Genomic DNA, 57,179 nt, shown 5'->3' with positions numbered 1-57,179 from the left:
GGAAGGCGTGGACCTGGTGGCTGAGTACAGCGAAATTCTGGGGGCCTCGCCCCGGATTCCGGCTGAGGAGGCGCGCAGATGACCGGTGTCCCGGCATCCGCGGCGGGCGGCTCCGGCGCGCAGGGCGCCAAGCCGGTGCGCGGTGGAAAGTTGGGCGCTGCGGCCGTCAACCAGGCCAGCGTGTGGAACGTCGCCAACCTGCTGACGGTGATCCGGCTGATCCTCGTGCCGGGTTTCGTGATGCTGCTGCTCGCCGACGGCGGGTACGACCCGGCCTGGCGCGCGTGGGCCTGGGCGGCCTTCGCCGTCGCCATGATCACCGACCTGTTCGACGGGCACCTGGCACGTACGTACAACCTGGTCACGGACTTCGGGAAGATCGCCGACCCCATCGCCGACAAGGCGATCATGGGCGCCGCGCTGATCTGCCTCTCCTACCTCGGCGATCTGCCCTGGTGGGTGACGGGCGTCATTCTCGGACGTGAGCTCGGGATCACCCTGCTGCGGTTCTGGGTGATCCGCTTCGGTGTCATTCCGGCCAGTCGCGGCGGCAAGATGAAGACGCTCTGGCAGGGCGTGGCCGTCGGGATGTACGTCCTGGCGCTGACCGGGCCGCTCGCCACGCTGCGGTTCTGGGTGATGGCGGTCGCCGTCGTCCTGACCGTGGTGACCGCGCTCGACTACGTGCGCCAGGCGGTCGTGCTGCGCCGCCTCGGTCTCGCGGAGGCGCGGGAAGCGGCCGCCGCTTCCGCCGCGGCCTCCGGCGAAGGGGCCCGGGAGTCGGCGACGTGATGTCCTCCGGGCCGGCTGCGGAGGTTCTGCGGCTCCTTCAGGCGCGCGGCGAGACGCTCGCGGTCGCCGAGTCGCTCACCGGCGGTCTGGTGGCCGCGGAGGTGACGGCGGTCCCCGGGGCCTCTCGGGTCTTCCGGGGGTCCGTGACGGCGTACGCGACCGAGCTGAAGCACGAGGTGCTCGGGGTCGACGGCACTCTGTTGGCCGAGCGGGGCGCCGTGGACGCAGAGGTGGCGCTGCAGATGGCGGCAGGTGTGCGCAAGGTCATGGGCGCGGACTGGGGGATCGCCACCACGGGCGTCGCGGGGCCCGATCCGCAGGACGGACAGGCGGTCGGCACCGTTTTCGTGGCGATCGACGGGCCGGATTCCCCGGTTGGCGGGTCGGCTTCCCCGGTTGGCGGGACGGGTTCCGCTCTTCGCTCTGAGGGGAAAGTAGCCGCTCTGAGGTTGAACGGTGAGCGTTCGGACATCCGTATGGAGAGTGTACGGAGCGTGCTCACGCTGCTGCTCGAGCGGCTGTCCGGCGAACGTACCGGGAATGGGCGGGCACAGGATACGGAACAGAACGGGGGGAATTGATGTTTGCAGCCCTGAGTGAACACGACATCGCTCCCCGCACGGCCGCCGCGCGAGGCGGTACGGTGGGGCGTGAAGGATGCGGCTACGCGGTCCGAGGAGGGAGCCACCGATGATTCTGCTCCGTCGCCTGTTGGGTGACGTGCTGCGTCGGCAGCGCCAGCGCCAGGGCCGTACTCTGCGCGAAGTCTCCTCGTCCGCCCGAGTCTCGCTCGGCTATCTTTCCGAGGTGGAGCGGGGGCAGAAGGAGGCATCCTCCGAGCTGCTTTCCGCGATCTGCGACGCGCTTGACGTACGGATGTCCGAGCTCATGCGCGAGGTGAGCGATGAGCTCTCTCTCGCCGAACTGGCTGCGTCGGCAGCGGCTACGGAACCGGTGCGCGCACCGGTTCGCCCGATGCTCAATTCCGTCTCGGTGAGCGGTGTGCCGCCGGAACGGGTGACGATCAAGGCGCCCGCGGAGGCAGTGGACGTCGTCGCCGCGTGATGCTGCGCTGACTGTGCATGCTGCTTGAGCGCTCAGAAGTGTGGGAAGCCCCGGCCGGGTCACTGGCCGGGGCTTCTGTCTGTCTCTTGCTCTCAGCCCTCTCAGCCCTCTCAGCCCTCTCAGCCCTCTCAGCCCTCTCAGCCCTCTCAGCCCTCTCAGTCCTCTCAGCTGACCCTGTCCTGAGATGCCCCAATTGGTGCACGTGTGCCATTGTTGGTGGGGATTTTCGATTACGGGGGTTTCATGAGCTTTGGAGGCCGAATGTACGTCGTGAAGAGCCCTCTGTCCGATGCGGATCTGAAGACGGTCTCGGACGCCCTGCAGGGGGCGCTCGTGGACCTGGTCGACCTCTCCCTGGTGGCCAAGCAGATCCACTGGAACGTGGTCGGCACGCGGTTCCGGTCCGTTCATCTCCAGCTCGACGAGGTCGTCGACACGGCGCGGACGCACTCCGACACGGTGGCCGAGCGGGCTTCCACCCTCGGCGTCTCGCCCGACGGGCGTGCGGCGACCGTGGCGCGGAGCAGTGGCATCGGGGACGTCGCCGGGGGCTGGGTCAAGGACGCGGACGCGGTGGGGACGCTCGTGGACGCGCTCGGTGCGGTGATCACGCGGATGCGGGAGCGCGTCGAGGCGACGGGCGAGGCGGATCCGGTGAGCCAGGACATCTTCATCGGGATCACGGCCGATCTGGAGAAGCATCACTGGATGTTCCAGGCGGAGAACGGCTGAGCGGGTCGATCGGGCTGATCGGGCCGAACTGACCGGCGGGCTGATCTGACTGGTCTGATCGGTCTGATCGGTCTGAGTGGGCTGGCTGATCTGGCCGTCTGGTCGGTCTGGTCGGTCTGGCCGGGCTGGCCGGGCTGGCCGGTCTGGTCGGTCTGGATGGGCTGGTCGGTCTGGATGGTCGCGGATCGTGGAGAGCGGGTGGTCCGGGTGGTGGTCGTGCCTCGTGTGCGCTGGGGTGCGCCCTCCCGCCCGGTCGCACCTGGCGTCTAGCGTCGACTGGGCGTCGGGTGTGGTGGGGGCGCGTGACGTGTGGCGTGTGCGGTGGGGTGTCGGACGGACGTCGGGCCTCGTACGGAGGTGGTGGCCGTGGCATGGAGAGTCGTGCGGTGGGCGCCGGCTCTGGCCCTCGGTGCGCTCTGGTGGTGGGGCGTGCTGCGGCTGGCGTTCGTGCCTGACGCGGGGGTTCTGGAGGGGGCGGTCGCGGCCGGCGGATGGGGGCTGAGTCTGCTGCCGGTGCACTGTGTGCCGAAGTCCCGGGCGGGGGTCGTCTTCCGGTCCAGGCGGAGCTCTCGGCGGCCGGACGGTTCGCTGCGGTGGCCTGGGGAGCGTACGGCCAAGGGCGCTGCGCAGACCGTCGGTGGCGCTGTCACCAAGGCATGGCGACGCCGCCGTTCGGGCGGAGGATCTGCCCCGTCGTGAAGGCGGACGCGTCGGACGCCAGGTGCAGGACGGCGTGCGCGATGTCCTCCGGTTCGCCGACGCGGCCCAGGGGGGACATGCGGACCATGAGGCCCTCGGTGTGCGCCTGGGCGTCGCTGTCGTGGCGGTCGGTCATGGGGGTGCGGATCCAGCCCGGCGCGACGGCGTTGACCCGGATGCCGTGCGGGCCCACCTCGGTGGCCAGTGTCTTCGTGAGCTGAACCACGGCGGCTTTCGCCGCGCCGTAGCAGAGGAGGCCGGGGCCGCCGGTGTCCACGGCGCCCGAGGCCATGGTGATGATGCTGCCGGGGCGGCGGGAGTCGTCGGTCCGGTCGGCGTTGGCCGCGATCATCGCGCGGGCCGCGGCCTGGCAGGCGTACAGGACGCCCTTGAAGTTGATGCTCAGGACCCGGTCGAGGTCCTCGTCGCTGGTCTCCAGGACCGGGCTGTTGTGCATGATCCCGGCGATGGCGGCCATGACGTCCAGGCGGCCGGTGGCCTCGGTGGCGGTTGCGACGGCCTGGTCGACCTGGGCCCTGTCGGCCACGTCCAGGGGGTGGGTGTGCGCGGTGCCGCCCGCGGTCTTGATGAGTGTGGCGGTCTCGTGGAGCCCCTGGGTGTCGCGGTCGGCGCAGTGGACGGTGGCGCCCGCTTCCGCGAGGAGCACGGCTGACGCCCGGCCGATGCCGCTGGCCGCGCCGGTGACGAATGCGGTGCGTCCGCTGAGGTCGTACGCCGTGAGGGGCATGACGGGACGGTACGGCGGGATCTGACGGGGCGTCAACTGGTGGGTGGGGGTGGGTTGCTGGGGGGTGGTGGTTGCTGGGTGTGCGGGGCTGGGGGTGGTGTGGGGTGTGGGGTGTTGGGCATCCGGGCGGGCTGGGTGGAGCGTGGGATGGATGTGGTTGCCGCCGGGGTCAGGGGGTCGGGCCCTGTTGGCAGGTGGGGCACCAGTACGTGGGGCGGCTGCGGGAGCCGTCGCCCTGCTCGCCCTTGCGGATGGGGGTGCCGCAGCGCAGGCAGGGGCGGGGTGCGCGGCCGTATACGTAGAGACGCTGGCCCGGGCGGTCGTGGCCCGTGGTGGTGCGCGACGGGCGGTCGCGGTTGGCTTCCAGGAGCTTCTTGGAGAGTGCGGGGACGCGGGCGGCCGTCTCGGCGGGGAGTTCGCCGACGGGGAGCCAGGGAGTGACGCCCAGGAGGAAGCAGATCTCGCTCTTGAATACGTTGCCGACGCCCGCGAGATTGCGCTGGTCCAGCAGGGCCTCGCCGAGGGGGCGCTCGGGGGTCGCGAGGAGATTGGCGAGGGCGAGCTCGGGGTCCCAGTCGGGGCCGAGGAGGTCGGGGCCGAGGTGGCCCACGGCCTTGTCCTCGTCGGCGGTGCGCAGGAGTTCGAGTACGGGCAGGCGGTAGCCGACGGCTGTGCGCTCGGCGGTGCCCAGGATCGCCCTGATCTGGTGCCCGGGGCCGCCGCTCCAGCGCTCGCCGGGGGCGTACAGCTTCCAGGAGCCGTCCATGCGGAGGTGGGAGTGCAGGGTGAGGCCGCCCTCGAAGCGGGTGAGGAGGTGCTTGCCGCGCGGGGTGACGTTCAGAACGGTGCGTCCGGTGAGGTCGACGGTCGCGAGCTTCGGGACGCGGAGGTCGGAGCGCGTGACGGTGTGCCCGGCGAGGGCGGTGTGCAGACGCCGGGCTGCCTGGTGGACGGTGTCGCCTTCGGGCATGGGTCCAGGGTGGCATGTGGGGGGTGGGGAGGGCGGGAGGTGCGGGGTGGGGGCGTCATGCCAGTAGGCGTAGCCCCCGGGAGGTGGCCGTCATGCCCGCAGCCGCAGCCGCAGCTGCAGCCGCAGCTGTAGCCGCAGACCCCGCGAGAAGCTGGCCGTCATGCCCGCAGCCGCAGCCCCCGGGGGGTCGCGTGGAAGCCTGCTCCTTCCAGGAGGGGGGCGAAGGGGGAGGTCAGGGAGGAGCCTCCGTTGATGCGTTCTACCGTGACCGTGCCGAGGGAGCCCGCTCGGGCCGAGGCGGCGAGCGCTTCGGCGGCCGCTTGCAGGCGGGCGTCCTCGGCGGCGGGGGTGTCGTCCTGTGGGGTGGCGGGCCAGGCCAGCAGGGTCTTGCCGCCGCGCTCCATGTAGAGGGTCAGTTCACCGTCGACGAGGACGACCAGGGAGCCTGCCTTGCGGCCCGGCTTGTGGCCCGCGTCGGTGGGCGGGTCGGGCCAGGGGAGCGCGGCTCCGTAGGCGTTGGCCGGGTCGGCGGCGGCCAGGACGATGGCCTGGGATTCCGAGGAGCGCGGGGCGTAGTTCATCGCGGACGGTGAACTGTCCGTGCGGTCCCGGGCGTTCGCCGCCGCGCGCAGCCGGTCCACCGCGCCGTCCATGGCGAACTGGGCGGCGCCGAGCCCCTCGACGACGTACCCGCGGCGCGCCTGGCCGCTGTCCTCGAAAACGGACAGGACGCGGTACGTCGCCGAGAAGCCGCCCTCCACTCCCTCGGCCGCGACCGCCCCACGGGTCACCACGCCGTGTCGGTCGAGGAGCGTGCGGGCAAGGGCGTGGGCGCGCAGGGTGGGGTCGGGTTCCTGGGCGGGGAGCAGCGACCAGCGGCCCGCCACGGTCGGTGGGCCCGTACGCGAGGTGGGGCGGGCGGCGGCCGTCAGCGTGCCGTAGCGCCCGCGCGGGGCGGAGCGCTTGGCGCGGTGGGCCGTGGAGCCCGCGGTGCGGCCCGAGCCGAGGAGCGAGCGCATGGGGGCGAGCGTGTCGTTCGTGAGCCGTCCGGACCAGGCCAGGTCCCAGATCACGTCGGCCAGTTGGAGGTCGGAGGCCTCGGGGTGGGTGGTGGCGCGCACCTGGTCGGCGATCTGCCGGAAGAACAATCCGTACCCCCCGGAGAGGGTGTCCAGGGCCGACTGGTGGAGCGCGGTGAGCTCCAGCGGATGGGCCTGCGGCAGGAGCAGGGGCGCGGCGTCGGCCAGGTAGAGGGAGACCCAGCCGTCCTTGCCGGGGAGGGACCCGGCTCCGGCCCACACCACCTCTCCGGCGGCGGTGAGTTCGTCGAGCATCGCCGGTGCGTAGCCGGAGACGCGCGAGGGCAGGACGAGCTTTTCGAGGGCGGACGCGGGCACGGTCGCCCCTTGCAACTGCTCGATGGCGCGCACCAGTCCGTCCACGCCCCGCAGGCCGTGGCCGCTCAAGTGCTGCCACTGGGGCAGGAACTGGGCCAGCGCGGCGGGCGGCACCGGCTCCAGCTCGTGCCGGAGGGCCGCCAGGGAGCGGCGGCGCAGGCGGCGCAGGACGGCCGCGTCGCACCACTCCTGGCCGATGCCCGCCGGATGGAACTCTCCTTGTACGACGCGCTGGTTGGCGGCCAGGCGCTGCAGCGCGCCCTCGGTGACCGCGACGCCGAGGCCGAAGCGGGCCGCCGCCGTCGCCGAGGTGAAGGGGCCGTGCGTGCGGGCGTACCGCGCGATGAGATCGCCGAGGGGGTCCTTGACGGGCTCGGTGAACGCCTCCGGGACACCGACCGGCAGCGCGGTGCCCAGCGCGTCGCGCAGCCGTCCCGCGTCCTCGATCGCCGCCCAGTGGTCGGCCCCGGCGATGCGGACGCTGATCGCGCGGCGGGCCGAGGCGAGCTCCTGCGCCCAGTCGGGCTCGGCGCCGCGCTCGGCCAACTCGGCGGAGGTGAGCGGCCCGAGGAGACGCAGCAGGTCGGCGACGCCTTCGGCGTCCTTGACGCGGCGGTCCTCCGTGCGCCACTGGAGCTCCTGCTCCAGTTCCGTCAGGACGTCCGCGTCGAGCAGCTCGCGCAGCTCGGCCTGGCCGAGGAGTTCGGAGAGGAGCCGGGAGTCCAGGGACAGGGCCGCCGCGCGGCGCTCGGCCAGGGGTGAGTCGCCCTCGTACAAGAACTGCGCCACGTAGCCGAACAGGAGGGAGCGGGCGAAGGGGGACGGCTCGGGGGTGGTGACCTCGACGAGCCGGACCTTGCGGGACTCGATGTCGCCCATCAGTTCCGTCAGGCCGGGGACGTCGAAGACGTCCTGGAGGCACTCCCTGACCGCTTCGAGGACGATGGGGAAGGATCCGAACTCGCTGGCCACCTGGAGCAGTTGTGCGGCGCGCTGGCGCTGCTGCCACAGAGGTGTGCGCTTTCCGGGGCTGCGGCGCGGCAGCAGCAGCGCGCGGGCGGCGCACTCGCGAAAGCGCGAGGCGAACAGGGCCGAGCCGCCCACCTGGTCGGTGACGATCTGGTTGACCTCGCCCTTGTCGAAGGCGATGTCGCCCGCTCCTACGGGTGCCTGATCGCTGTCGTACGCCGGGTGCTGGTCGGTGGGTTCCTGGTCGAGCAGGTCCAGGCCCATGAGGTCGGCGTCCGGCAGGCGCAGCACGATGCCGTCGTCGGCGTGCATGACCTGGGCGTCCATGCCGTACCGCTCGGTCAGCCTGGAGGCGAGGGCGAGGGCCCAGGGTGCGTGCACCTGCGCGCCGAAGGGGGAGTGCACCACGACCCGCCAGTCGCCCAGCTCGTCGCGGAACCGCTCGACCACGATCGTGCGGTCGTCCGGGATGTGGCCGCAGGCCTCACGCTGCTCGGTGAGGTACGTCAGGACGTTGTCCGCCGCCCAGTCGTCCAGGCCCGCGGCCAGCAGGCGCACGCGCGCGTCGTCGCGCGACAGGGAGCCGACCTCCCGGAGGAACGCGCCCACCGCACGGCCCAGTTCGAGCGGGCGGCCCAGTTGGTCGCCCTTCCAGAAGGGGAGCCGTCCCGGAACGCCGGGTGCGGGGGAGACGAGCACGCGGTCGCGCGTGATGTCCTCGATGCGCCAGGAGCTGGTGCCGAGCGTGAAGACGTCGCCCACCCGGGATTCGTAGACCATCTCCTCGTCGAGCTCTCCGACGCGGCCGCCGCCCTTCTTGGGGTCGGCGCCCGCGAGGAAGACCCCGAAGAGGCCGCGGTCGGGGATCGTGCCCCCGGAGGTGACCGCGAGGCGCTGCGCGCCCGGCCGCCCGGTGACGGTGCCGGCGACGCGGTCCCAGACCACGCGGGGGCGCAGCTCCGCGAAGGCGTCCGAGGGATAGCGGCCCGCGAGCATGTCCAGGACGGCCGTGAACGCCGACTCCGGGAGCGAGGCGAAGGACGCGGCGCGGCGGACCAGGGCGAGGAGGTCGTCGACCTGCCAGGTGTCGAGGGAGACCGTCGCGACGAGCTGTTGTGCCAGGACGTCCAGGGGGTTGGCCGGGACGCGCAGCGACTCGATGGAGCCGGTCCGCATCCGCTCGGTGACCACGGCGGCCTGCACCAGGTCCCCTCGGTACTTGGGGAAGACGACGCCGGTGGAGACCGCGCCCACCTGGTGTCCCGCGCGGCCGACCCGCTGCAGGCCGGAGGCCACGGAGGGCGGTGACTCGACCTGGATCACCAGGTCGACCGCGCCCATGTCGATGCCGAGCTCCAGGCTGGAGGTGGCGACGACGGCCGGCAGGCGGCCCGCCTTCAGGTCCTCCTCGACGAGCGCGCGCTGCTCCTTGGAGACCGAGCCGTGGTGGGCCCGGGCGAGGACCGGAGGGGCGCCCTTGGCCGCGCCCGACTCGGCCATCAGCTCGGCGGGGGAGTGGTCCTCGGGAAGAGGCTCTCCCGTCGCGCGTTCGTACGCGATCTCGTTCAGCCTGTTGCACAGGCGCTCCGCGAGACGGCGTGAGTTGGCGAACACGATCGTCGAGCGGTGTGCCTGGACGAGGTCGGTGATGCGCTCCTCGACGTGCGGCCAGATCGAGGGGCGCTCCGCGGCCTGGTCGGAGTCGGCGACCGGGGAACCGCCCAGCTCCCCGAGGTCCTCGACCGGCACGACCACCGAGAGGTCGAACTCCTTGCCGGACGGTGGCTGGACGATCTCCACCCTGCGCTGCGGGGAGAGATAGCGCGCCACCTCGTCCACCGGGCGGACCGTCGCCGACAGGCCGATGCGGCGGGCGGGCCTGGGCAGCAGCTCGTCGAGCCGCTCCAGGGAGAGGGCGAGATGGGCGCCGCGCTTGGTGCCCGCGACCGCGTGCACCTCGTCCAGGATCACCGTCTCGATGCCCGCGAGCGCGTCCCGCGCGGCGGAGGTGAGCATCAGGAAGAGCGACTCGGGCGTGGTGATCAGGATGTCCGGCGGGCGCGTGGCCAGGGAGCGGCGCTCGGCGGGCGGGGTGTCGCCCGAGCGGATGCCGACCCGCACCTCCGGCTCGGGGAGTCCGAGGCGCACGGACTCCTGGCGGATGCCGGTCAGCGGGCTGCGCAGATTGCGCTCCACGTCGACCGCCAGGGCCTTCAGGGGAGACACGTACAGCACCCGGCAGCGCTTTTTGGGGTCGGCGGGCGGCGGGGTCGAGGCCAGCTGGTCGAGGGCGGCCAGGAACGCGGCCAGCGTCTTGCCCGAGCCGGTGGGCGCGACGACCAGCACGTCCGAGCCCTCGCCGATGGCCTTCCACGCCCCGGCCTGCGCGGACGTGGGCGCGGAGAAGGCCCCCGTGAACCAGCTGCGGGTCGCGGGGGAGAACCCGTCAAGGGCGCCGAGGGCGCTGGATGCGGACCTGACCATGACCCCATCGTGCACCCCGCCACTGACAACGGCGCCGACCTGCGAAAAAGGGTTTGCGTGGCTGTCGCAGAATGGGGCCATGGCAGGTTCGGCGGAGCAGGCGCGGCACTGGCGTTACGCGGAGCTGCCCGGGGTCGACCTGCTGCGGGCCCACTACATCAGCAAGACGTTCGTGCGGCACACCCACGAGCACTTCGTGATCGCCGCGATCGCCGAGGGCGTCGACGTGTTCCACCACGGTGGCGCCGATCAGCACGCGGGGCCGGGGACGCTGGCCCTGATCAACCCGGACACCACGCACACCGGCCGGGCCGGCGCACCCGAGGGATGGCGGTACGCGGCGGTCTATCCGTCGCCGGAGCTGGTCACCGCCATCGCCGCCGAGACCACCACGATCCGCGGAACCCCCGGCTTCGTCCGTCCGGTGCTCGATGACCCGTACGCCGTGACCCTCGTCCACCGGGTGCTGCGCGCCGCCGAGGAGGGCAACGCGCTCGCCGCCGACACCCTCCTGCGGGTGGCCGTGACCCGGCTGCTGCGGCTGAACGGCGGGCCCCTCCCCGAGCGCGCCGTGCCCACGGCGGGGGCCAGGATCGCGGCACGCGCGCGTGCGGTCCTCGATGAGCGGATGGCCGACCCGCCGAGCCTGGAGCGGCTCGCCACCGACCTCGGAGTCGGCCCCTTCGCCCTGCTGCGGGCCTTCCGTGACGCGTACGGGATGCCTCCGCACGCGTGGCTCACCGATGCGCGCGTGCGCGCCGCACGGCGCCTCCTGGACGTGGGCACGGCGCCCGCGGAGGCGGCCGTCGCCGTGGGGTTCACCGACCAGCCGCACCTGAACCGGCACTTCGCGCGGATCGTCGGGGTGCCGCCCGGGGCGTACCAGCGCGAGCGCAAGAACGTACAAGACGGCGCGTCGGCCCTCCTCGTACCGTCCGGCGTGTGGCAGAACAGACGACACCCGCAGACATAGGCCCAGGCCGGATCGAGCACGGCGACCAGACCCCCCGCACACCGGAGAAACCCGACTCCGCCGTGGTCCGCGACGCCCTCGGCGTCGGGATCGCCGTCGGCCTCTCCGGCTTCGCCTTCGGAGTGACCTCGGCGGGCAGCGGCCTCACCGTGCTGCAGACCTGCGCGCTCAGCCTGCTGGTCTTCACCGGCGCCTCGCAGTTCGCGCTGGTCGGGGCGCTCGCGGGCGGCGGGAACCCGTTCACCGCGGCAGCGGGTGCCTTCTTCCTCGGCGTACGCAACGCGTTCTACGGACTGCGCCTCTCGCAGCTGCTTGCCCTCCCGCGCGCGGTGCGCCCGTTCGCCGCCCACTGGGTCATCGACGAGACCACCGCCGTCTCGCTCGCCCAGCCGACACGGCGCGCCGCCCGCATCGGGTTCACCGTCACCGGACTGAGCCTCTACGTGCTGTGGAACCTCACCACGCTCCTGGGGGCGCTCGGCGCGGAGGCCATCGGAGACACGGACGCGTGGGGGCTTGACGCCGCGGGGCCCGCGGTCTTCCTGGCGCTGCTCGCGCCGATGCTGCGGACGGCCACGGAGCGGGCGGTGGCGGCGATCGCGGTCGTCCTGGGGCTCGGCCTGCTGCCCGTGCTGCCCGCGGGGGTGCCGGTCCTGGTGGCCGCGCTCGCCGTGCCGGCGGTGCTCTACGTAGAGGGCCGCAAGGCCGCCGCCAAGGAAGAGGCACGCCCCGACGGCGCCCGGAACGACACCCAGTACAACGCTCGGAACGACGCACAGAAGGAAGACCGTTGAACATCTGGATCGCGATCGGCGTGACCTTCGTCGGTTGCTACCTCGTGAAGCTCGCGGGCCTCCTGGTGCCCGCGGGCGCCCTGGAGCGTCCGCTCGTCAAGCGCATGGCCGCCCTGCTGCCCGTGGCCCTGCTCGCCGCGCTCACGGCCCAGCAGGCCTTCGCCGACGGCCGGGTCCTGGAGCTCGACGCCAAGGCGCTGGGGCTCGTGGCGGCGGCCGTGGCGCTGCTGCTGCGCGCCCCGTTCCTGGTCGTCATCGGGGCGGCGGTGGTCGTCACCGCGGGGGTGCGGGCGCTCACGGGTTGAGCTTCGGTGCCGTCCTCCACAGGGACTCACAGGTATCGGTGGCCTCGAGCACCCGCTCCCGTCGCGCACAGACCCCGTGGGTAATGTGACGCGTCACAACCGCGGCCCCACCCCCGGAGAGGAGACACCGTGGCGCTGTCCTCCGAAGCCAGGTCTCTCGCGGCGCGGTGCGAGCCCCGGGTCAATGAACTGGCCCGCAGGATGGCCCGTGAGTCGTTCGAGGAGCTGCCCGGATACGCGGAGCTCCCCGACGACGTGAAGGACGTGGAGATAGCCGCGACCGCACGCCACGGAGTGCGCCTCTTCCTGCGCCGCGTCACCGATCAGCCCGGCAGCCACCGGCTCTTCCGCGAGCGGGCCGCACAGCGCGCGGAAGAGGGCATGCCGCTGCACCTGCTGCTGCGTACGCACGCGCTGGGCGTCTACGTCCTGTGGCAGGCGCTGCGCGACGTGGCACGCCCCGGCGAGGAGGCGGCCCTGGTCGAACTCGTGGACGTACTGCTGCAGTCGCACCCCGCCGTCGTCGGGACCGTGGCCGAGACCTACCTGGACGAGCGCTCCGCGCTGGAGGCCGAGCAGCGCGCCCAGCGCAGTTCCCTGGTGCGCGGCCTGCTCGACGGCATGGTGCCGCCCGGACACGTGCTCCTCGACCAACTGCGCCTGGCGGGTCCCGCGCTCGTCCTCGCGGTCGGCTTCGACGGGGCGCCGGCCGAAGGCCCCGTGGCGGTACGGCGGCGGCTGCGGCGCGTACAGACCGCCCTGGACCACGCCTTCGACGTGGAGGTGCTCGCGCTCCTTGAGACCGACGGCGGCCGGGTCATCGTGCCCAGGGAGTGCCGGGCTCCCGAAGACCTGCCCCGCCGCCTGAGCAAGGCCTGCGACCTGCCCGTGCGCGTGGCCGCCGTGGACGCCGCGGGGCCCGAGGCCGTGACCGGCGCGGCCCGTACCGCGACCGAGATCCTGCGCATCACGCGCGCGTGCGGCATGCCTCCGGGACTGCACCGCATGGACGACGTGCTTCTGGAGTACCACCTCTCCCGCCGCAACGAGAGCAGCCACCTCATCTCCGCACTGCTCGACCCGGTCGCCGACCGACCCGAGCTCCTGGAGACGCTGCGCACCCACCTCGGCCACCAGCAGGACCGCAGGGCGACCGCCGCCGCCCTCGGCCTGCACCCCAACACCGTCGACAACCGCCTCGCGAAGATCGGCGAACGCACCGGCATCGACCTGTCGGCGCCGCGCGGCACGGCGCTCGCCATCGCGGCACTGCTGCTGAGGGAGGCCGAGGAGCCTCCGTCAGGCGATGGGGCGCCCGTAGGCCCGTAGCGTGCGCAGCGCCTCGATGGTGACGATCGGGCGCGCTTCGAGGGCGGTGGTCGGCGCCCACTGCCGCCAGCGGATGGGCCAGCCGCCGTCCTCCTGCTGCTCGCGCTTCAGGAAGTCCAGGGAGCGCGCCATCTCCTCGTCGGTGAACCACGCGCGCGCGAGCGACTCGGGGGCCTTCGCGTAGTCGTGCGCGAAGTGGTGCTCACCCGGTGCGTAGCCGGGCGCCACGGGATACGCGTCCAATCGCTCGGGGTCGAGGGCCACCAGGCCCTGCTCCCGCGCGATCCTGCCCAGCCGGTCGGCGGCCGCCTGCGCGCGCGGGCGGTCGGGTGCCCCGTCGAGGAACGCGACGGCCGCCTCGATCTCGTACGGATGGGACTTCTCGAGGGACTCGACGGCCGCCCAGCAGAAGTCGGTGGCCCTGAACAGCCAGGCGTGCCACACCTCGTTGCGGTGCAACAGGCCCACTACGGGGCCGGTGGCGAGGAGTTCGCTCGGCGGATCGTCCACCACGGGCACGAACGGCGCCGAGGGGTAGCCGCGCTGGCTTGGATGGATCGCCGGAAGGGCGCCGTCGGACGTCGACACCGAGGTCAGATAGCGGCACACGCGCTCCACCCGCTGCCCGCCGCAGCGCCGGATCGAGTCCAGGACGCGCAGCGCGTGCCCGGCGTGCAGGGGCTGGCTGACGGGGCCGCGCAGATCCGGTTCGAGCGCGTACCCGTACCCGCCGTCCACGGTGCCGTACGCGGCCAGGGCGGTCTCGACGGCATCGGCCGCCGGGTCGGCTCCGGTGCCGCCCGCGCCGCCCGTGCCGCTCAGGAAGTGGTACGCGAACCGCCGCTGTTCCAGGACGCGCGCGGTGAGCCAGACGAAGTGCTCGGCGCGTGCGACCGGCGAGGGCGCGGCGTGCGGGGATGCTCCGGTTTCGGCCATGCACAGACCGTAGGCCGGAAAGCGCCTTCGGTAAGCCCCCTGCGTCCGGCTGCACTCTCTAGGGCGCGATACTGAAGGCATGCGGTTGACGATTTTCTGGGAGCGGATGGCGGACCACTTCGGACAGGGGTACGCGGACTCGTTCGCTCGCGATCACGTGATGGCGGAGCTCGGCGGCCGCACGGTGCATCAGGCACTGGACGCGGGCTGGGACGCCAAGGACGTCTGGCGTGCCGTGTGCACGGCGATGGACGTGCCGGCCGACAGGCGCTGACACCGGACGGCCCGCCGTCTTCCCGCGGCTCGTCCCGGGCGCCGGAGACCGTCAAGATGCGGGGGCGGCGGCTGAATGTCGGCGGCGTGGGCGAGACTGGCTCTGTGTCATCGACAGACGAGACCGCGCAGGTCACTCAGGACGTAGCTCCGCTCGGCACCACGCCGCCCGCACGGCCTCCGAACGGGGCGGAGACCGGGCGGGCCGCCAGCATGCCGCGCTGGCTGCCGCGCGCCATGGTGCTCGCCCTCGCGCTCATCGCCTGTTTCCAGCTGGGCAGTTGGGCCTTCCACCAGGTCACAGGACTGCTGATCAACATTCTGATCGCGTTCTTCCTGGCGCTCGCGGTCGAGCCCGCGGTGAGCTGGATGGCCGCGCGCGGGCTGCGCAGGGGCTTCGCCACCTTCCTGGTCTTCCTCGGCGTCCTGATCGCGAGCGCGGGCTTCATCACGCTCATGGGGTCGATGCTCGCGGGCCAGATCGTGGAAATGGTCGAGGACTTCCCCGAGTACCTCGACGATGTCATCAGCTGGATCAACCAGACGTTCCACACGGAGCTCTCCCGGGTCGAGATCCAGGACAGCCTGGTCCACTCGGACTGGCTGCAGAAGTACGTGCAGAACAGCGCGAGCGGCGTCCTGGACGTCTCGGCGCAGGTCCTCGGTGGCCTCTTCCAGCTCCTGACGGTCCTGCTGTTCTCGTTCTACTTCGCGGCCGACGGACCGCGGCTGCGGCGCGCGCTCTGCTCGGTGCTGCCGCCCGCCCGGCAGGCCGAGGTGCTGCGCGCCTGGGAGATCGCGGTGAACAAGACCGGCGGTTATCTCTACTCGCGCGGTCTGATGGCACTGATCTCCGGAGTCGCGCACTACGTCCTGCTCCAGGCCCTCGGTGTGCCGTACGCGCCCGTGCTCGCGGTGTGGGTGGGCCTGGTCTCGCAGTTCATCCCGACCATCGGCACGTATCTGGCGGGCGCGCTGCCGATGCTGATCGCCTTCACGGTCGATCCCTGGTACGCGCTGTGGGTGCTGATCTTCGTAGTGGTCTACCAGCAGTTCGAGAACTACGTCCTGCAGCCCAAGCTCACCGCCAAGAGCGTGGACATCCACCCGGCGGTCGCCTTCGGGTCGGTCATCGCCGGCACGGCGCTCCTCGGCGCGGTCGGCGCCCTGATCTCCATCCCGGCGATCGCGACACTCCAGGCGTTCCTGGGGGCGTACGTGAAGCGGTACGACGTCACGGACGACCCGCGCGTCCACGGGCACCGGCGCAAGGGCGGGGCGTCCCTCCTCACGCGCGTACGGCGTGCCCTGCGCGGGCCGAATCGTCCGGGAGCGGCGTCGGAGGCCGAGGTCGCGGCGGAGGAGGCCGCGGGCTCGCGCCCCGGTCCCGCATCGGGCTCCGGCCCGGAGTAGAGGGCGACGCGGAGGAGCGACGCGGAGGGTCTCAGGGGCGATGTGCGCCGGGCGGACCGGACCCTTCCGTACTCTCGGTGGAGCCGCGTGGTGCGCTTGACACCGAAATCGAACATCCATTCTCATAGGTTGCCTGGCGGCGTTTTCCCGGGGTTTTCGCGGGGGGATCCCTGGGGCTCCGGCGGATTTCGGCGGGGCGATCGCCTCGAGTTATCCACAGGCGGGACGGGCGTCGGGGCGGATTGTCAGTGGCAGGCGCTAGCGTCATTGACGTGAAGCGATCGACACAAGCAAATCGGGTGGAACCCATGGCAGGAACCGACCGCGAGAAGGCGCTCGAAGCCGCGCTCGCACAGATTGAACGGCAATTCGGCAAGGGCGCAGTGATGCGCATGGGCGAGCGGCCGAACGAACCCATCGAGGTCATCCCCACCGGATCGACCGCGCTCGACGTCGCGCTCGGCGTCGGCGGCATCCCGCGCGGCCGTGTGGTGGAGGTGTACGGGCCGGAGTCCTCCGGTAAGACGACGCTGACGCTGCACGCGGTGGCGAACGCCCAGCGGGCAGGCGGCTCGGTGGCCTTCATCGACGCCGAGCACGCCCTGGACCCCGAGTACGCGAAGAAGCTCGGCGTCGACATCGACAACCTCATCCTGTCCCAGCCGGACAACGGCGAGCAGGCGCTGGAGATCGTCGACATGCTGGTCCGTTCCGGCGCCCTCGACCTGATCGTGATCGACTCCGTCGCGGCCCTGGTGCCGCGCGCGGAGATCGAGGGCGAGATGGGTGACTCGCACGTGGGTCTGCAGGCCCGCCTGATGAGCCAGGCACTGCGGAAGATCACCAGCGCGCTCAACCAGTCCAAGACCACCGCGATCTTCATCAACCAGCTGCGCGAGAAGATCGGCGTGATGTTCGGCTCGCCGGAGACCACGACCGGTGGCCGCGCGCTGAAGTTCTACGCGTCGGTGCGGCTCGACATCCGCCGCATCGAGACCCTGAAGGACGGCACGGACGCGGTCGGCAACCGCACCCGCGTCAAGGTCGTCAAGAACAAGGTCGCGCCGCCCTTCAAGCAGGCCGAGTTCGACATCCTCTACGGCCAGGGCATCAGCCGCGAGGGCGGCCTGATCGACATGGGCGTGGAGAACGGCTTCGTCCGCAAGGCCGGCGCCTGGTACACGTACGAGGGCGACCAGCTCGGCCAGGGCAAGGAGAACGCCCGCAACTTCCTCAAGGACAACCCCGACCTCGCCGACGAGATCGAGAAGAAGATCAAGGACAAGCTGGGTGTCGGCGTGAAGCCGAAGGCGGAGGAGCCCGCTGCCGAGCCGGCCAAGGACGCGGGGGACGCGGTCGAGGACGCCGCCAAGACGGTGCCCGCACCGGCGACCAAGGCCACCAAGCCCAAGGCCGCCGCGGCCAAGAGCTGATCCATGACGCGGCGCACGGACTGGGCGGACCAGGTCACCCCCGATTACCCCACCGACCCCGCGGGCAGCGGCCTCGCGGACGGTGCGGATCAGAGCGGCGCCGACCAGGAGGGTGACGGCACCGGCTTCCGCGGGGGCGGCGGCCGGAGGGGGCGCCGACGGCGTGGCGGCTTCGGTGAAGGCCGAGGCGGCGGAACACAGGACAGCGGCCCCCCTTCCTCGTCGAGGGCCGAGAAGAAGGGGGAGCCGCCGACGGATCCGGGTGAGCGGGCACGGGCGATCTGCCTGCGCCTGCTCACCGGGACCCCGCGCACGCGCAAACAGCTGGCGGACGCGCTGCGCAAACGGGAGATCCCGGACGACGTGGCGGACGAGGTGCTGACCCGCTTCGAAGAGGTCGGCCTGATCAACGACGGCGCCTTCGCGGGAGCGTGGGTGGAGTCCCGGCACCACGGCCGGGGCCTGGCCCGACGGGCGCTCGCGCAGGAGCTGCGGACGAAGGGCGTGGACGCCACGCTGATCGAGGAGGCCGTCGGGCAGCTCGACTCGGAGCAGGAGGAGGCGACCGCGCGCGAGCTCGTCGCCCGCAAGCTCCGCGCGACGCGCGGCCTGGACCGCGACAAGCGACTGCGCCGCCTCGCGGGCATGCTCGCCCGCAAGGGCTACTCGGAAGGCCTGGCACTCCGGATCGTCCGGCAGGCGATCGAGGAAGAGGGCGAGGACCCGGGGGACTTGGGGTACGACGGGGGATGAGCTGACCAGGGCCCTCGCGGGGGTGGGGCTCAGGTCCGGGCCGGGCAGTGCGGTGAGAACCGCGGCCCGGCCCTTTCGCGTTCCCAGGGCCCCGAACTCCCCCTCTCCGCCTGAGGGGTGGGGTTCACCGGGGTGGGGTTAACCCCCGGCCGAAGACGCCGGTCCGCCGCACTGCAAAGGAACCTGTGCACAGACGACTGTGTACGCATGGCAAAGGAACCCGGCACGACCGACGGCGCACCCGAGGAGCTGAGCACCCTCCCCGCGGAACGGGGCGCCCTCCCCGAGAAGCTGAGCGACCTCCGCGTCCTCAAGGCGCTCGCACAGCCCCGGCGGCAGCAGATGCTTCAGCACCTCACCGTGCACGGCCCGGCCACCTCCGCGACGCTCGCCAGGGCGCTCGGTCTCAACACCGGGGCCACCAGCTACCACCTGCGCGAACTCGCCCGCTACGGCTTCGTCGAGGAGACCACGGGCACGGGCCACGGACGCGAACGCTGGTGGCGCGCGATCCCCGGCGACCGGCGCTTCCCGCCCCGTAGCGAGCAGAACGCCGAGACGCGGCTCGTCATGGACGAGCTGAACCACCTCTCGTACGCCGCCGACCTGGAGCTCTTCGAGCAGCTGCAGCGAGAGGGCGGCACCGACCTCGGTGAGTGGGCCGACGCGTTCCCGTACTCGCGCGGCACGATCCGGCTGACGCTCCCCGAACTCCGCGCGTTCTTCGAGGAGTACATCGCCCTGCTCAACCGCTACAAGCGCCCCGACGCCGAGACACCGGCCGGCGCCCGCACCGTGCTCACGCGTCTCCTGGCCTTCCCGGCACCAGCGCCGCCCGCGCCGCCCGGCGATCCCGGGTCCTCCCGCACGCCCCTGCCCTCCCCTTCCTCCGAGCCCGAGGCGACATCATGATGCTGCGCTACGCACTGCAGACAGTCCGAGACCGCAAGGGCGGATTCCTCGGCGCCTTCCTGGCATTGATGTGCGCCGCCGCGCTCATCACGGCCTGCGGCACCCTCCTGGAGACCGGCCTGCGCGGCACCATCCAGACCGAGCGCTACGCCGCGGCCCCCGTGATCGTCTCCGCGGACCAGAACGTCCACCAGACCACGGTCAAACACAAGAAGGGCAAGACCAAGGTCAAGCACAAGGCCAAGCCGATCGCCGAGCGGGCCTGGCTGTCGGACGACATCGCACGCAAGCTCAAGGGCGTGCCGGGTGTCGGCAAGGTCGTCCCCGAACTCACCTTCCTCGCCACGCCGTTGAACCCCGCCGCCGGTGACCTCGCCGACAGGCCCGCGTACGGCCACGCCTGGGAGTCGGCCGCACTGACCCCCTTCGGGCTCGTCGAGGGCAAGGCCCCGCGCGCCGCGGGCGACCTCGTCATCGACCGCGACCTCGCCGGGCGTGCCCACCTCAAGACCGGTGACCGCCTCACCGTCCAGTCGACCCAGGCCCCGCGCTCCTACCGCATCACCGGCATCGCGACCCCCGCCCAAGGCGCCCTCGCCCACCAGACGTCCCTCTTCTTCTCCGCCGCGGAGGCCGAGCGGCTCGCCGCCCACCCCGGCCAGATCACCGCGCTCGGCGTCGTGCCGGCCGAGGGCACCGGGACGGGTGACCTCAAGAAGGCGGTCACGGACGCCCTTGCCGGTACGAAAGCGCAGGTCAGCGTTGGCGACGACCGTGGCCCCGTGGAGTTCCTCGACGCGGCGGGCGCCCGCGTCAAGCTGGTCAGCATGGGCGGCGCGATGGGCGGTACTTCCCTCCTCGTCGCCGTCCTCGTGGTCGTCGGCACGTTCGCCCTCTCCGTGCAGCAGCGCCACCGCGAACTGGCCCTGCTGCGAGCCATCGCCGCCACCCCGAAGCAGATCCGCAAGCTTCTCGGCCGCGAGGCCCTGATCGTCGGTGCGGCCGCGGGCATCATCGGCTCGCTCGCCGGCATCCCGCTCGGCGGCTGGCTGCACGGCAAGTTCGTGGACATGGGCGCCGTCCCCGCCACCCTGGAGCGGACCGTCAGCGTTTTCCCGGTGTTCGCCGCCGTGGCCGCGACGCTGCTCGGCGCCTGGGCCGCGGCCCGCCTCTCGGCGCGCCGCATCGCCGGTATCCGCCCGGCCGAGGCCCTCGCCGAAGCACGTGTCGAGCGCACCCGGCCCGCGTGGAGCCGCATCGTCGCCGGGCTCGTCCTCCTTGCCGGAGGTGTCGTGCTGGTCGCCGTGCTCAGCGTGCTGCGTACCGAGCCCGCGTCGACTCCCGTGACGTTCCTGGCCGTTGTGGTCCTCTCCTCCGCCATCGCGCTCCTCGGACCGCTCGTGGTCAGGGCGGCGGCCGCCGTACTCCGCGGCCCGCTGCGGCTCTCCGGCCCCGGCGGCCGCCTCGCGCACGCCAACCTCCGCGGCAACGCCGCCCGGATGGCGGCAGCCGTCACCCCGCTCGCCCTGCTCACCGGCATGACCTGCACCGTCCTGTTCGTCCAGCCCACCCTCGGCGACGCGGCCCGCGCACAGGCCCGCGAGGGCATCCGCGCCGACTGGGTCCTTGCGGCACAGGGGCCCGGCGTCCCGGCCCAGGCCGCGCAGAAGCTGCGTGCGACCGAAGGCGTCGAGGCCGCCACCGAGATCGTCCGCACCACCGTGCGCGTCGGACTCGCCAAGTACCCCGCGCAGGGCGTCAGCACGGCCGGGCTCACCCGGACCTGGGACCCGGACGTCACCGCCGGGTCCCTGAAGGGCTTCGGCAAGGGCAGCGTCGCCGTCAGCGAACTGGCCGCCGACCAGCTCGGCTTGAAGCCCGGCAGCACTCTCAAGCTCACGCTCGGCGACGGCACGAAGACCGCGCTCAAGGTCAGCGCCGTGTACGCGCGCGGGCTCGGGTTCGGGGACCTGACCATGGCGCACGACCTGGTCGCCCGCCACGTCGACAACCCGCTCGCCGCCACGGTCCTGATCAAGAGCGACCGTACACAGGAACAATTCGCGGCAGGCCTCGCGAAGTTCCCGGGCGTGCGCGTTCTCGCCCCGGCCGCCGTCGACAACCTCCAGGCCGAGCGCCAGCAGGCGAACGCCGAAGTGAACTACCTGGCCATGGGCCTGATCCTGGCCTTCACCGCGATCGCCGTCGTCAACACCCTCGCGATGTCGGTCTCCGAGCGCGTCCGTGAGTTCGCGATGCTGCGTCTCGTGGGCGCCGGCCGCCGCCAGGTCCTGCGCATGCTGCGCACCGAGGCCCTGTCCGTCCTGCTCATCGGCACGGCACTCGGCAGCGGTATCGCGCTCGCCGTCCTGACCGCCTTCAGCGTCGGCATGACCGGCAGCGCCGCGCCCTCGATCACACCCCTGGTGTACGTCTCCGTGGTGGCCGTCGCGGCTCTGCTCGCCCTCACCGCCACCGCGCTCCCGGGCCGGGTCGCCCTGAAGCCGCGCCCCGTCACCGTGGCAACGGCCAAGGAGTGAAACGGCCGACGAGTGAGGCGCGCACTCACCCCGCGACGGGAAGCCCGGCGGCCTTCCACGCCTGGAACCCGCCGACGAGGTCGGTCGCGTGCCGCAGCCCCAACTGCCGCAAGGAGACGGCCGCGAGGCTCGACGCGTAGCCCTCGTTGCAGATCACGACGACCCGCAGGTCATGGCCGACGGCCTCCGCGGCACGGTGGCTGCCCTGCGGGTCCAGGCGCCACTCCAGCTCATTGCGCTCGACGACGAGGGCGCCGGGGATCAGACCGTCGCGCTCGCGCAGGGCGGCGTACCGGATGTCGACCAGAAGTCCCCCCGCGGCAGCGGTGTCGCGCGCCTCCTCCGGAGTGACCCGGTCGAGGTCGCGCCGCACACGCTCCAGCAACTCGTCGATGCCGACGGGACGTTCGCCTGCTGTCTGATGCCCACTCACTGCCAGTCCTCCGGGCGCTCCACGGACTCCAGGCGCAGGACCGCGCCCGTGCGGCTGTAGCGGCGGATGCGCGGCAGCGGAGGGTAGTAGGCGTGCACGGAGACGGCGTGTTCGCTCGTGGACTCGTTCAGCACCTCATGCACGTGGTTCTGGCCGAACGCCCTGCCCTTGCCGGCCGTCAACTCCCGTTCGCGGTCCACCCCGTCGGACAGCTCCAGGGTCTTCCAGCCGTCGGTGGGCAGCCGGGCGGCGAGCGAGTTCTCCTTGAGGGTGCCGGCGGCGGTGAGGAAGGCGCCGACCGACTCCGCGTGGTCGTGCCAGCCGGTGCCGGTTCCCGGCGGCCAGCCGATCAGCCAGGCCTCGCTGCCACCGGGCCCTTCGAGCCGCACCCAGGTGCGCCCCTCGGGGTCGAGTGGCAGCGAGGCGATGAGCTCGGGGTCGGAGGCACTGCGACGCACGAAATCGAGAAGATCTGCGGCGGTGGGCGCCGACACCGCAGGGGAGGCAGAAGAAGGGTTGGTGACAGAGAGGGACATGGCTACCGTCCTGGACGTTCGCGGAAACGCGCGCCGAGAAGAGGGCACGCGAGAGGGAGAGGCGAATTCAGCAGGACGGACGACACACGCAGCCCGCATAGCGGACGAGGTCCATATGGACCCTCCGCCACAGGCGCACATCGGTGTCGGTCACGTTTCGGAGTAGACCATGACGCTGCGTGCCGGTCAACCCGTTCTCACTGTGTGGTCGGCCGCCCCGCGACGGCCGTACTCTCCGCCTTCTCCGTAGCGTCCGCGCTCTTCTCGCGCCGCTTCCGTTCCGCCCCGCCCAGGGCCGCCTCGGCCGCCGTATACAGCTCGGCCGGGCGTACCCCGCTCAGCGCGGTGACCAGGTGGCCGTCGGGGCGGATGAGCAGCACCGAGTGCGCTGCGGCCCCGGGGTAACCCTCCGCCACGAGCAGTTCCGCCGGGTGCGGCAGCGCCGTGACGGCGGCGGCGAGCCGGGGCATGATCCCGGCCGTCACCCAGTGCCGCCGCTCCCACACCACCGTGCCGGGCGCGACGAGGACGACCAGCAGCTGCCCCAGGCCGAGCCGGTCCCGCAGCCGCACGAAGGATCCGTCGGGTGCCGTCACCGGCACGTCGGCCACCGGAGACCCCGGTTCCGTGCCCACGGGGACCTCGGACTCGGAGGGCGGGGGCGCCAGCGGTGACTCCGCGTACGACCCCGGGGCGCCGAGCGGCCCGCGTCCCACGTGGCCGTCGGTGAGGAGCATGTCGTGGCCGCGCGCCGACCCCGGCACGTACGAGCGCAGGCCTTTGCCGCCCCGCAGTATCGGCAGCGACTGGTCGGCGGCGCGCAGGCGTGCGGCGACCCCGGCCCGCCGCTCGGCCTGGTAGCTGTCGAGCAGGGTGTCCCGCGCGCCGTGGTGCCAGGCAAGGGCCAGCTTCCAGGCGAGGTTGTCCACGTCCCGCAGCCCCTCGTCGAGGCCTTGGGTGCCGAGCGCGCCGAGCAGATGCGCGGCGTCGCCCGCGAGGAAGGCACGGCCGACCCGCCACCGGCGGGCCAGCCGGTGGTGGACGGTGTGCACGCCCGTGTCGAGCAGTTCGTACGGCGGCGTGGCGCCCCCGCACCAGCCCGCGAGGGTCTCGCGGATGCGCACCACGAGGGCGTCGGGCGTCACGAGCTCGCCGCGCGGCGGCAGCAGCCAGTCGATCCGCCACACCCCGCCGGCGAGCGGACGGCCCGTCACCTCGGCGCCTCCGTGGCGCCACGGAGGCATCCGATGCAACAACGCCTCGCCGGGCCGGGGAAGTTCCGTGCGCAGGGCGGCGACGGCGTGTCGCTCGACGGCCGTGCGCCCCGGGAAGCGGATGTCGAGGAGCTTGCGCACCGTCGACCGCGGTCCGTCGCAGCCCACCAGATAACTGCCCCGCCACCAGTTGTCCTTGGGGCCGCGCGTGTGGGCGGTCAGTCCGCCCGCGTCCTGCTCCAGGGAGTCGAGCTTGCTCTCCACCGCGACCTTGATCAGCCGCTCCTCGGCGATGGCCGCGCGCAGGGCGCCGGTCAGCACGTGCTGGGCCACGTGAAGCGGGGCCGGCACCTCATCACTGAACGTGAGCTCCCGCATCAGCTGCTTGCGCCGCAGGGAACGCCAGCCGCCCCACCGTGCGCCGGACTCCTGGTCGCCGAACGAGTGACCGGTGAGCCGCTCCATGAGGGCCGCCGTGTCATCCCGCAGGACGACGGTCCGCGCGGCCCGCTGCTCGTCCTTGCCCGGTCCTTCGTCGAGCACGACGGTGGGCACGGAGTGACGTGCGAGAGCCAGGGCGAACGCGAGGCCCACGGGGCCCGCGCCGACGACGATCACCGGGTCCACGGTGCGCACCCTCCCGCCGCAAGGGCCCGGGAGCGCTGGACGTACGTACAGGAACTGGCAATTGGAGCCCGGTGCACGATCACAGAACGTATGCAACAGACTGCGTGCCGACCCGTCAAGCTGGACGCACGGTGGCGGAGCTCCCTCGGGGGCCGTTCGTGGGGAACGGGAGGCAGAGGACGCGTCAGGGCCCGCCGAGTGTCCTCGGCGGGCCCTGACGGACGAGCTTTCGTGCGGGTGGTTCCCGACGCTGAGGTCGCGTCAGATCTTCTTGTCCGTGGGGCCGTCGTCCGGCTGCGCGTCCGCTGCCGCGGTGCCCGCGGCGGTGGGGCCGAGCGGCGCGGAGGGATCGAGCACACCGGGTGCCTCGGCCGGTTCGGCGGCCGCGGCGACGGCGATACCGGTCTTGGCGCGACGTCCGCGCTTCTCGATCCAGGTGGCCAGCGAGGACAGGATCATGCAGAGGCCGATGTAGATGGCGCCGAACACGGTGACCGTCTGGACGAACGGGTAAACGCCGTTGACCGGAGTGTTGTTGGCGATCAGGCGGGCCGACTGGAGCAGCTCGGGGTAGAGGACGAAGAATCCGAGCGAGGTGTCCTTCAGCGTCACCACCAGCTGGCTGATGATGGTCGGCAGCATCGACCGGACCGCCTGCGGGAAGAGCACCGACGCCATGACCTGGGTCTTGCGCAGACCCAGGGCGTAGGCGGCCTCCATCTGGCCCTTGGGCACCGCGTTGATGCCCGCGCGGAGCACCTCGGCCTGGACGCATCCGTTGTAGATGGTCAGGCCGAGCACCAGCGCCCAGAACGGGGTCATGTTGCCGACGAGGCCGACCCAGAACGCGAAGATGGTGATGAGCAGCGGAATGGACCGGAAGAGGTCGATGAAGGCGACCGCGATCCAGCGCACCGGCTTGTGCTCGGAGAGCCGCGCCACACAGAGCACCACGGCGAACACCAGCGAGAAGACGCCCGCGAGGGCGAACACCTTCAGCGTGGCCAAAAGGCCGTCAAGGACGTTCTGCTGAATTCCGGTGTAGTTGAAGATGTCCCACAGGTCGGCTTCGAACTCACCCTTTTCGTTCAGCCGCAGAATGACCCAGAGGATGCCGCCCAGGAGGGCGGCGGTGCCGATGACGCTGTAGATGATGTTGCGGACACGGGCCTTGGGGCCGGGGGCGTCGAAGAGAACGTTGGCACTCATCGGGCGACCTCCAGGCGGTGCTCGAGCAGCCGGAAGAGGCCGTTGATGGCGTACGTGATGATCAGGTACGCGATGGTGATCCAGAGGAAGATCATCACGATGTCGTAGCCCTCGTTGCTCAGCGTCTTGGAGACGTTGAACAGCTCGACGTTGTCGAAGGCACCCGCGATGGCGGTGTTCTTCGTCAGGGCGATGAAGATGCTGGAGAGCGGCGGTACCACGGTGCGCGTGGCCTGCGGCAGCACGATGAGCCGCATCGTCTGGCTGAAGGTGAGCCCGACGGCCCGGGCCGCCTCGGCCTGCCCGAGAGGCACCGTGTTGATGCCCGAGCGGACCGCTTCGGCCACGAACGCGGAGGTGTAGAAACCGCAGGCGAGCGTGGCGAGGAGGAAGGAGTCCAGGTCGGGGTAGAGCACCTTGGGGACGACGAAGAACGCCACGAGGAAGAGCAGGGTGAGCGGGGTGTTGCGCAGCAGCGTGACCCAGAGGGTTCCGAATATTCGCAGCGGCGGTACGGGGGATACCCGGAACCCGGCGATGATGACCCCGACGACCACAGCAACGAGCGCGCTGGATGCGGTCAGCTTCAGAGTCCCGTAAAACCCTTCGCGGAAAAGCGACAGGTTGTCGAGTAGTACGTCCATGAATTCTCCGCGAGGTCTTTCGCGACGGGTCGCAGGTGATCGCGACGGGCCCCGGCCGTCAGGGCCGGGGGCGGTGGCAGGGTTTCGCGACAGGTCCGGCAGCGATGCGCGCAGCGAACGTCCCGCTCCGTACCGCGGCCGAGCGCGGACGGAGCGGGGCGTGCCGGATTACTTCGGGTCGGTGAAGGCCGGCGGGTCCTTGTACTCGGAGCCGGACTTGCCGAGGGTGGCCTCGTAGGCCTCCTTGTAGTCGCCGTTCTCCTGGTGGGCCTTGATGGCGTCCGCGACGGCCGTCTGCAGGGCCGCGTCGCCCTTCTTCAGGCCGACGCCGTAGGGCTCGTCCGAGAACGGCTTGCCGACGACCTTGAGCTTGCCCTCGTTCTGCGCCGCGTAGCCCATCAGGATCGCGTCGTCCGTGGTGACGGCGTCGACCTGGTTGTTCAGGAGCTGGGCGACGCACTCCGAGTACTTGGAGAGCTCGGTGACCTTGGCGCCGTACTTCGGCTTCTTGATGTTCTGCAGCGGCGTGGAGCCGACGATGGAACAGACCTTCTTGTCGCGGACCGTCTCCGGGCCCTTGACGTCCTTCTCGTCCTTGCGGACGAGGAGGGAGGCACCGGCGTGGAAGTACGGGCCGGCGAAGTCGATCTGCTTCTTGCGCTCGTCGTTCATCGTGTACGTGCCGATCATCAGATCGACGTCGCCCTTGGAGACCGCGGTCTCACGGGCACCGGAGTCGACCGTCTTCCACTCGATCTGCTTGGCCGAGAAGCCCAGATCGGCGGCGATCATCTTGGCGATCTCGATGTCGAAGCCGGAGTACTCCTTGGTCGACTGGTCCTGGAAGCCCAGGTACGGCTGGTCGGCCTTGGCGCCAATGACGATCTTGCCGCGCTTCTTGGCCGCCTTGAAGACCGACGAGTCGACCGAGGCGTCCTTCTTGACCTCGTAGCTGAGGGCCTTGCCGGAGTTGTCCGGGCCTTCCGGCTTGTCGCCGGCGGAGCCCTCCTTGCCGCCGCAGGCCGTGGCGGCAAGGGAGAGCGCGGCGATCGCCGCTGCGACGGCGGCGGACTTACGGAGCTTCATCGTGGACATCCTTTGTTTCGACTGGCGTTGAGACGACGTGGGAGCCTCAGTGTTTAAGGATCTTCGACAGGAAGTCCTTGGCCCGGTCGCTGCGCGGGTTGCTGAAGAACTGGTCCGGCACGGCCTCTTCGACGATCCGGCCGTCCGCCATGAAGACGACGCGGTTGGCCGCGGACCGGGCGAAGCCCATCTCGTGGGTGACCACGACCATGGTCATGCCGTCACGCGCGAGCTGCTGCATGACCTCGAGCACCTCGTTGATCATCTCGGGGTCGAGCGCCGAAGTGGGCTCGTCGAAGAGCATGACCTTGGGGTCCATCGCCAACGCGCGGGCGATCGCCACGCGTTGCTGCTGGCCGCCGGAGAGCTGCGCGGGGTACTTGTCGGCCTGCGACGCGACACCCACGCGGTCCAGGAGACCGCGTGCCTTTGTCTCTGCTTCCGCCTTGGACGTCTTGCGCACCTTGATCTGGCCCAGCATCACGTTCTCGAGCACGGTCTTGTGCGCGAAAAGGTTGAAGGACTGGAAGACCATGCCCACGTCCGCACGGAGACGGGCGAGCTCCTTGCCCTCCTGGGGCAGCGGCTTGCCGTCGATCGAGATGTCTCCCGACTCGACCGTCTCCAGGCGGTTGATGGCGCGGCACAGTGTCGACTTGCCCGACCCGGAGGGGCCGATCACGACGACGACCTCACCGCGGGTGATGGTCAGGTCGATGTCCTGGAGGACGTGCAGAGCGCCGAAGTGCTTGTTGACGTTCTTCAGCACGACCAGGTCGTCCGCCCCGGGCGGTATGGCGTCCTTGGTCACCGATACTTCGGTCACGGCTTGTTGCTCCATCCTCCTCGGTTGGGAGGACAGTAATAACCCGGTGCGACCAGCGTCATTACATCTGAGGGGAAATTGAGCATAACGATCCGGCCGCAACCGGACACTCCGTGTGAAGGGGACGCCCTGCCGCGTACCGGCTGGATAACGGAACGTGTCCGTGACCCGCACCCCCTTGACGCGGTCCTTATCCATCGGCGTGGATGCCTTGGTGCCTGTGCACGCGCGCATACCGGCCATCGGCGAGCGCGAACGGAACGACCGATGAACCGGAGGGGGCCTGTATGAGACTGCTCCTCGTCGAGGACGACGATCATGTGGCCGCCGCCCTGTCCGCGGTCCTGGCCAGGCACGGCTTCGACGTCGTGCACGCCCGCAGCGGCGAGGAAGCGCTTCAAGCCCTGCTGCCCGGTGAAACGGCACCCTTCGGAGTCGTGCTCCTCGATCTGGGACTGCCCGATCAGGACGGCTACGAGGTGTGCGGCAAGATCCGCAAGCGCGGGTCGACCCCCGTGATCATGGTGACGGCCCGTGCCGACGTGCGCTCGCGCATCCATGGCCTGAACCTCGGGGCCGATGACTACGTAGTGAAGCCGTACGACACCGGGGAGCTGATCGCCCGCATCCACGCGGTCATCCGGCGACCTCCGTCCGGCGCCGCCGCGGGCCCCGCGGACAGCGAACTGCGCCTCGGTTCCGTACGCATCGAACTGCCCACCCGCCAGGTCAGCGTGGACGGTTCGACGGTCCAACTGACCCGCAAGGAGTTCGACCTGCTCGCACTCCTCGCGCAGCGGCCGGGCGTGGTGTTCCGCCGGGAGCAGATCATCAGCGAGGTGTGGCGCACCAGCTGGGAGGGGACGGGACGCACCCTTGAGGTGCACGTCGCCTCCCTGCGGTCCAAGTTGCACATGCCGGCCCTGATCGAGACCGTCCGGGGTGTGGGCTACCGGCTCGTCGCCCCGGCCGCGTAGCGCGTAGCGAGGTCAGGTGCGCTCTCGCCTCCTCCCGCTGCTCATCGTCCTCATGGCGGGTGTGCTGCTCGCGCTCGGCTTCCCACTCGCGGTGAGCGTGGCGGCGGCGCAGCAGCAGAAGGTGATCGTCGACCGGATCGACGACACGGCGCGGTTCGCGGCGCTCGCGCAGTTCGTCACGAAACGTCCCACGGGCTCACGGCTGCGGGACAAGGACGAACGCCGCGAAACCCTCCAGACCGAACTCGACTACTACCACGAGGTCTACGGGATCAAGGCGGGCGTCTTCTTCCGGGACCGTGAGCCCATGGCTCACGCGCCCGGGAGCTGGTTCCTGCCCCCCAGGGGCGCCGAGGTGCGGGAGGCCTTCGAAGAGGCCCTCAGGTCCCGTGGAAGCCACGATCCGCGTCAGGTGTGGCCCTGGCAGCGCGGCCGGCTCGTCGTCGCCTCTCCGGTGATCAGGGACGGGGACGTCATCGCCGTCGTCGTCACCGAGTCGCCCACGGGGCGCATGCGTTCGAAGACGCTACAGGGATGGCTGCTCATCGGCGCCGGCGAGTCGGCGGCGATGCTTCTCGCCGTGGGTGCCGCGCTGCGCCTCACCGGCTGGGTGCTGCGCCCCGTGCGGGTCCTGGACGCGACCACCCACGACATCGCGACCGGGCGCCTGAAGTCGCGGGTGGCGGCCGCGGGCGGACCGCCGGAACTCAGGCGTCTCGCACGGTCGTTCAACGAGATGGCCGACAACGTCGAGGACGTGCTCGAGCAACAGCGGGCCTTCGTCGCCGACGCCTCGCACCAACTGCGCAACCCGCTCTCCGCCCTGCTGCTCCGCATCGAGCTGCTCGCCCTCGAACTGCCCGAGGGGAACGAGGAGATCGCCTCCGTGCGCACCGAGGGCAAGCGCCTCGCCCAGGTCCTCGACGACCTCCTGGGCCTCGCGCTGGCCGAGCACGCCGCCGCCGATCTGCGGCTCACCGACATCGGGGCGCTCACGTCCGAACGGGTCGGCGCCTGGCGGCCGCTCGCCGAGGAGCGCGGGGTGCGGCTGCACGGCGTCTGCCCGGCGACCACCGGCTGGGCCGACCCGGTCGCGCTGTCCAGCGCCCTGGACGCGGTGATCGACAACGCCCTCAAGTTCACGCCCGAGGGCGAGGAGGTGCGGGTGGAGGTCTCCTGGAGCGGCGAAATGACGACCATCGTGATCACGGATGGCGGCCCCGGCCTCACGGAGGACGAACTCGCCCGCATCGGCGACCGCTTCTGGCGCAGCAACCGCCATCAGAACGTGAAGGGCTCGGGCCTCGGCCTGTCGATCTCGCGGGCCCTGCTCACCGCGGGCGGCGGCTCCATCGCGTACGAACAGCGCGCGCCGCACGGACTTCGGGTGACCGTCAGCGTCCCGCGCGGTGAGCCCGGCCCCCACGTCTGACACGGCCGGAACAGGGCCCGACGGCTACGGCTTGACCGACTGGTAGTAGCGGCGTGCGCCCTTGTGCAGGGCGAGCGGATCCGTGTAGAGGGCCGTGCGCAGGTCCACCAGCTGGGCCGCGTGCACCTCGTCACCGATGTGGTCCCGGCTGTCGATCACCGTGCGCGTCAGCCCCTCGGTCAGCTTCGAGTCCGCCCGGTCCGTGGTGACCAGGAGGTTCGCCACGGCCAGGGTCGGTACGGCGTCGTTCTGCTGGGCGGCGGGATAGGCGTCGGCGGGCATCACCGCCGCCCGGTAGTAGCGGGAGGCGCCGCCCTGCTTGTGCAGCGCGTCCACGAGGGCGCCCAGCGGTACCAGCCGGATGTCGAACTCCTTGGAGAGCTCGGTCACGGTGAGGGTCGGCAGCCCGCCCGACCAGAAGAAGGCGTCGACGTCACCCTTCTTGAGAAGATCGGGCGCCGTGTCGATGCCGGCGTCCACCGGCGTGAGGTCCTTGTCGGGATCGAGGCCGGCCGCCTTGAGCACCCGGTCCGCTATCAGCCGCACGCCCGAGCGCGGCTGGCCCACGGCCACCTTCTTGCCCCGCAGGTCCTGCGCCTTGTCGATGTCCGAAGAGCGCCGGACGACGAGCTGGACGTAGTCGTCGTACAGCCGCGCACAGCCCCGCAGCCGGTCCGCGCCCGCGCCGCCCTCCAGGCGGTACTTCTCGACGGCGTCGGCGGCCGCGATGGTGAAATCGGCCTTCCCCGTGGCCACCCGCTCGACGTTCTGCTGCGACCCCTCGCTGTTGAGCAGCTCCACGTCGACCTCGGGCATGTCCTGGGAGACCGCGGTCCGCAGGAGCTTGCCGTACCGCTCGTACACCGCGTTCTTCACGCCCGTACTGAACGTCATCCGGCCCGTCGGGGAGTCGTCGTCCGCCGGAACCAGCCACCACACCAGCAGCCCGAAGACCACGAGGGCGGCCGCCGCACCCTGGAGTGCGCGGCGCCTGCTGATGCGGGGGAGTGCCTGGAGCATGCGCGCGATCCTGCCAGCCACTCACCGTGATGGCCAGGGCCGAGCTCCCGGCAGGGACACTTCCCCGACCGCCTACCCTTGTCACATGAGCAGCGGCGACCGGGGACAGGCAGTGGGCGTTAAAACGTACGAGGTACGCACTTACGGGTGCCAGATGAACGTCCACGACTCGGAGCGCCTCTCCGGTCTCCTTGAGGGCGCCGGCTACGAACGCGCGCCCGATGGCTCGGACGGCGACGCCGACGTGGTCGTCTTCAACACGTGCGCCGTGCGGGAGAACGCCGACAACAAGCTGTACGGCAACCTCGGCCGCCTGGCGCCGATGAAGACCAAGCGGCCCGGCATGCAGATCGCCGTCGGCGGCTGCCTGGCCCAGAAGGACCGCGACACGATCGTCAAGAAGGCCCCCTGGGTCGACGTCGTCTTCGGGACGCACAACATCGGCAAGCTGCCGGTGCTCCTGGAGCGCGCCCGCGTCCAGGAAGAGGCGCAGGTCGAGATCGCCGAGTCGCTCGAGGCGTTCCCCTCGACGCTGCCCACGCGCCGCGAGAGCGCGTACGCGGCATGGGTCTCCATCTCCGTGGGCTGCAACAACACCTGCACGTTCTGCATCGTGCCCGCGCTGCGCGGCAAGGAGAAGGACCGCAGGACCGGCGACATCCTCGCCGAGATCGAGGCACTCGTCGCCGAGGGCGTCTCCGAGATCACCCTGCTCGGCCAGAACGTGAACGCGTACGGGTCGGACATCGGTGACCGCGAGGCCTTCAGCAAGCTCCTTCGGGCGTGCGGGAAGATCGAGGGCCTGGAGCGCGTGCGCTTCACGTCCCCGCACCCGCGCGACTTCACGGACGACGTGATCGCCGCCATGGCCGAGACCCCGAACGTGATGCCGCAGCTGCACATGCCGCTCCAGTCCGGCTCGGACCCGATCCTGAAGGCGATGCGCCGCTCGTACCGCCAGGACCGCTTCCTCGGCATCATCGAGAAGGTCCGCGCCGCCATGCCCGACGCGGCGATCTCCACCGACATCATCGTCGGCTTCCCCGGTGAGACGGAGGAGGACTTCGAGCAGACGATGCACGTGGTCCGCGAGGCCCGCTTCGCCAACGCCTTCACCTTCCAGTACTCCAAGCGCCCGGGTACGCCCGCGGCGACCATGGAGGGGCAGATCCCCAAGGACGTCGTGCAGGCGCGCTACATGCGTCTGTCGGCCCTCCAGGAGGAGATCTCCTGGGAGGAGAACAAGAAGCAGGTCGGCAGGACCCTCGAACTGATGGTCGCCGAGGGCGAGGGCCGCAAGGACGGTTCCACCCACCGCCTCTCCGGGCGCGCGCCCGACAGCCGCCTGGTCCACTTCACCAAGCCGGAGACCGAGGTCCGCCCCGGCGACGTCGTGACGGTCGAGATCACGTACGCGGCGCCGCACCACCTGCTCGCCGAGGGCCCCACCCTGAACGTGCGCCGCACGCGCGCGGGTGACGCCTGGGAGAAGCGCAACGTCGAGGCGGCGGCCAAGCCGGCCGGCGTGATGCTCGGACTTCCGAAGGTGGGCGCCCCCGAGCCGCTTCCGGTGGCCGCGGGCAGCGGCTGCGGCTGCGACTGACCGGAGCGGGCGCCGGACGACGGGGACAGCGGGCAGACAGGGGGGCGGGCCGATGGCGCGCTGGGCGCTGATGATGGAGAACCCTCCGGGGCCGGGGGCGTGGCATCTGTTCGAGCTGATGGCCACGGTGGACGGCACGCACGAGGAGGCGGTGGAGCGGTTCGCGGAGTTCGTCCGCCTGTACCGCCCCAAGCACCCGCGCCACCCCGTACGGATGCGGCGCTACCGCACGGCCGACGGCTGGATGGTGATCGGCGACGGCTCGGCCGGGGGCTCGTTCCCGTACCGCTTCTCGATCTCCGAACTGGAGTGGGACTCGGGCCCGATCACCTGTTAGCGCGCGTTTGTCGGCGGGCATTACGCTGCTGATCATGCTTGTCGCCGCAGCCGTCTGCCCCTGCCCGCCCCTGCTCGTCCCCGAGGTGGCCGCCGGCGCTGCCCCCGAACTGGACGCCGCGCGCGCCGCGTGCACGGACGCCGTGGGCGTGCTCGCCGCCTCGCGGCCCGACCGGCTCGTCGTGGTCGGCCCGGCCGAGCAGAGCGGGCGCGGCCCGCATCCGCAGGGCGCCCGCGGGTCCTTCCGCGGGTTCGGCGTGGACGTCGACGTACGGCTCGGACGCTCTTCCGGCGCTGCGGCGGAAGGCATGCTTCCGACCTCGCTCGCCGTCGCGGCCTGGCTGCTCGACCGTACGGAGTGGTCGGCGGCCCCGCTGGAAGGACTCGGGGTGGGGGAACCTCTGGAGGCCGAGCGGTGTATTCAAGTCGGAGGGGACATCGCGGCGCGGGCCGACCGGGTGGCATTGCTGGTGATGGGCGACGCCAGCGCGTGCCGCACGCTGAAGGCGCCGGGATACCTCGACGAGCGGGCGGCCGGGTTCGACGCGGAGATCGCGCGTGCGCTGGGGGCGGCGGACGTGGAGGCACTCAAGGCGCTGGACGAGAAGCTGGCGTACGAACTGAAGGCGGCGGGCCGGGCGCCGTGGCAGGTGCTCGCGGGCGCGGCCGAGGGCGCGGGGCTGCGGGGCGAGCTGCTGTACGAGGACGCTCCGTACGGGGTCGGGTATCTGGTGGCGGCCTGGTCGTAGCGGCCTCAGCGGCCTCAGTGGCCCAAGCGGTCCCAGTGGCCGGAGCGAGGCCGGCTTCCGCGCGACGCTGCCCGCCTACTGGTTGACCCGCCTATTGGTCGACCGCCGACCCTTCCGGCGCATGGCGACGGCCGCGGAGCTGGTGGCGCTCCACGGCCGTCCGCCGGTGTCGTTCAGCCGGTGGTTCAGGGCGCCGGAGGGGGCTTCGGAGGGGCGGTGCCGCCGCCCGGGTCCTTGCCCTCGTCGGGCGTCCCCGCGAGGCGGTCCACGGCATCCTTCGCCTTGCCCGTACCCGTCTGGATCTTGTCGCTGTACTTGCCCTTGGTCTTCTCGTCGACCACTTGCGCGGCCTTGTCGAGACCTTGGTCGATCTTGTCCCCGTGCTGCTGCGCGAGGCCCGCGACCTTGTCCTTCGCCGGGGCGAGCTTGTCCTTCAGGCTTTGCAGGAAACCCATGGTTCACCTTCCCTCGCTGGGAGAGTTACTTGCGGGCGCCTTCGTCGGCCTCGTCGTTGTCGGCGGCCTTCTCCGCGGACTGCTGCTTGGGGATGTCCACGTTCTCCGCGGCAGCCTCTTCGGTGTTCTCCGCCTTGTCCTCGGACTCGGACCTCGACTCGGAGTCGGTCTCGGTCTTGGAAGCGGCCTCGGACTTCGCCTCGGCGTCGACCTCGGCCTTCTCGTCGGTCTTGGTGTCGTCCTCGGCGGCAGCTTCGGCCTTGGCCTCTTCCTTGCCGACCTCGGGCTCGGGGGACTCCCCGGCCGCTTCCGGCTCGGCCGTCGGGGTGCCTGCTGCCGCCTCGGCTGTTGACGCCTCTTCCGTGTCCTTGGACTTCCTGCGGAACCGTGCAAAAACGCCCATATCTACTCCATACGGTACTCGTGTGGGCGAAATCCCGCGCCGCCCGGTGCGCCCTGTTGCGCCTCCCGGGTCGCCGATCCTCGAAACCGGCGGCTGGAACCTCGCAACAGGCAACGACCCCGGACCTGTGGCGTCACGTAGCTCGTTCGGGAAGTGGTCGTGGGATTTGCGAGACTGGGGCGGTGAGTAGAGCAGCTCCCGCACCGCGGGTCATCGCCGTCGTCGGGCCGACCGCGGCAGGAAAGTCCGATCTGGGCGTTTTCCTCGCCCAGCGTCTCGGCGGCGAAGTCGTCAACGCCGACTCCATGCAGCTCTACAGAGGGATGGACATCGGGACCGCCAAGCTGACGCTCGAAGAGCGCGACGGAGTGCCGCACCACCTCCTCGACATCTGGGACGTCACGGAGGCGGCGAGCGTCGCCGAGTACCAGAAGCTGGCACGGGCCGAGATCGACCGGCTCCTCGCCGACGGGCGCTGGCCGATCCTGGTCGGCGGCTCCGGGCTCTACGTCAGGGGAGCCGTCGACCACCTGGAGTTCCCCGGCACGGACCCCGTGGTCCGGGCCCGCCTCGAGGAGGAGCTCGAACTCCGCGGCCCCGGCGCGCTGCACGCCCGCCTCGCCGTCGCCGACCCCGGAGCGGCCCAGGCCATCCTCCCCAGCAACGGCCGCCGGATCGTCCGCGCCCTCGAGGTCATCGAGATCACCGGCAAGCCCTTCACCGCCAACCTCCCCGGTCACGACTCCGTCTACGACAACGTCCAGATCGGCGTGGACGTGGGCCGCCCCGAACTCGACGAACGCATCGCCACGCGCGTGGACCGCATGTGGGACGCGGGCCTCGTCGACGAGGTGCGTGCCCTGGAGGCCGTGGGGCTGCGCGAGGGGCGTACGGCGTCACGCGCGCTCGGGTACCAGCAGGTGCTCGCGGCGCTCGCGGGGGAGTGCACCGACGACGAGGCGCGCGCGGAGACCGTGCGTGCGACCAAGCGCTTCGCCCGCCGTCAGGACTCGTGGTTCCGCCGCGATCCCCGGGTGCACTGGCTCAGTGGCGCCATGGACGATCGAGGGGAACTCCCAGGGCGGGCACTGACGTTGGTCGAACGAGCGGTCACAGCCTGATCACGTGATGGCATCGGGACGCTCCGGCGGTCATCCCGGCCCCTGGCGCCGTGCCATCATCGACCATCGATCGACCAGTGGAGTCCGAAGTGGGAGGGCGGATGGCGATGGAGGCCGGCCCTCGTGACACCGCACATGACGGCGGCGAGCTGACTCCGGACGGCCCCGACGGGCCCCCGGACGGCGTGACCGACGACGGACCCGGAGCGGACCAGATGGCCGCGGCCGAGGTCGAGGTCGAACTGCGCCCGCAGCGCCGTCTGCGCATCTGGCAGCTCGCGCCGATCGTCGTCCTGGCCGCCGCCGGATCGCTGATGTTCGCCTTCCCGCTGGCCTTCGAGTTCGGTGATGGCGGCGCCGTCGTCGCCATGCTCGGACTCCTGATCAGCTGCTGCGCCGCGGGCTGGGGCATGATGGCCGCGCGCCGCGTGGGGCACACCTGGCCGGGGCTGCCGGAGCGCGGTTCCGGAGGCCGCCCGGACTGGCGGATCGTCTCCGCGTACGCCCTGGTGTTCATCGCCGTGGCCGTCCTCGCCGTGTGGCGCGTCGCCCGCCTTCGCTGACCGCGTCGTACGAGGTCAGAGCGCTGACAGGCACCGTACGGACCGAGTGTCCTGGCTACCCCGTACGATCGAGGAATGAGCACGCGGATCGCCTTCCTCAAGGGGCACGGGACCGAGAACGACTTCGTGATCGTCCCGGACCCCGACAACGCCGTCGAGCTGCCCCCGGCCGCCGTGGCCGCCCTGTGCGACCGCCGCGCGGGCATCGGGGGCGACGGCCTGCTGCACGTCGTGCGTTCCGCGGCGCACCCGGAGGTGCGCCATCTGGCCGCCGAGGCCGAGTGGTTCATGGACTACCGCAACGGCGACGGTTCGATCGCCGAGATGTGCGGCAACGGAGTGCGCGTCTTCGCCCGCTATCTGCAGCATGCCGGACTGGTGGGCGAGGGCGACCTGGCCGTCGCGACCCGTGGCGGCGTGAAGACCGTGCACATCGCCAAGGCCGCGGCCGGCGGGGACATCACCGTCGGCATGGGCAAGGCGTTCCTCCCCGAAGGGGAGGTCACCGTCTCCGTGGCCGACCGGCACTGGCCCGCGCGCAACGTGAGCATGGGCAATCCGCACGCGGTCGCCTTCGTGGACGACCTGTCCGACGCGGGAAACCTCTACGACGCACCGCCGTTCAGCCCGGCTTCGGCCTACCCGGACGGTGTGAACGTCGAGTTCGTCGTCGACCGTGGCGTGCGTCACGTCGCCATGCGCGTGCACGAGCGCGGCGCCGGTGAGACCCGCTCGTGCGGCACGGGCGCGTGCGCCGTGGCCGTCGCCGCGGCCCGCAGGGACGGGGCCGACCCCGCAGCGACCGGTTCGCCGGTTACGTACACCGTCGATCTGCCTGGTGGGAGCCTGGTCATCACCGAGCGGCCCGACGGCGAGATCGAGATGACGGGCCCCGCGGTGATCGTCGCCGAAGGCGAGATCGACGCGGAATGGTTCGAAACTGTAAACCCGTGAACTGTCGCTCGAATGGGTGATCCGTTTCACGCTCGGCGAGAGGCGGTCAGCGGCGCGTGATGGGCTCGGTAGCATCAAGCACCGGCCCGGACGGAGCACGCCGTCGTCCGCTCACCGCCGGTCGGAGCAGCCGGAGGTGCCCATGAGTGCGGAGGCTACAAACCCTGCGATGTCTGGCCCCGTGACGCCCGGTGCGCAGCGCAGGCGCGGTCGTCCGCGGCTTGACCTGCGCAGGCTCGGCCGCGCGGCCCTCATGGGGCCCGCCACCCGGGACCGTTTGCCGGATGCGATCGGCCATGTGGCGGAAGCCCATCGCGCGCACTATCCGGACGCGGATCTGGAGCCGTTGCGGCGTGCGTGGGTCCTCGCGGAGTCGTCCCACCGCGGCCAGATGCGCAAGAGCGGTGAGCCGTACATCACACATCCGCTCGCGGTGACCCTGATCCTCGCCCAGCTGGGCGCCGAGACCACCACCCTGACCGCGTCCCTGCTCCACGACACCGTCGAGGACACGGATGTGACGCTCGATCAGGTGCGTACGGAATTCGGCGACGACGTCTGCTATCTGGTCGACGGCGTCACGAAGCTGGAGAAGGTCGACTACGGAGCGGCCGCCGAGCCGGAGACCTTCCGCAAGATGCTGGTGGCCACCGGCAACGACGTACGCGTCATGTCGATCAAGCTGGCCGACCGCCTGCACAACATGCGCACGCTCGGCGTCATGCGTCCCGAGAAGCAGGCCCGGATCGCCAAGGTGACGCGGGACGTGCTCATTCCGCTCGCCGAACGCCTCGGTGTGCAGGCGCTCAAGACCGAGCTGGAGGACCTCGTCTTCGCGATCCTCCACCCGGAGGAGTACTCCCAGGTCCAGGAGCTGATCGCGGCCAACGCGGTGGGTGGCGGCGACCCGCTCGAAGGGACGGCGGACGACGTCCGCGCGGTGCTGCGCGAGGCCGGGATCGCCGCCGAAGTCCTCATCAGGCCACGGCACTTCGTCTCGGTCCACCGGGTGCACCGCAAACGCGGCGAGATGCGCGCGGCGGACTTCGGACGGCTCCTGGTCCTGGTGAACGAGGACGCGGACTGTTACGGCGTCCTCGGAGAGCTGCACACGTGCTTCACGCCGGTGGTCTCGGAGTTCAAGGACTTCATCGCCGTCCCGAAGTTCAACCTCTACCAGTCGCTGCACACGGCCGTGGCCCGCCCGGACGGAGAGGTCGCCGAAGTCCTCATCCGTACGCACCAGATGCACAAGGTGGCCGAGGCCGGCGTCGTCGCCCTGCGCAATCCGTACGCTCCTCCTTCGGAGGAGCAGTCCGATGCCGGTCCCGACGCCTCTTCGGACGTCGCCGTCGAAGACGAGCGCGCCGACCCGACCCGGCCCGGCTGGCTCTCCCGCCTGCTCGACTGGCAGGAGGCGGCCCCCGACCCGGACACGTTCTGGTCCACGCTGCGCGAAGACCTCGCCCAGGACCGCGAGATCGCCGTCTTCCGCCCCGACGGCGGCACGCTCGGCCTGCCCGCCGGCGCGAGCTGCGTGGACGCCGCCTATGCCCAGTACGGCGAGGACGCCCACGCCTGCATCGGAGCACGTGTCAACGGACGCCTGGCGACGCTGAGCACCGTCCTGCATGACGGCGACACGGTCCAGCTGCTCATGGGGCAGGACGCGGCATCGGGGCCATCGCGCGAGTGGCTCGACCACGCCCGCACGCCCGGCGCCCGGATCGCCATCCGCCGCTGGCTCACGACCCACCCCACGCCCGCGTCGGCTCCCGCGGCCTCCACCCCGGAGAAGCCCTCGCCCCCGCCGCAGGCCGCCGACTTCCCGCGCCCCGCCGCGGCGAACGCCGTCGTCGACAGGGAAGGCGCGAGCGTCCGGCTCGCGGGCTGCTGTACGCCCGTGCCGCCGGACGAGGTGACCGCCTTCGCCGTGCGCGGCGGCGTCGTCACCGTGCACCGCGTCGAGTGTCCCGCCGTCGGGCGCATGAAGGAGGTGGGGCGCCCCGAGGTCGGAGTGCGCTGGGGAGACAGCGCGGAGTGCCGGGTGACGCTGATCGCCGAGTCGTTCGGACGGGCGCATCTGCTGGCCGACCTCACCGAAGCCATCGCCATGGAGGGCGTCGAGATCATGTCGGCGACCGTCGAGCCGCCGACCCAGCAGCGTGTGCGCCACACGTACACGCTGCAACTGCCGGACGCGGCCCACCTTCCGGGGCTGATGCGCGCGATGCGCGCGGTGCCCGGGGTGTACGACGTCAGCCGTGCCCAGCACCCGACGGCGGCGCCTTCGTAGCAGCGCGCCACGGGGCCTCGGCGTCGCCTGCGCCGCCTACTGGCGACTCGTTCGAGTGGTGCGACGCGCGCCGACACCGGTGCGGAAGGCCCGCGCTGATAGCGGTAGTTCATGCTGCTCACCCCCCGGGTCAAGGCCTCGCGGCCGAAGACTCTTCGCATCGCGACCGCGCTCCTGGCCGCGGTCACCTCCGCCACCCTCCTCGCCGCGAGCGCGCCGTCACCGGCCAGGCCGCTCGGCATCGGCGACCGGCTCTTCCCGCACCTGGGCAATCCCGGGTACGACGTCCTGGCGTACGACATCGCCTTCACCTACCGCGGCGACAACAAGAAGCCGCTCGACGCCGTGACGGTGATCGACGCCCGCACGAGCGCCACGATGCAGCGGGTCAACCTCGACTTCGCGCACGGCAAGGTCCGCTCCGTCGACGTCAACGGATCTCCCGCCCGCTTCGAGACCACCGGTGAGGACCTGGCCGTCACGCCGTCGCGGCCGCTGGGCCGGGGCGAGCGGATGCGGATCACGGTGCGGCACACCAGTGACCCCCGGCCCACGAAGGACCGGGACGGCGGCTGGGTGCCCACCGCCGACGGGCTCGCCATGGCCAATCAGGCCGATGCCGGGCATCGCGTGTTCCCGTGCAACGACCACCCCGCCGACAAGGCACAGTTCACGTTCCGCATCACCACCCCGAAGGGGCTCACCGCCGTCGCCAACGGTCTGCCCGTCGCCACGGCGCACACCGGGTCCACCACGACCCGGGCCTTCCGCACCCGTCACCCGATGGCGACGGAACTGGCGCAGGTCTCCATCGGCCGCTCCACCGTGGTGCACCGCTCCGGGCCGAACGGCCTGCCCGTACGCGATGTGGTGCCCACCAAGGACCGCAAGGCGATGGAGCGCTGGCTGAAGAAGACGCCGGACCAGATCGACTGGATGGAGAAGAAGGTCGGCCGCTATCCCTTCGAGACGTACGGAGTGCTGATGGCGCAGGCGCAGACCGGCTTCGAGCTCGAGACACAGACCCTCTCCCTCTTCGAGAGCGATCTGTTCAAGCGGCCCGAGTTCCCCGAGTGGTACGTGGACTCGATCATGGTGCACGAGCTGGCGCACCAGTGGTTCGGCGACAGCGTGAGCCCGAGCTCCTGGTCCGATCTCTGGCTCAACGAAGGACACGCCACCTGGTACGAGGCACTCTTCGCCGAGGAGAAGTCGAAGAAGCCCCTCCAGAAGAGGATGCGCGAGGCCTACCGGCAGTCGGACAACTGGCGTGCGGCGGGCGGGCCGCCGGCCGCGCCGAAGGGGCCCGCGCCGGGTCAGAAGATCAGCATCTTCCGCCCTGTCGTGTACGACGGCAGCGCTCTGGTGCTCTACGCGCTGCGGCAGGAGATCGGGCAGGAGAACTTCGACCGCCTGGAGCGGGACTGGGTGCGCGACCACCGGGACGGGAACGCGACGACCGCGGACTTCGTACGGCTCGCCTCGTCGACCGCGGGACGCGATCTGAGCGGATTCCTCGACCCCTGGCTGTACGGCGCGAAGACGCCTCCGATGCCGGGGCACCCGGACTGGCGTAAGGCCGCTCCCGCAGGGAAATAACCCATGTGACGAGACGGGCCGTTCCGTGCAACCATCTTCAGGTCGGCGCCGCCGCGGGTCCGGGAAAACCCTTCGGGGGGATCTCAGGGCCGGTGCCGGCCGGACCGGGGAATCTCGGGGCGGCCCGGAGCGTTGACCACTATGACGAATCCCATCGACGTAAGGATCCAATGACCTCCTCTTCTTCCCCTTCCCAGGACGCGCAGAGCCTCGCGCAGAACTACCCCGAAGGTCTTCGGGCCGATGCCCTGATGGAAGAGGACGTCGCCTGGAGCCACGAGATCGACGGAGAGCGGGACGGCGATCAGTTCGACCGCTCCGAGCGCGCGGCCCTGCGCCGCGTCGCCGGCCTCTCCACCGAGCTCGAGGACGTCACCGAAGTCGAGTACCGACAGCTCCGTCTGGAGCGAGTGGTGCTCGTCGGGGTGTGGACCTCGGGCACAGTGCAGGACGCGGAGAACTCGGTCGCCGAGCTGGCCGCACTCGCCGAGACGGCGGGCGCGCTCGTGCTCGACGGCGTCATCCAGCGCCGCGACAAGCCCGACCCGGCCACGTACATCGGATCCGGCAAGGCTCTTGAGCTGCGTGACATCGTCCTCGAGACCGGGGCCGACACCGTCGTCTGTGACGGTGAGCTGAGCCCCGGCCAGCTGATCCACCTCGAAGACGTCGTCAAGGTCAAGGTGGTCGACAGGACCGCCCTGATCCTCGACATCTTCGCCCAGCACGCGAAGTCCCGAGAGGGCAAGGCGCAGGTCGCCCTCGCCCAGATGCAGTACATGCTCCCGCGCCTGCGCGGCTGGGGTCAGTCGCTCTCCCGTCAGATGGGCGGCGGCGGATCCAGCGGTGGCGGCGGCATGGCGACCCGTGGTCCCGGTGAGACCAAGATCGAGACGGACCGCCGTCGGATCCGCGAGAAGATGGCGAAGATGCGCCGGGAGATCGCGGAGATGAAGACGGGCCGCGAGATCAAGCGCCAGGAGCGCAAGCGCAACAAGGTGCCCTCGGTCGCGATCGCCGGTTACACGAACGCGGGCAAGTCCTCCCTGCTCAACCGACTCACGGGCGCGGGCGTCCTGGTGGAGAACTCCCTGTTCGCCACCCTCGACCCGACCGTGCGCCGGGCCGAGACGCCGAGCGGCCGGATCTACACCCTGGCCGACACCGTCGGGTTCGTACGGCATCTGCCGCACCACCTCGTCGAGGCGTTCCGCTCCACGATGGAAGAGGTCGGCGAGTCCGACCTGATCCTGCACGTGGTGGACGGTTCGCACCCGGTGCCGGAGGAGCAGCTGGCCGCCGTGCGCGAGGTGATCCGCGATGTGGGCGCGACGAACGTGCCCGAGATCGTGATCGTGAACAAGGCGGACGCGGCCGATCCACTGGTCCTCCAGCGGCTGCTGCGCAACGAGAAGCACGCGATCGCGGTCTCCGCGCGCACCGGCATGGGCATCGAAGAGCTGCTCGCGCTGATCGACGCCGAACTGCCGCGGCCCGAGGTCGAGATCGAGGCCCTCGTGCCGTACACGCAGGGGCAGCTCATCTCGCGGGCGCACGCCGAGGGCGAGGTGCTCTCCGAGGAGCACACCGCCGAGGGCACGCTGCTCAAGGCGCGGGTGCACGAGGAACTGGCGGCGGACCTCACGCCGTACGTCCCGGTCGCGGGCTGAGCGCAGGCCCCGGCAGGCGTAGTTCACGCGGTTCACGCGGTGTGCACCACAGGGCGAAGGCCCGCCCCCTCTCGTAGGGGGCGGGCCTTCGCCGCGTCACGCGCGATGTGTTCAGGTGCGGCTCTCGCCTGCCGGGCGGCTACTGGGAGCCGTACTTCTCGCTCATCATGTCGTAGACCTGCTCGGCGCCCTTGCCCAGCTGCGGTCCGGCCAGCCAGGTGTTCTCGGCCGGGCCGATCGAGGTGTTCGAGACCAGCTGGGTCTTGCCGCCCACCATCCGGAACCAGCCGCCGCCGGACGAACCGCCGGTCATGGTGCAGCCGATGCGGTACATCGTCGGCTGGGTGGAGGTCAGCGAGAGACGGCCCGGCTTGTCGATGCACTTGTGCATGATCTGGCCGTTGTACGGGGGAGCGGCGGGGTAGCCCCAGGCGCCCATCGAGCTCACGCTCTGCGCCGACGGAGTCGTGAAGTCGACCGCCAGCGCGTTGCCGACCGTCTCCTCGAGGGACTTGGCGCCCTGCTTCGGCTTCACGTGCATCACGGCGTAGTCGTACGGCGCACCGGCACCGCCCGAAGCGGCGCCCTGGTCGATCCACTCGGCGGACGTGGAGACCCAGTCGGCCCAGTACTGGCCGTAGGGGGCGACTTCCTGCGGGGCGGCGTTGCTCAGCTCGGCCTCGGACTTGCCGAGGTCGTTGTAGGCAGGCACGAAGGTGATGTTGCGGTACCAGCCACCGGCGGAACCGGCGTGCACGCAGTGGCCCGCGGTCCACACGAGGTTGGACTTGCCCGGGTTGCGCGGGTCCTTCACGACCGTGCCGGAGCAGACCATCGAGCCCTCGGGGGCGTCGAAGAAGATCTTGCCGACCGGGGCGGCGTTCTCGTGGTACGGCGTCTTCTCGCGCTTGGCCTGGACCGGCGACGGCTCGGGGTCGGTCGCGCCCTGGTCGGCGGCGGCGTCCTTCGCGGCGATCGTCTTGTTCGGGTCCTTGGCGTCCTTCATCCGCTCGGGCTTCCAGAGCCCCTCGATGACCGGATTGACGAAGTCCTTGGACTCGCGGAGCCAGTCGTCCTTGTTCCAGTTCTTCCAGGCCCCGTCCTTCCACTTGTCCGGGTCGATGCCGTGGTCCTTGAGCTTGTCGGCGATGTCGCCGGGCAGCTTGGTGTCGGAACCGGTGTCGGAGCCCTTGTCCGCGCCTTCCGCGCCCTGGGAGGTGCCGGAATCGGCCTTGTCACTGGCCTTGTCGTCGGTGGGACCGCAGGCCGTGGCGGTGAGTGCCAGGGTCGCGGCGAGCCCGGTGGCGGCGAGTGCGAGACGCCGCCCGCGACTGCGCGCGAAGGGCGCACGAGTGGAACGCATGGTGCTGTAACCCCCGAATTGAACGTGTGATTGCTGCAATTGCCATGTACTTGTCATGTGTCGGCGTGGAAGCTCCGGGAGCCCCCGCCGACGCGACACCCCACTATGCCCTTGAGATGGGGGACGAATGACGGCGGGGTCGTGAAGGTTTCCGGCGACCCCGCCGTCGTACATCAGGCGATTACCGGGCGGCTACTGGTCGGCGAACTTCTTGCTGACCGCGCCGTAGATGCCCTTGGCTTCCTTGCCGAGCCGCGGTCCGGCCAGCCAGCCGGCCGTCACCGGGCCGATGGAGGTGTTGGAGACCAGGGCGGGCTCGCCCTGCGAACCCTGGGCGACCCAGCCGCCGCCGGACGAACCGCCGGTCATCGTGCAGCCGATGCGGTACATCGTCGGGTCGGGCTTGCTGATCGAGAGCCGGCCCGGCTTGTCAGCGCACTGGAACGCCTTCTGGCCGTCGAACGGCGGAGCCGCCGGGTAGCCGGTCGCCGTCATGTCGGCGATCTGGGGCACGGCCGGGGCGTTGAAGTCCACCGGGAGCGCCGAACCGACCTGCTCCTCGAGGGACTGGCCCTCACTGCCCTTCTCGGGCGTCACGTGGATGACCGCGAAGTCGTACGGCGCGCCGGCGCCGCCCGTCGGGCCGCCCTTCTCGATCCACTGGTCGGAGGTCTGTGCCCAGTCACCCCACCAGACGCCGTGCGGAGCCACCTCTTCCTTGGGGGCGTTCTCCAACTCGGCGGCCGACTTGCCGCCGTTGTTGTACGAGGGCACGAAGGCGATGTTGCGGTACCAGCCGCCGTCGGCGCCGGCGTGCACGCAGTGACCCGCGGTCCACACCATGTTGGACTTGCCCGGGTGCGCCGGGTCCTTCACGACGGTGGCCGAACAGACCATCGAGCCCTCGGGGCCGTCGAAGAACAGCTTGCCCGAGGCGGGGGCGCTGGCGTCGTACGGCGTCTTCAGGGCCGCCGCCTCCACCGGCTCGGGCGTCGGGTCGGTCACGCCCTGGTCACCGGAGATGTCGTTGTCCTCGACACCGCGGTCGGGGTTCTTGTCCGCGTCCCGCATGCGGTCCGAGTCCCACAGACCGTCGATGATCGGGTTGACGTAGTCGCCGGCCTCGCGGAGCCAGTCGTCCTTGTCCCAGTTCTTCCAGGCCCCGTCCTTCCACTTGTCCAGGTCGATGCCGTGCTCCTTGAGCCGGTCCTGGATGTCCTGGGGGATCTTGACCTTGCCGTCGTCGTTGCCGTTGTCGGCGGGCTGGGAGGCGGACGGCTCGTCGCCCGCGTTGTCCTCGCTCGGGCCACAGGCCGTCGCGGTCAGAACGAGCGCCGCGCCGATGGCGACAGCCGCCGCCACGGGGGAGGTTCTGCCGCGGGCACTCCTCCCACGACGATCGGTCTTGAGCGGACGTATGGGTCGCATAGAGAGATTCCCCCTGGGCTTCGAGATCGTTCACATGCCGGACACCGCGTGCCGCACGGCGCGTCGGCCACCGTGCTTCCGTGGCGCTGCACACCCTGCCGCGGATGAACGGCACCTCACACTATGCCGGTGCCGTAGGGGACTGCCGACGGAACGGCAACGGTTCCGTCACGGCAAGGATCTTCCGATCACCCGTGTTTCTCCGCAGCTCCCGTCGTTGGTACGTACGGGGGACTGGCGGCCTGCGTTCATCTCCCCTGCCAACTCGTCGGCGCGCTCGCCCAGATCGAGTGGGAAGCGCCCATTCCCAGCGGGAGGACCAACAGTCGTGGCCGTGACCGAGCCGGCACCCGCGGCGGTTTCCGCGGCGCACTCCGCAGCACACGAGGGGATCCTGCGACGCCAGTCGGCGCGCGAGTCGGCGGCGCGCACCTATGCGCGCGCCCTGCCGATCGTGCCGGTACGGGCGCGCGGTCTGACTATCGAGGGCGCCGACGGACAGCGCTACCTCGACTGCCTCTCGGGCGCGGGGACCCTGGCCCTCGGGCACAACCATCCGGTCGTGCTCGAAGCGATCAGAAAGGTCCTCGACTCGGGGGCGCCGCTGCACGTCCTCGACCTGGCCACGCCGGTCAAGGACGCCTTCACCACCGAGCTGTTCCGCACGCTGCCCCGCGGACTCGCGGACCGCGCGCGGATCCAGTTCTGCGGCCCCGCCGGCACCGACGCGGTGGAGGCCGCGCTCAAACTCGTGCGTACGGCGACCGGGCGCGACGGCATGCTCGCCTTCACCGGCGCCTACCACGGGATGACGGCGGGGGCGCTCGAAGCATCCGGTGGCGCACAGGACGTACGCGTGGCGCGCCTGCCCTACCCGCAGGACTACCGCTGCCCGTTCGGCATCGGCGGCGCGGACGGCGCCGAACTCGCGGCCCGCTGGACCGAGAGCCTCCTCGACGACCCCAAGTCCGGCGTACCGCATCCGGCCGGGATGATCCTCGAACCGGTGCAGGGCGAGGGCGGTGTGATTCCCGCCCCCGCCGACTGGCTGCGCCGGATGCGCGAGATCACCGCCGCACGCTCGATCCCGCTCATCGCGGACGAGGTCCAGACCGGCGTCGGGCGCACCGGCACCTTCTGGGCCGTCGAGCACAGCGGCATCGTCCCGGATGTGATGGTGCTCTCCAAGGCGATCGGCGGCAGTCTGCCGCTGGCCGTCGTGGTCTACCGCGACGACCTCGACGTCTGGCCGCCCGGCGCCCACGCGGGCACGTTCCGCGGCAACCAGCTCGCCATGGCGGCCGGTTCGGCCACCCTCGCGTACGTCCGTGAGAACGGCCTCGCGGAACGCGCGGGAGTCCTGGGCGCCCGCATGCTCGCCCAACTGCGGTCCCTGGCCGCCGAGCATCCCTGCGTCGGCGACGTCCGGGGCAGCGGCCTGATGATCGGCGTCGAACTCGTGGACCCGGGCGGCGCGGACCAACTCGGCATCTCAGATGGCCTTTCGGCCGCTATCTCAGGTGGCACGTCGAGCGGCGTACCGGCTGAGCGCCATATGCCCGCTGGACCCGCCGTGCCTGCCAAATCGGCCGCGCCTGCCAAATCGGCCGGGCCGTCTGAATCCGCCGGGTCTACGGGGCCCGTCAGTTTCCTGGGCCGCTCTCCGCGGCCGCTTCCTCCAGCACCCGAACTCGCCGCCGCGGTGCAGCGGGAATGCCTGAGCCGCGGACTCATCGTCGAGCTGGGCGGACGCCACTCCAGCGTCGTACGTCTCCTTCCTCCTCTCACCATCACGGACGAGCAGGCGACCGCGATCTTGGACCGCCTCGCCGAGGCGATCTCCGCGGCAGCGCGCCCGCACTACGCATAGCCACGGCGGACCCCGGCCGTCCCGCGGGCGGCCAAGAGACATCAGCACAGCTCCGACCCGTCGCCCCGGAGCCCGAACGACCCCACAAGGAAGCCCTCTTGAACGCCACCCCCGCATCCGAAGGCCCACCCCAACCTCACGTCCCAGGCGCGTGCGGCAAGCGATCCGCGCTGGTGGCGGAGGCCGGTACGGTCCCCCGGCAGAAGGAAGGCGGGCGGGCCGAGCAGCTGCGAGGCGCGACCGCCGACCTCCTGGATCACCCGGATCCGCACACCGCCGCGCAGGTGGCGGCCATCGAGAACCTCCTGCGCTGCTGGGTGCGCGAGAACGACTTCCCGGCCCCGGAGCACGGCGCCCTGCGCATCCCGCTCGACGCCAGTGGTACCGCTCTGCTGGTCCCCGTGCACTACTGGTCGACCACCGGCTGGCACCGGTTCGGCCTCCCGTACCTGGAGGACGGTCCTCAGAGCGCACCCCCGGCCGACGCCGTCACTGTCGCCGCTCTCCTGGGCCGAGAGACGGGCCAACGCAGCGGAGCCGCTGATCCGGAGGCGCAGGCAGCGGGGTGGGCGGAAGGCTGGGCGGAAGCGCAGGGAGAGGCACAGGCAGGGGCGCAGGCAGAGGCCGCCGTGCAAGGCGAGCCCGGCCACTCCGACTCCGACTCCGGCACCAGCTCTAACACCGGCACCGGCACCGGCACCAGCTCTGGGACCGGCACCGGCAGCGGAGCCGACTCCCTCCTCGGCGCCGGCAGCGACGACGAGCGGGTCGAGGGAGGGGACCTCGTCGGCCGCGTCGCCGACTCGGTGCGGCGCACCGCGACCTTCATCGCCGACCGCCGGAACAACCCCGGTGACGAGCCCGACCTCTTCCTCGCCGCCGAACAGTCCCTGCTCCTCGGCCACCCCCTGCACCCGACGCCGAAGAGCCGCGAGGGGCTCTCCGACACCGAATCCCGGCTCTACTCACCGGAGTTGCGCGGCGCCTTCGCACTGCACTGGCTCGCCGTCGACCCCTCCGTACTCGCCGCGGACTCAGCCTGGACCGAGCGTGGCCGCACCCTCCCTGCCGAGCAGCTCACCGCCCGCCTCGCGGGCCCGGACCTGCCGCTGCCGGAAGGCCGCGCCGCCCTGCCCCTGCACCCGTGGCAGATGCGTGAGCTCAGACATCGCCCCGCGACCGCCGCGCTCCTGGAAGCCGGACTCCTCCAGGACCTCGGCTCCCACGGCGCACCGTGGTACCCGACCTCCTCCGTGCGCACCCTCTACCGCTCGGGCGCCGCAGCCATGCTGAAGCTCTCGCTCGGCCTACGCATCACCAACTCCCGTCGTGAGAATCTCCGCAAGGAACTCCACCGCGGCGTCGAGGTCCACCGGCTGCTGCGCAGCGGCCTCGCCGAGCAGTGGCAGGCGGCTCACCCGGGCTTCGACGTGATCCGCGACCCGGCCTGGCTCGCCGTGACCGGCCCCGACGGCGCGCCCGTCCCCGGGCTCGACGTCATGATCCGGCACAATCCCTTCGGCCCCGGCGACGACGTCACCTGCATCGCGGGACTCGTCTCGCCCCGACCGTCCCCGCAGTCCACCGGGCATGACCGCGCCCCGATGCGCTCCCGGCTCGGCGAGATCGTCACCCGCCTCGCCGGACGGACGGGCCGCCCCCGGGGAGCCGTCGCCACGGAGTGGTTCCTGCGCTACCTGGAGAACGTCGTACGCCCCGTGCTGTGGCTGGACAGCGAGGCAGGTGTCGCCCTGGAGGCCCACCAGCAGAACACGCTCCTGCTGCTCGACCCCGACGGTTGGCCGGTGGGCGGCCGCTACCGCGACAACCAGGGCTACTACTTCCGCGAGTCCCGCCGCGCCGAACTCGACCGAAGGCTCCCCGGCATCGGCGAGCACAGCGACACGTTCGTCTCCGACGAGGTGGCGGACGAGCGCTTCGCCTACTACCTCGGCATCAACAACGTCCTTGGCCTCATCGGAGCGCTGGGCGCCCAGCGTCTGGCCGACGAGAAGCTGTTGCTCGCCGGGTTCCGCCGCTTCCTCGGCGACGTCGTCTCCGGTCCCGCTCCGCTGCGTTCGCCGCTGCCCGCTCTGCTTCTCGACTCACCCGTGCTGCGCTGCAAGGCCAATCTGCTGACCCGGCTGCGCGGGCTCGACGAGCTCGTGGGCCCCGTCGACACCCAGTCCGTCTACGTCTCCATCGCCAACCCCCTTCATTCCTGAGGAACATGACCGACCCTTTCTGAGAGGAGCGACGCCGTGCCTCCGCCTCCCCCCGATGCGAGCACCGACGCCGGAACCGAGACCACCCCCGAGTCCGCCACCGAGTCCTCCACCGTCGGCAGGGCCGATCGGGCCGACCAGACCGAACGGGCAGACCGGGCCGACGTCCAGGACACCCTGGACCTACGTCTCCCGGACGAGCTCATCGCCCTGTTCGGCGCGAGCGGCGAGACGCGCACGGCAGCCTCTGCCCAGACACCGGCACCGACGGCCGCCTCGTCGGCCGAGGATCTGCTGGACCACGTCGCCGACTGGGGCCCCGCGACCACCTCTGCCGGTGTCTTTCAACTCGTCCCTGTGCGCATCGAACGCGATCTCCCTCTCATCAGCCGGTGGATGAACGACCCCGCCGTAGCGGCGTTCTGGGAACTGGCCGGTCCCGATGCCGTCACGGAGGCGCATCTGCGCGACCAGTTCGACGGCGACGGCCGCAGCGTCCCCTGCCTCGGTGTTCTGGACGGCACGCCGATGAGCTACTGGGAGGTCTACCGCGCGGACCTCGACGCCCTGGCCCGCCATTACCCGGCCCGCCCGCACGACACCGGTCTTCACCTCCTCATCGGCGGTGTCGCCGACCGCGGCCGGGGGCTCGGCACCTCGCTGCTGAGAGCCGTCGCCGACCTTGTGCTCGACCGTCGCGCCGCATGCGCACGCGTCATCGCAGAACCCGACCTGCGCAACACCCCCTCCGTCTCCGCGTTTTTGAGCGCCGGCTTCCGCTTTGCCGCCGAGGTGGATCTCCCCGACAAGCGCGCGGCGCTCATGGTCCGTGACCGGGCCCTGCGCGCAGTGCTATGACCCCGTCACTCTTGGTACACCGCTCGACCTGATCCGGTTCCCTCCCTGAGGAGTCCCCGTGCCGAATCCGTCCGTTCCCCCGACGTCCCGAGAACCGTCCGCTCTCCATGACCCGCCCGAGCTGACCCCGGACAGATGGGCGAGGGCGGGGCGCCGCCTCCTCGCGAAAATGGTCGGCGAGTTCGCCTATGAAGAGATCATCGAGCCCGCCCCCACCGGACCGCCGGGCGACACGGACAGCTACAGCATCCGCCTCGATGCCGATGCCGATGCCGATGCCGATGCCGATGGCGATAGCGCCGGCGACGATGGGGACAGAGGCAGAGACAGAGACGCAAACGGGTACGGGAACCACCCACAGGACGAGCGACCGGCGGCCCCCCGTCTCCTCTTCCGCGCCCGCCGCGGCTCGTACGGCAGCTGGCACGTCGACCCCGCCAGCCTGGCCCTGGCCGAGGGTGAGGGACCACCGCGCCCCTTCGACGACCCTCTCCGCTTCCTCACCCGCGCCCGCCGCACCCTGGGCATCGACGGCGCCACGCTCGGCCACCTCATCCGCGAGCTGACCGTCACGCTCTCCGCCGACGCCCGGCTCGACCGGACCGCCCTCACCGCGGCACAGCTGGCCGACCTCGGCTACGCGGAACTCGAAGGGCATCAGACCGGCCACCCCTGGCTCGTCCTCAACAAGGGCCGCATCGGGTTCTCCGCCAGTGACACCGCCCGCTGGGCCCCCGAGGCCCGCCTCAGCGCGCGGCTTCCCTGGATCGCGGTCCACACCGACCTCGCCGCCTACCGAGGCGTCTCCGGCCTGGACACCGCGGAGCGGCTCTACGCACGCGAACTCACCCCCGCCACCAGGGAGTCCTTCGCGGGCATACTCAGGGCACGCGGCCTCGACCCGCACGCCTACCTCTACCTGCCGGTGCACCCGTGGCAATGGGACGACGTCGTCCTGCCCCTCTTCGCCCCTTCCGTCGCCGCCGGAACGATCGTGCCGCTCACCACCGACAGCGATCTGCGACTGCCCCAGCAGTCCATTCGTACGTTCCTGAATGTGTCCCGCCCCGACCGGCACACCGTGAAGCTGCCGCTCTCGGTCCTCAACACCCTGGTGTGGCGCGGGCTGCCGACCGAGCGCACCCTGGCCGCCCCCGCCGTCACCGCCTGGATGCACGCCCTGCGCGACGCCGACCCCTTCCTGCGCGACGAATGCCGGGTGATCCTGCTCGGCGAGGTCGCGTCGGTGACCGTCGCGCACCCGCTGTACGACGGCCTTCCCGAGGTCCCGTACCAGTACAAGGAACTGCTCGGTGCCATCTGGCGCGAACCGATCAGCCGGTATCTCGCTCCCGATGAGCGCGCCCGCACGCTCGCCTCCTTGTTGCACACCGACCCGCACGGCAGGGCCTTCGTCGCCGAGCTGGTCGAGCGCTCGCGCCTCACCCCTGAGGTCTGGCTGCGCCATCTCTTCTCCGCGCTGCTGCCGCCGCTCCTTCAGTTCCTCTACCGGTACGGCACCGTGTTCTCCCCTCACGGGGAGAACGCCATCGTCGTCTTCGACGACAACGACGTACCCGTCCGGCTCGCGGTGAAGGATTTCGTCGACGACGTCAACGTCAGCGCCGAGGCGCTTCCGGAGCACACGTCGATGCCGGACGACGTAAGGGACGTACTGCTCACCGAACGCCCCGACTTCCTCACGCAGTTCATCCATTCCGGGCTCTTCGTGGGCGTCTTCCGCTATCTCGCCCCGCTCTGCCACGAGCAGTTGGGCGTCCCGGAGAGCGACTTCTGGTCGCTCGTCCGCGCGGAGATCCTCCGCCATCAGGCGCGTGCCCCGCGGCTCAAGGAGCGGTACGAGATGTTCGACCTGCTCGCCCCGCGCATCGAGCGGCTGTGCCTCAACCGCAACCGGCTCCACCTGGACGGCTACCGGGACCGCCCCGAACGCCCGCACGCCGCCGTGCACGGGAGCGTGCCGAACCCCCTCCATCAGCCTTGATCGAGGGATTGTCAGTGGAGACCCGTAGGGTGGTCGCGCTATGACAAAGCCCTCCCTTCCCGAGCTCCTGCACGCCGCCGTCACCGCTGTCGGCGGCACAGAGCGCCCTGGCCAGGTGACGATGGCCGAGACCGTCGCCGAGGCGATCGACGACGGCTCCCACCTGCTGATCCAGGCCGGCACCGGCACGGGCAAGTCCCTCGGCTATCTGGTGCCCGCCCTCGCGCACGGCGAGCGCGTGGTGGTCGCGACCGCCACGCTGGCGCTGCAGCGCCAGCTCGTGGAGCGCGACCTGCCGCGGACGGTGGACGCCCTGCATCCGCTGCTGCGCCGCCGCCCCCAGTTCGCCATGCTCAAGGGCCGCTCGAACTACCTGTGCCTGCACCGCCTCCACGAGGGAGTGCCGCAGGAAGAGGAGGAGGGCCCCGGCCTCTTCGACCAGTTCGAGGCCGCCGCCCCCACCAGCAAGCTCGGCCAGGACCTGCTGCGGATGCGCGACTGGGCGGACGAGACCGAGACCGGTGACCGGGACAACCTCACTCCCGGGGTCTCCGACCGTGCCTGGTCCCAGGTGTCCGTCTCCTCCAGGGAATGCCTGGGAGCGACGAAGTGCGCGTACGGAGCGGAGTGCTTCGCCGAGGCCGCGCGCGAGCGGGCCAAGCTCTCCGAGGTCGTCGTCACCAATCACGCGCTCCTTGCGATCGATGCCATCGAGGGTGCCCCGGTCCTTCCCCAGCACGAAGTGCTGATCGTGGACGAGGCCCATGAGCTGGTCTCCCGCGTCACCGGCGTCGCCACCGGCGAGCTCACTCCGGGCCAGGTCAACCGCGCGGTGCGCCGAGCGTCCAAGCTCGTCAACGAGAAGGTCGCCGACCAGCTCCAGACCGCGTCCGAGGGCTTCGAGCGCGTGATGGAGCTGGCTCTCCCCGGCCGTCTCGAGGAGGTCCCGGAGGACCTCGGGTACGCACTGATGGCCCTGCGCGACGCCGCCCGCACGGTGATCTCGGCGCTCGGCTCCACCCGCGACAAGTCGGTCCAGGACGAGGACGCCGTACGCAAGCAGGCCCTCGCGTCCGTCGAGTCGATCCACGACGTGGCGGAGCGCATCGCGAACGGCTCCGAGTGGGACGTCGTCTGGTACGAGCGCCATGACCGCTTCGGAGCCTCGCTGCGCGTGGCGCCTATGTCCGTCTCGGGCCTGCTCCGGGAGAAGCTCTTCAGCGACCGCTCGGTGGTTCTGACGTCGGCCACCCTCAAGCTCGGCGGCGACTTCAACGGAGTGGGAGCCTCCCTGGGGCTCGCCCCCGAGGGCACCGAGTCCGAGGACGCCCCGGTGTGGAAGGGCCTCGACGTCGGCTCACCCTTCGACTACCGCAAGCAGGGGATCCTGTACGTCGCCAAGCACCTGGCCCGGCCGGGCCGCGAGGGCACGCGCAGCGACATGATCGACGAACTGGCCGAGCTGATCGAGGCGGCAGGCGGGCGCACGCTCGGTCTGTTCTCGTCCATGCGCGCCGCTCAGAACGCCGCCGAAGAGCTCCGCGAGCGGCTCGACGTGCCGATCCTGCTCCAGGGCGAGGAGACGCTGGGCGAGCTGATCAAGAACTTCGCGGCGGACCCGCAGACCTGCCTGTTCGGGACGCTTTCCTTGTGGCAGGGCGTCGATGTGCCGGGTGCCAGCTGCCAGCTGGTGGTCATGGACAAGATCCCTTTCCCTCGCCCGGACGACCCGCTGATGAGCGCCCGCCAGAAGGCGGTGGAGGACGCCGGTGGCAACGGCTTCATGGCGATCGCCGCGACCCACGCGGCGCTCCTGATGGCGCAGGGTGCGGGACGGCTCGTGCGGGCCTCCGCGGACCGCGGAGTGGTCGCCGTCCTGGACCCGCGGCTCGCGACCGCCCGCTACGGCAGCTATCTGAAGGCCTCGCTGCCGGACTTCTGGTACACGACGGACCGCAATCAGGCGCGGCGCTCGCTGGCCGCGATCGACGCGGCGGCGAAGGCCACGGTCACGATCAAGGACGCCGACGAGGACACCGCCACGGACACAGGCGAGGACGAGGCCGGCGAGGAGTAGGCGCGGACCGGCCCGGAAGCAGCAGGGCCGGTACGCGGTAGGCCTTCGGACGCAGCAGGTCCGGAAGCAGTGCCACCGGACACAGCAGCCCCCCGAGACACAGAAGCCCCCGGGACACAGCAGGGCCCCGGAACCGGCGCAGTTGGTTCCGGGGCCCGGTCAGGGGCGGAGGCTCACACCCGCCGCAGCACCGCCACGACCTTGCCGAGGATCGTCGCCTCGTCACCGGGGATGGGCTGGTACGCGGAGTTGTGAGGCAGCAACCACACGTGTCCGTCCTCGCGCTTGAACCGCTTGACCGTCGCCTCGCCGTCCAGCATGGCGGCCACGATGTCGCCGTTCTCGGCGACTGGCTGGCGGCGGACCGTCACCCAGTCGCCGTCACAGATAGCGGCCTCGATCATTGAGTCGCCGACGACCTTGAGGACGAACAGCTCACCGTCACCGACCAGCTGCCGGGGGAGCGGGAAGACGTCCTCCACCGACTCCTCGGCGAGGATCGGGCCACCGGCGGCGATGCGGCCGACCAGCGGCACGTACGAAGCGGCGGGCTTGCCTGCCGTGTCCGTGGGCTGGCTGCTCGGCTGGTCCGAGCCACGCACCTCGTACGCACGCGGGCGGTGCGGGTCACGGCGCAGGAAGCCCTTGCGCTCCAGGGCCATCAGCTGATGGGCCACCGATGAGGTGCTGGAGAGGCCTACCGCCTGGCCGATCTCCCGCATGGACGGCGGGTAGCCCCGCCGCTGCACCGAGTCCCTGATGACCTCGATGACCCGGCGCTGCCGGTCCGTGAGCCCCGAGCTGTCGGCGCGGATTCCAGGAGGTCGGCCCGGTAGGGAGCGTGTGGGCTTGGGGCCCTCCTGGTTCGTGCTTGCGTCATTCATGGCATGCACCGGCTCGAGTCGGCTCTGGCGGTCCTGGGCAGTGATGGTGGCGCTGTCTGCGGTGGTGGTCACGTCTGTCGGCCCCTCTCGAGATGTTCTCCCTAGTTAGCCAACGGTAGTTGCTTTCGAAAGGTTGCGCCAAACACACGTTCGAGTGAAAAATCGCAGAAGGCCTGCCGTGATCATGCGTCTGGGTGTATGGCTAACGTTCGAGCCGAATGGCATTTCGGTTCATTACGGTACGCTTCACCGCCGGGGTCGTGACCCCCTCAGTGGGGCTCCCATACTGCCACTGGTTGCGCGGTCAACCTGGCACCGCCCCCCTTCCCGTGCGGCGCGCGAGGCGGGCTCGTATCGTTCGCGGAGGGCCGCGAGTACGCGACACGCGATGGCGTCGGATTTACGGCCAAACCCCAGATCTAGTGGTTGGATTGCAACCACAGCCCAGAAGTTGTGGTCCCCGGTCTTTTCAGGCCTCGGGCATCGCCTATGCTGGGGGCTGCTTCGAGGGCCTCATGGGCCTGTTGAGGCCTACGAGTCGTGTCATGAAGGAGGGTTGGGAGTTCCATGCACTGCCCCTTCTGCAGGCACCCCGACAGTCGCGTGGTCGACAGTCGCACCACCGATGACGGCACGTCGATCCGCAGGCGCCGTCAGTGCCCCGACTGCTCCCGTCGTTTCACGACGGTGGAGACGTGTTCGCTGATGGTGGTCAAGCGCAGCGGCGTGACCGAGCCTTTCAGTCGTACGAAGGTGATCAACGGCGTACGCAAGGCGTGCCAGGGGCGTCCGGTGACCGAGGACGCCCTCGCCCAGCTCGGCCAGCGGGTCGAGGAGGCGGTGCGGGCCACCGGAAGCGCCGAGCTGACCACGCACGACGTGGGTCTGGCCATACTCGGTCCGCTGCAGGAGCTGGACCTCGTGGCCTACCTGCGCTTCGCGTCCGTGTATCGGGCGTTCGACTCGCTCGAGGACTTCGAGGCTGCCATCGGGGAGCTGAGGGACCAGCGGGAAAAGCGGCTCGACGACGAGCCGCAGGGCGCCGGCGGCGAGCGCGGCGCGAAAGACTGCGGGCCCGGAGGGACTGTCGAAGTCCCGGTGCCCGCCACTGCCGCCGACTGACCGGCTGAACGGCCGACGGCGGCACACACAGACCTGTTGCGGTGACCTTCGCGGGTTTTCGCGGCACCAGACAACAC

The 57,179-nt window shown here is 71.1% G+C and carries 50 protein-coding genes and 1 pseudogene (1 of these 51 cut by a window edge); 33 read left to right on the top strand and 18 right to left on the bottom strand.

Translation table 11 applies throughout. The features are described from left to right. The 6 genes from rimO to ACZ6ZP_RS41260 form a co-directional block, all read left to right on the top strand. A protein-coding gene (rimO, locus tag ACZ6ZP_RS41285; RefSeq protein WP_351173821.1) for a 30S ribosomal protein S12 methylthiotransferase RimO crosses the window boundary here: on the top strand, positions 1-82 show its 3' portion. 1,412 nt of this gene lie to the left of the window's left edge; only the last 82 of its 1,494 coding nucleotides appear in the window; the start codon falls outside the window, past its left edge; the stop codon is at positions 80-82. Then, a complete protein-coding gene (gene pgsA / locus ACZ6ZP_RS41280) occupies positions 79-792 on the top strand; it encodes a CDP-diacylglycerol--glycerol-3-phosphate 3-phosphatidyltransferase (protein ID WP_351173818.1) in 714 nt (237 codons plus the stop codon). Before rimO ends, pgsA begins: the two co-directional genes overlap by 4 nt. Next, positions 792-1,373 (top strand): CinA family protein, encoded by a 582-nt coding sequence (locus ACZ6ZP_RS41275; protein ID WP_351173846.1) that lies wholly within the window; start codon positions 792-794, stop codon positions 1,371-1,373. The genes pgsA and ACZ6ZP_RS41275 overlap by 1 nt, the downstream gene beginning before the upstream one ends. A gap of 109 nt (positions 1,374-1,482) precedes the next feature. Beyond that, positions 1,483-1,857, top strand: coding sequence for a helix-turn-helix domain-containing protein (locus ACZ6ZP_RS41270; protein WP_160507571.1), 375 nt, complete (start codon positions 1,483-1,485; stop codon positions 1,855-1,857). A gap of 261 nt (positions 1,858-2,118) precedes the next feature. Next, positions 2,119-2,589 (top strand): Dps family protein, encoded by a 471-nt coding sequence (locus ACZ6ZP_RS41265; RefSeq protein WP_351173814.1) that lies wholly within the window; start codon positions 2,119-2,121, stop codon positions 2,587-2,589. A gap of 366 nt (positions 2,590-2,955) precedes the next feature. Beyond that, on the top strand, positions 2,956-3,288 hold the full coding sequence (locus ACZ6ZP_RS41260; RefSeq protein ID WP_351173811.1) for a hypothetical protein: 333 nt from the start codon (positions 2,956-2,958) through the stop codon (positions 3,286-3,288). On the opposite strand, the gene ACZ6ZP_RS41255 is transcribed toward ACZ6ZP_RS41260, so the two are convergent. The 3 genes from ACZ6ZP_RS41255 to ACZ6ZP_RS41245 all read right to left on the bottom strand — a co-directional run bounded on the left by ACZ6ZP_RS41255 (position 3,236) and on the right by ACZ6ZP_RS41245 (position 9,856). After that, positions 3,236-4,036: an SDR family NAD(P)-dependent oxidoreductase gene (locus tag ACZ6ZP_RS41255; RefSeq protein ID WP_469410442.1), complete on the bottom strand. Its 801-nt coding sequence runs from the start codon at positions 4,034-4,036 to the stop codon at positions 3,236-3,238. The two genes, ACZ6ZP_RS41260 and ACZ6ZP_RS41255, sit on opposite strands and share 53 nt — an antisense overlap. A gap of 169 nt (positions 4,037-4,205) precedes the next feature. After that, on the bottom strand, positions 4,206-5,006 hold the full coding sequence (locus tag ACZ6ZP_RS41250) for an Fpg/Nei family DNA glycosylase (protein WP_361468328.1): 801 nt from the start codon (positions 5,004-5,006) through the stop codon (positions 4,206-4,208). 158 nt (positions 5,007-5,164) lie between these two features. Next, positions 5,165-9,856 carry an ATP-dependent helicase gene (locus tag ACZ6ZP_RS41245; protein ID WP_469410441.1) on the bottom strand — a complete coding sequence of 1,564 codons (4,692 nt, stop codon included), beginning with the start codon at positions 9,854-9,856 and terminating at the stop codon, positions 5,165-5,167. A 79-nt stretch (positions 9,857-9,935) separates the two neighbouring features. Between ACZ6ZP_RS41245 and ACZ6ZP_RS41240 the strand changes: the two are divergent. From ACZ6ZP_RS41240 to ACZ6ZP_RS41225, 4 genes and pseudogenes are all read left to right on the top strand, one after another. Then, positions 9,936-10,790, top strand: a pseudogene (locus ACZ6ZP_RS41240) (AraC family transcriptional regulator); the annotation flags it as partial. Between the two features lie 35 nt (positions 10,791-10,825). After that, the gene (locus tag ACZ6ZP_RS41235; protein WP_383823998.1) at positions 10,826-11,623 is read left to right on the top strand and encodes an AzlC family ABC transporter permease; all 798 of its coding nucleotides are present in this window, start codon (positions 10,826-10,828) and stop codon (positions 11,621-11,623) included. Beyond that, complete coding sequence (locus ACZ6ZP_RS41230) at positions 11,620-11,928, top strand: AzlD domain-containing protein (RefSeq protein WP_351173796.1); 309 nt, start codon at positions 11,620-11,622, stop codon at positions 11,926-11,928. The genes ACZ6ZP_RS41235 and ACZ6ZP_RS41230 overlap by 4 nt, the downstream gene beginning before the upstream one ends. A 129-nt stretch (positions 11,929-12,057) precedes the next feature. Beyond that, the gene (locus ACZ6ZP_RS41225; RefSeq protein ID WP_366464493.1) at positions 12,058-13,257 is read left to right on the top strand and encodes a PucR family transcriptional regulator; all 1,200 of its coding nucleotides are present in this window, start codon (positions 12,058-12,060) and stop codon (positions 13,255-13,257) included. On the opposite strand, the gene ACZ6ZP_RS41220 is transcribed toward ACZ6ZP_RS41225, so the two are convergent. Continuing rightward, entirely contained in the window at positions 13,228-14,193 is a 966-nt protein-coding gene (locus tag ACZ6ZP_RS41220) for a hypothetical protein (protein WP_351173790.1), read from the bottom strand. The two genes, ACZ6ZP_RS41225 and ACZ6ZP_RS41220, sit on opposite strands and share 30 nt — an antisense overlap. Before the next feature lie 79 nt (positions 14,194-14,272). Here ACZ6ZP_RS41220 and ACZ6ZP_RS41215 point away from each other — a divergent pair, with 79 nt between their 5' ends. From ACZ6ZP_RS41215 to ACZ6ZP_RS41190, 6 genes are all read left to right on the top strand, one after another. After that, positions 14,273-14,467, top strand: a complete 195-nt coding sequence (locus ACZ6ZP_RS41215; RefSeq protein ID WP_351173787.1) for a DUF3046 domain-containing protein — start codon at positions 14,273-14,275, stop codon at positions 14,465-14,467. Positions 14,468-14,571: 104 nt separating this feature from the next. Beyond that, positions 14,572-15,879 (top strand): AI-2E family transporter, encoded by a 1,308-nt coding sequence (locus ACZ6ZP_RS41210; RefSeq protein ID WP_351173784.1) that lies wholly within the window; start codon positions 14,572-14,574, stop codon positions 15,877-15,879. Between the two features lie 308 nt (positions 15,880-16,187). Next, positions 16,188-17,312 (top strand): recombinase RecA, encoded by a 1,125-nt coding sequence (gene recA / locus ACZ6ZP_RS41205; RefSeq protein WP_361468314.1) that lies wholly within the window; start codon positions 16,188-16,190, stop codon positions 17,310-17,312. 3 nt (positions 17,313-17,315) lie between these two features. After that, the gene (recX, locus tag ACZ6ZP_RS41200; protein WP_469410440.1) at positions 17,316-18,065 is read left to right on the top strand and encodes a recombination regulator RecX; all 750 of its coding nucleotides are present in this window, start codon (positions 17,316-17,318) and stop codon (positions 18,063-18,065) included. Positions 18,066-18,272: 207 nt separating this feature from the next. Continuing rightward, entirely contained in the window at positions 18,273-18,977 is a 705-nt protein-coding gene (locus ACZ6ZP_RS41195) for a helix-turn-helix domain-containing protein (protein WP_468612565.1), read from the top strand. Further along, complete coding sequence (locus tag ACZ6ZP_RS41190; protein WP_469410439.1) at positions 18,974-21,517, top strand: FtsX-like permease family protein; 2,544 nt, start codon at positions 18,974-18,976, stop codon at positions 21,515-21,517. The genes ACZ6ZP_RS41195 and ACZ6ZP_RS41190 overlap by 4 nt, the downstream gene beginning before the upstream one ends. A 25-nt stretch (positions 21,518-21,542) precedes the next feature. On the opposite strand, the gene ACZ6ZP_RS41185 is transcribed toward ACZ6ZP_RS41190, so the two are convergent. The 8 genes from ACZ6ZP_RS41185 to ACZ6ZP_RS41150 form a co-directional block, all read right to left on the bottom strand. Then, positions 21,543-21,956, bottom strand: coding sequence for a rhodanese-like domain-containing protein (locus tag ACZ6ZP_RS41185; protein ID WP_383823995.1), 414 nt, complete (start codon positions 21,954-21,956; stop codon positions 21,543-21,545). Beyond that, positions 21,947-22,486, bottom strand: a complete 540-nt coding sequence (locus ACZ6ZP_RS41180; RefSeq protein WP_383823946.1) for a cupin domain-containing protein — start codon at positions 22,484-22,486, stop codon at positions 21,947-21,949. The genes ACZ6ZP_RS41185 and ACZ6ZP_RS41180 overlap by 10 nt, the downstream gene beginning before the upstream one ends. A 67-nt stretch (positions 22,487-22,553) precedes the next feature. Continuing rightward, a complete protein-coding gene (locus ACZ6ZP_RS41175) occupies positions 22,554-22,625 on the bottom strand; it encodes a putative leader peptide (protein WP_309544753.1) in 72 nt (23 codons plus the stop codon). 58 nt (positions 22,626-22,683) lie between these two features. Then, entirely contained in the window at positions 22,684-24,327 is a 1,644-nt protein-coding gene (locus tag ACZ6ZP_RS41170) for an FAD-dependent monooxygenase (protein WP_469410438.1), read from the bottom strand. Between the two features lie 261 nt (positions 24,328-24,588). Further along, entirely contained in the window at positions 24,589-25,536 is a 948-nt protein-coding gene (locus ACZ6ZP_RS41165) for an amino acid ABC transporter permease (RefSeq protein ID WP_351173489.1), read from the bottom strand. Then, complete coding sequence (locus ACZ6ZP_RS41160; protein WP_351173491.1) at positions 25,533-26,180, bottom strand: amino acid ABC transporter permease; 648 nt, start codon at positions 26,178-26,180, stop codon at positions 25,533-25,535. Before ACZ6ZP_RS41160 ends, ACZ6ZP_RS41165 begins: the two co-directional genes overlap by 4 nt. Positions 26,181-26,348: 168 nt before the next feature. Next, entirely contained in the window at positions 26,349-27,266 is a 918-nt protein-coding gene (locus tag ACZ6ZP_RS41155; protein WP_351173494.1) for a glutamate ABC transporter substrate-binding protein, read from the bottom strand. 46 nt (positions 27,267-27,312) lie between these two features. Then, positions 27,313-28,092 carry an amino acid ABC transporter ATP-binding protein gene (locus tag ACZ6ZP_RS41150; RefSeq protein ID WP_344527009.1) on the bottom strand — a complete coding sequence of 260 codons (780 nt, stop codon included), beginning with the start codon at positions 28,090-28,092 and terminating at the stop codon, positions 27,313-27,315. A gap of 287 nt (positions 28,093-28,379) precedes the next feature. On the opposite strand from ACZ6ZP_RS41150, the gene ACZ6ZP_RS41145 reads away from it, so the two are divergent. Next, a complete protein-coding gene (locus tag ACZ6ZP_RS41145) occupies positions 28,380-29,069 on the top strand; it encodes a response regulator transcription factor (protein ID WP_351173498.1) in 690 nt (229 codons plus the stop codon). Positions 29,070-29,085: 16 nt separating this feature from the next. Next, on the top strand, positions 29,086-30,501 hold the full coding sequence (locus ACZ6ZP_RS41140; RefSeq protein WP_469410437.1) for a sensor histidine kinase: 1,416 nt from the start codon (positions 29,086-29,088) through the stop codon (positions 30,499-30,501). Between the two features lie 24 nt (positions 30,502-30,525). Here ACZ6ZP_RS41140 and ACZ6ZP_RS41135 read toward each other — a convergent pair whose 3' ends face one another. Next, on the bottom strand, positions 30,526-31,521 hold the full coding sequence (locus tag ACZ6ZP_RS41135) for a TAXI family TRAP transporter solute-binding subunit (protein WP_366463924.1): 996 nt from the start codon (positions 31,519-31,521) through the stop codon (positions 30,526-30,528). Between the two features lie 85 nt (positions 31,522-31,606). On the opposite strand from ACZ6ZP_RS41135, the gene miaB reads away from it, so the two are divergent. From miaB to ACZ6ZP_RS41120, 3 genes are read left to right on the top strand one after another with little or no spacing between them, the layout of a single operon-like run. Further along, on the top strand, positions 31,607-33,124 hold the full coding sequence (miaB, locus tag ACZ6ZP_RS41130) for a tRNA (N6-isopentenyl adenosine(37)-C2)-methylthiotransferase MiaB (protein ID WP_351173507.1): 1,518 nt from the start codon (positions 31,607-31,609) through the stop codon (positions 33,122-33,124). Between the two features lie 52 nt (positions 33,125-33,176). Beyond that, positions 33,177-33,461 (top strand): hypothetical protein, encoded by a 285-nt coding sequence (locus tag ACZ6ZP_RS41125; protein ID WP_351173510.1) that lies wholly within the window; start codon positions 33,177-33,179, stop codon positions 33,459-33,461. 34 nt (positions 33,462-33,495) lie between these two features. Beyond that, a complete protein-coding gene (locus ACZ6ZP_RS41120; RefSeq protein WP_361468293.1) occupies positions 33,496-34,209 on the top strand; it encodes a class III extradiol dioxygenase subunit B-like domain-containing protein in 714 nt (237 codons plus the stop codon). A gap of 185 nt (positions 34,210-34,394) precedes the next feature. On the opposite strand, the gene ACZ6ZP_RS41115 is transcribed toward ACZ6ZP_RS41120, so the two are convergent. Both ACZ6ZP_RS41115 and ACZ6ZP_RS41110 read right to left on the bottom strand, forming a co-directional pair. Next, the gene (locus ACZ6ZP_RS41115) at positions 34,395-34,664 is read right to left on the bottom strand and encodes an antitoxin (RefSeq protein ID WP_351173516.1); all 270 of its coding nucleotides are present in this window, start codon (positions 34,662-34,664) and stop codon (positions 34,395-34,397) included. Positions 34,665-34,689: 25 nt separating this feature from the next. Continuing rightward, positions 34,690-35,067: a hypothetical protein gene (locus ACZ6ZP_RS41110; protein WP_469410436.1), complete on the bottom strand. Its 378-nt coding sequence runs from the start codon at positions 35,065-35,067 to the stop codon at positions 34,690-34,692. Between the two features lie 182 nt (positions 35,068-35,249). On the opposite strand from ACZ6ZP_RS41110, the gene miaA reads away from it, so the two are divergent. The 6 genes from miaA (at position 35,250) to hflX (ending at position 43,270) form a co-directional block, all read left to right on the top strand. Further along, positions 35,250-36,188, top strand: coding sequence for a tRNA (adenosine(37)-N6)-dimethylallyltransferase MiaA (gene miaA, locus ACZ6ZP_RS41105; RefSeq protein ID WP_351173522.1), 939 nt, complete (start codon positions 35,250-35,252; stop codon positions 36,186-36,188). Positions 36,189-36,289: 101 nt separating this feature from the next. Further along, entirely contained in the window at positions 36,290-36,751 is a 462-nt protein-coding gene (locus ACZ6ZP_RS41100) for a hypothetical protein (RefSeq protein ID WP_351173525.1), read from the top strand. Between the two features lie 75 nt (positions 36,752-36,826). Continuing rightward, on the top strand, positions 36,827-37,705 hold the full coding sequence (gene dapF / locus ACZ6ZP_RS41095) for a diaminopimelate epimerase (protein ID WP_469410435.1): 879 nt from the start codon (positions 36,827-36,829) through the stop codon (positions 37,703-37,705). Between the two features lie 142 nt (positions 37,706-37,847). Next, a complete protein-coding gene (locus ACZ6ZP_RS41090) occupies positions 37,848-40,001 on the top strand; it encodes a RelA/SpoT family protein (RefSeq protein ID WP_469410434.1) in 2,154 nt (717 codons plus the stop codon). Between the two features lie 111 nt (positions 40,002-40,112). Continuing rightward, positions 40,113-41,600 (top strand): M1 family metallopeptidase, encoded by a 1,488-nt coding sequence (locus tag ACZ6ZP_RS41085; RefSeq protein ID WP_469410433.1) that lies wholly within the window; start codon positions 40,113-40,115, stop codon positions 41,598-41,600. A 170-nt stretch (positions 41,601-41,770) separates the two neighbouring features. After that, positions 41,771-43,270: a GTPase HflX gene (gene hflX, locus ACZ6ZP_RS41080; protein ID WP_361468276.1), complete on the top strand. Its 1,500-nt coding sequence runs from the start codon at positions 41,771-41,773 to the stop codon at positions 43,268-43,270. A gap of 139 nt (positions 43,271-43,409) precedes the next feature. Here the strand turns inward: hflX and ACZ6ZP_RS41075 are convergent, their stop codons facing one another. Together ACZ6ZP_RS41075 and ACZ6ZP_RS41070 are read right to left on the bottom strand one after the other, a co-directional pair. Next, on the bottom strand, positions 43,410-44,633 hold the full coding sequence (locus ACZ6ZP_RS41075) for a trypsin-like serine peptidase (protein ID WP_366463919.1): 1,224 nt from the start codon (positions 44,631-44,633) through the stop codon (positions 43,410-43,412). A 192-nt stretch (positions 44,634-44,825) separates the two neighbouring features. Further along, positions 44,826-46,061 (bottom strand): trypsin-like serine peptidase, encoded by a 1,236-nt coding sequence (locus ACZ6ZP_RS41070; protein ID WP_361468270.1) that lies wholly within the window; start codon positions 46,059-46,061, stop codon positions 44,826-44,828. Positions 46,062-46,389: 328 nt separating this feature from the next. Between ACZ6ZP_RS41070 and ACZ6ZP_RS41065 the strand changes: the two genes are divergently transcribed. The 5 genes from ACZ6ZP_RS41065 to ACZ6ZP_RS41045 all read left to right on the top strand — a co-directional run bounded on the left by ACZ6ZP_RS41065 (position 46,390) and on the right by ACZ6ZP_RS41045 (position 55,096). Then, a complete protein-coding gene (locus ACZ6ZP_RS41065) occupies positions 46,390-47,931 on the top strand; it encodes a diaminobutyrate--2-oxoglutarate transaminase family protein (RefSeq protein WP_469410432.1) in 1,542 nt (513 codons plus the stop codon). Between the two features lie 98 nt (positions 47,932-48,029). Next, positions 48,030-50,156: an IucA/IucC family protein gene (locus tag ACZ6ZP_RS41060; RefSeq protein WP_469410431.1), complete on the top strand. Its 2,127-nt coding sequence runs from the start codon at positions 48,030-48,032 to the stop codon at positions 50,154-50,156. Positions 50,157-50,192: 36 nt separating this feature from the next. Next, positions 50,193-51,014 carry a GNAT family N-acetyltransferase gene (locus ACZ6ZP_RS41055; RefSeq protein WP_469410430.1) on the top strand — a complete coding sequence of 274 codons (822 nt, stop codon included), beginning with the start codon at positions 50,193-50,195 and terminating at the stop codon, positions 51,012-51,014. A 58-nt stretch (positions 51,015-51,072) separates the two neighbouring features. Then, positions 51,073-53,019 carry an IucA/IucC family protein gene (locus ACZ6ZP_RS41050; RefSeq protein WP_469410429.1) on the top strand — a complete coding sequence of 649 codons (1,947 nt, stop codon included), beginning with the start codon at positions 51,073-51,075 and terminating at the stop codon, positions 53,017-53,019. 40 nt (positions 53,020-53,059) lie between these two features. Continuing rightward, positions 53,060-55,096, top strand: coding sequence for an ATP-dependent DNA helicase (locus ACZ6ZP_RS41045; protein ID WP_351173554.1), 2,037 nt, complete (start codon positions 53,060-53,062; stop codon positions 55,094-55,096). Positions 55,097-55,269: 173 nt separating this feature from the next. Here the strand turns inward: ACZ6ZP_RS41045 and lexA are convergent, their stop codons facing one another. Next, positions 55,270-56,052, bottom strand: a complete 783-nt coding sequence (gene lexA / locus ACZ6ZP_RS41040) for a transcriptional repressor LexA (protein ID WP_249587324.1) — start codon at positions 56,050-56,052, stop codon at positions 55,270-55,272. Positions 56,053-56,547: 495 nt separating this feature from the next. Here lexA and nrdR point away from each other — a divergent pair, with 495 nt between their 5' ends. Next, positions 56,548-57,102: a transcriptional regulator NrdR gene (nrdR, locus tag ACZ6ZP_RS41035; RefSeq protein WP_351173557.1), complete on the top strand. Its 555-nt coding sequence runs from the start codon at positions 56,548-56,550 to the stop codon at positions 57,100-57,102. Positions 57,103-57,179 lie beyond the last annotated feature (77 nt).

The organism is Streptomyces sp. NPDC054047 (assembly GCF_055585065.1).
The sequence above is the reverse complement of the archived record's forward strand: the minus strand, read 5'-3'. Positions and strand labels throughout refer to the sequence as shown.

Coding starts and splice junctions, on each gene's coding strand:
- pgsA (WP_351173818.1), top strand. CDS start 79: ATGACCGGTGTCCCGGCATCCGCGGCGGGCGGCTCCGGCGCGCAGGGC.
- ACZ6ZP_RS41275 (WP_351173846.1), top strand. CDS start 792: ATGTCCTCCGGGCCGGCTGCGGAGGTTCTGCGGCTCCTTCAGGCGCGC.
- ACZ6ZP_RS41270 (WP_160507571.1), top strand. CDS start 1,483: ATGATTCTGCTCCGTCGCCTGTTGGGTGACGTGCTGCGTCGGCAGCGC.
- ACZ6ZP_RS41265 (WP_351173814.1), top strand. CDS start 2,119: ATGTACGTCGTGAAGAGCCCTCTGTCCGATGCGGATCTGAAGACGGTC.
- ACZ6ZP_RS41255 (WP_469410442.1), bottom strand. CDS start 4,036: ATGCCCCTCACGGCGTACGACCTCAGCGGACGCACCGCATTCGTCACC.
- ACZ6ZP_RS41250 (WP_361468328.1), bottom strand. CDS start 5,006: ATGCCCGAAGGCGACACCGTCCACCAGGCAGCCCGGCGTCTGCACACC.
- ACZ6ZP_RS41245 (WP_469410441.1), bottom strand. CDS start 9,856: ATGGTCAGGTCCGCATCCAGCGCCCTCGGCGCCCTTGACGGGTTCTCC.
- ACZ6ZP_RS41220 (WP_351173790.1), bottom strand. CDS start 14,193: ATGGCCGAAACCGGAGCATCCCCGCACGCCGCGCCCTCGCCGGTCGCA.
- ACZ6ZP_RS41215 (WP_351173787.1), top strand. CDS start 14,273: ATGCGGTTGACGATTTTCTGGGAGCGGATGGCGGACCACTTCGGACAG.
- recA (WP_361468314.1), top strand. CDS start 16,188: ATGGCAGGAACCGACCGCGAGAAGGCGCTCGAAGCCGCGCTCGCACAG.
- recX (WP_469410440.1), top strand. CDS start 17,316: ATGACGCGGCGCACGGACTGGGCGGACCAGGTCACCCCCGATTACCCC.
- ACZ6ZP_RS41195 (WP_468612565.1), top strand. CDS start 18,273: ATGGCAAAGGAACCCGGCACGACCGACGGCGCACCCGAGGAGCTGAGC.
- ACZ6ZP_RS41190 (WP_469410439.1), top strand. CDS start 18,974: ATGATGCTGCGCTACGCACTGCAGACAGTCCGAGACCGCAAGGGCGGA.
- ACZ6ZP_RS41180 (WP_383823946.1), bottom strand. CDS start 22,486: ATGTCCCTCTCTGTCACCAACCCTTCTTCTGCCTCCCCTGCGGTGTCG.
- ACZ6ZP_RS41165 (WP_351173489.1), bottom strand. CDS start 25,536: ATGAGTGCCAACGTTCTCTTCGACGCCCCCGGCCCCAAGGCCCGTGTC.
- ACZ6ZP_RS41160 (WP_351173491.1), bottom strand. CDS start 26,180: ATGGACGTACTACTCGACAACCTGTCGCTTTTCCGCGAAGGGTTTTAC.
- ACZ6ZP_RS41155 (WP_351173494.1), bottom strand. CDS start 27,266: ATGAAGCTCCGTAAGTCCGCCGCCGTCGCAGCGGCGATCGCCGCGCTC.
- ACZ6ZP_RS41145 (WP_351173498.1), top strand. CDS start 28,380: ATGAGACTGCTCCTCGTCGAGGACGACGATCATGTGGCCGCCGCCCTG.
- ACZ6ZP_RS41135 (WP_366463924.1), bottom strand. CDS start 31,521: ATGCTCCAGGCACTCCCCCGCATCAGCAGGCGCCGCGCACTCCAGGGT.
- miaB (WP_351173507.1), top strand. CDS start 31,607: ATGAGCAGCGGCGACCGGGGACAGGCAGTGGGCGTTAAAACGTACGAG.
- ACZ6ZP_RS41125 (WP_351173510.1), top strand. CDS start 33,177: ATGGCGCGCTGGGCGCTGATGATGGAGAACCCTCCGGGGCCGGGGGCG.
- ACZ6ZP_RS41120 (WP_361468293.1), top strand. CDS start 33,496: ATGCTTGTCGCCGCAGCCGTCTGCCCCTGCCCGCCCCTGCTCGTCCCC.
- ACZ6ZP_RS41115 (WP_351173516.1), bottom strand. CDS start 34,664: ATGGGTTTCCTGCAAAGCCTGAAGGACAAGCTCGCCCCGGCGAAGGAC.
- ACZ6ZP_RS41110 (WP_469410436.1), bottom strand. CDS start 35,067: ATGGGCGTTTTTGCACGGTTCCGCAGGAAGTCCAAGGACACGGAAGAG.
- ACZ6ZP_RS41100 (WP_351173525.1), top strand. CDS start 36,290: ATGGCGATGGAGGCCGGCCCTCGTGACACCGCACATGACGGCGGCGAG.
- dapF (WP_469410435.1), top strand. CDS start 36,827: ATGAGCACGCGGATCGCCTTCCTCAAGGGGCACGGGACCGAGAACGAC.
- ACZ6ZP_RS41090 (WP_469410434.1), top strand. CDS start 37,848: ATGAGTGCGGAGGCTACAAACCCTGCGATGTCTGGCCCCGTGACGCCC.
- ACZ6ZP_RS41085 (WP_469410433.1), top strand. CDS start 40,113: ATGCTGCTCACCCCCCGGGTCAAGGCCTCGCGGCCGAAGACTCTTCGC.
- hflX (WP_361468276.1), top strand. CDS start 41,771: ATGACCTCCTCTTCTTCCCCTTCCCAGGACGCGCAGAGCCTCGCGCAG.
- ACZ6ZP_RS41075 (WP_366463919.1), bottom strand. CDS start 44,633: ATGCGTTCCACTCGTGCGCCCTTCGCGCGCAGTCGCGGGCGGCGTCTC.
- ACZ6ZP_RS41070 (WP_361468270.1), bottom strand. CDS start 46,061: ATGCGACCCATACGTCCGCTCAAGACCGATCGTCGTGGGAGGAGTGCC.
- ACZ6ZP_RS41045 (WP_351173554.1), top strand. CDS start 53,060: ATGACAAAGCCCTCCCTTCCCGAGCTCCTGCACGCCGCCGTCACCGCT.
- nrdR (WP_351173557.1), top strand. CDS start 56,548: ATGCACTGCCCCTTCTGCAGGCACCCCGACAGTCGCGTGGTCGACAGT.